Origin of the sequence: Bacteroides sp. Marseille-P8574, assembly GCF_902825465.1 — a bacterium.
Lineage (GTDB): Bacteria > Bacteroidota > Bacteroidia > Bacteroidales > Bacteroidaceae > Bacteroides > Bacteroides uniformis.
Genome location: NZ_CADEBE010000001.1, coordinates 2651753 through 2709423, shown reverse-complemented (window position 1 = coordinate 2709423; position 57671 = coordinate 2651753). Strand labels below are relative to the sequence as shown.

Annotated in this window: 42 protein-coding genes (2 of these 42 running past the window's edge); 23 read left to right on the top strand and 19 right to left on the bottom strand. The window is 49.5% G+C overall.

Features of this window, described 5'->3' with window-relative positions:
* The 9 genes from HUX74_RS11520 to HUX74_RS11480 form a co-directional block, all read left to right on the top strand.
* Positions 1-1436, top strand: the 3' portion of a protein-coding gene (locus tag HUX74_RS11520) for a RagB/SusD family nutrient uptake outer membrane protein (RefSeq protein WP_174646660.1). Its footprint begins 61 nt before the window's first position; the window shows 1436 of its 1497 coding nt (coding positions 62-1497); its start codon lies off the left edge, out of view; its stop codon occupies positions 1434-1436.
* Positions 1437-1467: 31 nt separating this feature from the next.
* Positions 1468-3567 (top strand): family 43 glycosylhydrolase, encoded by a 2100-nt coding sequence (locus HUX74_RS11515; RefSeq protein ID WP_117964746.1) that lies wholly within the window; start codon positions 1468-1470, stop codon positions 3565-3567.
* A 17-nt stretch (positions 3568-3584) separates the two neighbouring features.
* On the top strand, positions 3585-4988 hold the full coding sequence (locus HUX74_RS11510; protein ID WP_165853589.1) for a glucoamylase family protein: 1404 nt from the start codon (positions 3585-3587) through the stop codon (positions 4986-4988).
* Between the two features lie 13 nt (positions 4989-5001).
* Complete coding sequence (bglX, locus tag HUX74_RS11505; RefSeq protein ID WP_117964742.1) at positions 5002-7293, top strand: beta-glucosidase BglX; 2292 nt, start codon at positions 5002-5004, stop codon at positions 7291-7293.
* A 137-nt stretch (positions 7294-7430) separates the two neighbouring features.
* The gene (locus tag HUX74_RS11500; RefSeq protein WP_174646659.1) at positions 7431-10466 is read left to right on the top strand and encodes a TonB-dependent receptor; all 3036 of its coding nucleotides are present in this window, start codon (positions 7431-7433) and stop codon (positions 10464-10466) included.
* Between the two features lie 80 nt (positions 10467-10546).
* Entirely contained in the window at positions 10547-12067 is a 1521-nt protein-coding gene (locus HUX74_RS11495) for a RagB/SusD family nutrient uptake outer membrane protein (protein ID WP_174646658.1), read from the top strand.
* Positions 12068-12382: 315 nt separating this feature from the next.
* The gene (bglX, locus tag HUX74_RS11490; protein ID WP_174646758.1) at positions 12383-14719 is read left to right on the top strand and encodes a beta-glucosidase BglX; all 2337 of its coding nucleotides are present in this window, start codon (positions 12383-12385) and stop codon (positions 14717-14719) included.
* A gap of 34 nt (positions 14720-14753) precedes the next feature.
* Positions 14754-15617 carry an endonuclease/exonuclease/phosphatase family protein gene (locus HUX74_RS11485; protein WP_174646657.1) on the top strand — a complete coding sequence of 288 codons (864 nt, stop codon included), beginning with the start codon at positions 14754-14756 and terminating at the stop codon, positions 15615-15617.
* Positions 15618-15631: 14 nt separating this feature from the next.
* The gene (locus tag HUX74_RS11480) at positions 15632-16996 is read left to right on the top strand and encodes a glucoamylase family protein (RefSeq protein ID WP_117964736.1); all 1365 of its coding nucleotides are present in this window, start codon (positions 15632-15634) and stop codon (positions 16994-16996) included.
* Positions 16997-17149: 153 nt separating this feature from the next.
* On the opposite strand, the gene HUX74_RS11475 is transcribed toward HUX74_RS11480, so the two are convergent.
* The 12 genes from HUX74_RS11475 to HUX74_RS11425 form a co-directional block, all read right to left on the bottom strand.
* Positions 17150-19678, bottom strand: coding sequence for a TonB-dependent receptor domain-containing protein (locus HUX74_RS11475; protein WP_138344658.1), 2529 nt, complete (start codon positions 19676-19678; stop codon positions 17150-17152).
* A gap of 146 nt (positions 19679-19824) precedes the next feature.
* Complete coding sequence (locus tag HUX74_RS11470; RefSeq protein WP_117964732.1) at positions 19825-21120, bottom strand: DUF4010 domain-containing protein; 1296 nt, start codon at positions 21118-21120, stop codon at positions 19825-19827.
* A gap of 34 nt (positions 21121-21154) precedes the next feature.
* Entirely contained in the window at positions 21155-21622 is a 468-nt protein-coding gene (locus HUX74_RS11465; RefSeq protein ID WP_117964730.1) for a CYTH domain-containing protein, read from the bottom strand.
* A gap of 19 nt (positions 21623-21641) precedes the next feature.
* Complete coding sequence (locus HUX74_RS20915; RefSeq protein ID WP_005830349.1) at positions 21642-21776, bottom strand: hypothetical protein; 135 nt, start codon at positions 21774-21776, stop codon at positions 21642-21644.
* An 80-nt stretch (positions 21777-21856) separates the two neighbouring features.
* Positions 21857-22972, bottom strand: coding sequence for a peptide chain release factor 2 (gene prfB / locus HUX74_RS11460; protein WP_005830350.1), 1116 nt, complete (start codon positions 22970-22972; stop codon positions 21857-21859).
* A 114-nt stretch (positions 22973-23086) separates the two neighbouring features.
* Positions 23087-23839, bottom strand: a complete 753-nt coding sequence (locus tag HUX74_RS11455) for a carbohydrate-binding family 9-like protein (protein ID WP_117964728.1) — start codon at positions 23837-23839, stop codon at positions 23087-23089.
* Positions 23836-25239: a family 10 glycosylhydrolase gene (locus tag HUX74_RS11450; RefSeq protein WP_005830352.1), complete on the bottom strand. Its 1404-nt coding sequence runs from the start codon at positions 25237-25239 to the stop codon at positions 23836-23838. Before HUX74_RS11450 ends, HUX74_RS11455 begins: the two co-directional genes overlap by 4 nt.
* Positions 25240-25244: 5 nt before the next feature.
* On the bottom strand, positions 25245-26471 hold the full coding sequence (locus tag HUX74_RS11445; protein ID WP_117964726.1) for a DUF5009 domain-containing protein: 1227 nt from the start codon (positions 26469-26471) through the stop codon (positions 25245-25247).
* 11 nt (positions 26472-26482) lie between these two features.
* A complete protein-coding gene (locus HUX74_RS11440) occupies positions 26483-28933 on the bottom strand; it encodes a glycoside hydrolase family 9 protein (protein WP_138344660.1) in 2451 nt (816 codons plus the stop codon).
* A 214-nt stretch (positions 28934-29147) separates the two neighbouring features.
* Positions 29148-30749 (bottom strand): SusD/RagB family nutrient-binding outer membrane lipoprotein, encoded by a 1602-nt coding sequence (locus HUX74_RS11435; RefSeq protein WP_016272451.1) that lies wholly within the window; start codon positions 30747-30749, stop codon positions 29148-29150.
* A gap of 14 nt (positions 30750-30763) precedes the next feature.
* Positions 30764-33838, bottom strand: a complete 3075-nt coding sequence (locus HUX74_RS11430) for a SusC/RagA family TonB-linked outer membrane protein (RefSeq protein ID WP_117703849.1) — start codon at positions 33836-33838, stop codon at positions 30764-30766.
* A gap of 696 nt (positions 33839-34534) precedes the next feature.
* The gene (locus tag HUX74_RS11425) at positions 34535-36340 is read right to left on the bottom strand and encodes a long-chain fatty acid--CoA ligase (RefSeq protein WP_117964720.1); all 1806 of its coding nucleotides are present in this window, start codon (positions 36338-36340) and stop codon (positions 34535-34537) included.
* A 142-nt stretch (positions 36341-36482) separates the two neighbouring features.
* On the opposite strand from HUX74_RS11425, the gene HUX74_RS11420 reads away from it, so the two are divergent.
* Positions 36483-37553 carry a M20 family metallo-hydrolase gene (locus HUX74_RS11420; RefSeq protein ID WP_117588744.1) on the top strand — a complete coding sequence of 357 codons (1071 nt, stop codon included), beginning with the start codon at positions 36483-36485 and terminating at the stop codon, positions 37551-37553.
* Between the two features lie 7 nt (positions 37554-37560).
* Here HUX74_RS11420 and HUX74_RS11415 read toward each other — a convergent pair whose 3' ends face one another.
* From HUX74_RS11415 to dut, 4 genes are read right to left on the bottom strand one after another with little or no spacing between them, the layout of a single operon-like run.
* On the bottom strand, positions 37561-38853 hold the full coding sequence (locus tag HUX74_RS11415) for a murein hydrolase activator EnvC (RefSeq protein ID WP_174646656.1): 1293 nt from the start codon (positions 38851-38853) through the stop codon (positions 37561-37563).
* 42 nt (positions 38854-38895) lie between these two features.
* Entirely contained in the window at positions 38896-39483 is a 588-nt protein-coding gene (locus HUX74_RS11410) for a DUF4292 domain-containing protein (RefSeq protein ID WP_117703846.1), read from the bottom strand.
* Positions 39461-41311, bottom strand: coding sequence for a tetratricopeptide repeat protein (locus tag HUX74_RS11405; protein WP_174646655.1), 1851 nt, complete (start codon positions 41309-41311; stop codon positions 39461-39463). The genes HUX74_RS11410 and HUX74_RS11405 overlap by 23 nt, the downstream gene beginning before the upstream one ends.
* A gap of 47 nt (positions 41312-41358) precedes the next feature.
* Positions 41359-41793: a dUTP diphosphatase gene (dut, locus tag HUX74_RS11400; protein ID WP_117703874.1), complete on the bottom strand. Its 435-nt coding sequence runs from the start codon at positions 41791-41793 to the stop codon at positions 41359-41361.
* 183 nt (positions 41794-41976) lie between these two features.
* Here dut and HUX74_RS11395 point away from each other — a divergent pair, with 183 nt between their 5' ends.
* On the top strand, positions 41977-43305 hold the full coding sequence (locus tag HUX74_RS11395; RefSeq protein ID WP_119961400.1) for a deoxyguanosinetriphosphate triphosphohydrolase: 1329 nt from the start codon (positions 41977-41979) through the stop codon (positions 43303-43305).
* A 28-nt stretch (positions 43306-43333) separates the two neighbouring features.
* Here the strand turns inward: HUX74_RS11395 and HUX74_RS11390 are convergent, their stop codons facing one another.
* Together HUX74_RS11390 and HUX74_RS11385 are read right to left on the bottom strand one after the other, a co-directional pair.
* On the bottom strand, positions 43334-44311 hold the full coding sequence (locus HUX74_RS11390; protein ID WP_117964712.1) for a GNAT family N-acetyltransferase: 978 nt from the start codon (positions 44309-44311) through the stop codon (positions 43334-43336).
* A 43-nt stretch (positions 44312-44354) separates the two neighbouring features.
* Complete coding sequence (locus tag HUX74_RS11385; RefSeq protein WP_117964710.1) at positions 44355-45173, bottom strand: 1-acyl-sn-glycerol-3-phosphate acyltransferase; 819 nt, start codon at positions 45171-45173, stop codon at positions 44355-44357.
* 213 nt (positions 45174-45386) lie between these two features.
* On the opposite strand from HUX74_RS11385, the gene HUX74_RS11380 reads away from it, so the two are divergent.
* The 3 genes from HUX74_RS11380 to HUX74_RS11370 all read left to right on the top strand — a co-directional run bounded on the left by HUX74_RS11380 (position 45387) and on the right by HUX74_RS11370 (position 47022).
* A complete protein-coding gene (locus tag HUX74_RS11380; protein WP_117964708.1) occupies positions 45387-45890 on the top strand; it encodes an RNA polymerase sigma factor in 504 nt (167 codons plus the stop codon).
* A gap of 372 nt (positions 45891-46262) precedes the next feature.
* Positions 46263-46766, top strand: coding sequence for an RNA polymerase sigma factor (locus HUX74_RS11375; RefSeq protein WP_174646654.1), 504 nt, complete (start codon positions 46263-46265; stop codon positions 46764-46766).
* A 118-nt stretch (positions 46767-46884) separates the two neighbouring features.
* Positions 46885-47022, top strand: coding sequence for a hypothetical protein (locus HUX74_RS11370; protein ID WP_158562784.1), 138 nt, complete (start codon positions 46885-46887; stop codon positions 47020-47022).
* 184 nt (positions 47023-47206) lie between these two features.
* Here the strand turns inward: HUX74_RS11370 and HUX74_RS11365 are convergent, their stop codons facing one another.
* Positions 47207-47452: a hypothetical protein gene (locus tag HUX74_RS11365; RefSeq protein ID WP_227204056.1), complete on the bottom strand. Its 246-nt coding sequence runs from the start codon at positions 47450-47452 to the stop codon at positions 47207-47209.
* Between the two features lie 123 nt (positions 47453-47575).
* Here HUX74_RS11365 and mraZ point away from each other — a divergent pair, with 123 nt between their 5' ends.
* The 9 genes from mraZ to murG form a co-directional block, all read left to right on the top strand.
* Complete coding sequence (mraZ, locus tag HUX74_RS11360) at positions 47576-48052, top strand: division/cell wall cluster transcriptional repressor MraZ (protein ID WP_117964704.1); 477 nt, start codon at positions 47576-47578, stop codon at positions 48050-48052.
* A gap of 10 nt (positions 48053-48062) precedes the next feature.
* Positions 48063-48983 (top strand): 16S rRNA (cytosine(1402)-N(4))-methyltransferase RsmH, encoded by a 921-nt coding sequence (gene rsmH, locus HUX74_RS11355; protein ID WP_117600286.1) that lies wholly within the window; start codon positions 48063-48065, stop codon positions 48981-48983.
* A gap of 9 nt (positions 48984-48992) precedes the next feature.
* Positions 48993-49343, top strand: coding sequence for an FtsL-like putative cell division protein (locus HUX74_RS11350; protein ID WP_005830386.1), 351 nt, complete (start codon positions 48993-48995; stop codon positions 49341-49343).
* Positions 49344-49430: 87 nt separating this feature from the next.
* A complete protein-coding gene (locus tag HUX74_RS11345) occupies positions 49431-51569 on the top strand; it encodes a penicillin-binding protein (protein WP_117600207.1) in 2139 nt (712 codons plus the stop codon).
* Positions 51570-51612: 43 nt separating this feature from the next.
* Entirely contained in the window at positions 51613-53061 is a 1449-nt protein-coding gene (locus HUX74_RS11340) for a UDP-N-acetylmuramoyl-L-alanyl-D-glutamate--2,6-diaminopimelate ligase (RefSeq protein WP_117600206.1), read from the top strand.
* Between the two features lie 8 nt (positions 53062-53069).
* A complete protein-coding gene (mraY, locus tag HUX74_RS11335; protein WP_117600205.1) occupies positions 53070-54338 on the top strand; it encodes a phospho-N-acetylmuramoyl-pentapeptide-transferase in 1269 nt (422 codons plus the stop codon).
* Between the two features lie 52 nt (positions 54339-54390).
* A complete protein-coding gene (gene murD, locus HUX74_RS11330) occupies positions 54391-55725 on the top strand; it encodes a UDP-N-acetylmuramoyl-L-alanine--D-glutamate ligase (protein WP_117600204.1) in 1335 nt (444 codons plus the stop codon).
* A gap of 67 nt (positions 55726-55792) precedes the next feature.
* Positions 55793-57109 (top strand): FtsW/RodA/SpoVE family cell cycle protein, encoded by a 1317-nt coding sequence (locus tag HUX74_RS11325; protein ID WP_117600203.1) that lies wholly within the window; start codon positions 55793-55795, stop codon positions 57107-57109.
* 99 nt (positions 57110-57208) lie between these two features.
* Positions 57209-57671, top strand: partial view of an undecaprenyldiphospho-muramoylpentapeptide beta-N-acetylglucosaminyltransferase gene (gene murG, locus HUX74_RS11320; RefSeq protein ID WP_117600285.1) — the 5' end (the start) only. 734 nt of this gene lie beyond the right edge of the window; 463 of the gene's 1197 nt are visible here — the first part of the coding sequence; its start codon is at positions 57209-57211; its stop codon lies off the right edge, out of view.

Genomic DNA, 57671 nt, shown 5'->3' with positions numbered 1-57671 from the left:
CGACTGCTTGTTCCGATTTCATCAACATCGATCCGGAAAACAAGGTACCGGAACAAAGCGTGGACTTCACCAATACGGGCAACATGTATCAACCCGTTGTCGGCGTGTATTCCAAAGTGCGCACATCAGCCATGCACTGGGCCAATGCACTGATCATGTTCACTCGTGACGGTGACGTATGGTCAGGGCGTACAGATGACCAGGGAGCAGCCGTAGATTTCGGCCGCCACTTCAATTATACGAACTCTTTCTGGGCGCTCAATAATGTTTGGGTCACTTTCTACGAAATTATCCGTACAGCCAACTCAGCCCTGGAGTCCCTTAACGGTTATGCCCAATACCTGACCCCCGGAAGCAACGACTACACTTCGTATGAGACCTATTGCGGAGAAGTACGCACCATTCGTGCATGGGCTTACTATCAGTTGGTTACCAACTTCGGACCTATTGTAATCTACAGAGACAACTACCAGACTGATTTCCGTCGTTCCAATGTAAATTCAGTATATGACTATATGCTGGAAGAGGATTTGAATTACGCAATGGAGAAACTACCCCGTATGCGTCCCAACCAGATGGAGCATAAAGGCGCAGTGACAGCCTTTACCGCCGAAATGCTGGCTGCCAAGATTTACCTCTTGAAGGGAGACTATGCACAAGTTGAAACCTTGACGGACGACATCATCAATAACGGCAACTTCTCTCTATATCCCGACTTCTATAATCTGTTCAAGATTCCAGGAAAGTTGTGTGACGAGTCCTTATTCGAGTGCCAAGTGACCGACTATGGCAACGGCTCAGGAGACTATCTGGGCGTTGACAATTGGTTCCCGTTCCAAGGAACTACCATAACAAGCCCCAACAGTGCCGAACCGAGCTTAGGCGGATGGAACTTCATCGGCTATGAACCAGAGTTCGTGGCATGGGCCGATGCACGCGGCGAAACCGTACGTGCCGAAACCTCCTTCCTGAGAGCCGGACAGAAAACCCGTGAAGGCTGGACAGTCGGTGCAACATCCGGCACCATGACTGACTGCTGGAATGGAAAGGCGTATCTTCCCTACAATCAGATGACCTTACCGCGTACTGACTACGGTGCCAACAACAACGTGCGCATCTTCCGTTATGCAGAAGTGTTACTGATGAACTCCGAAGCCAAGATTCGCCAAGGAAAAGACGGTGACAACGGCTATAATCTGGTTCGTACACGCGCTGAAATGCCTACCAAAAGCGGTGTCACATTGGATGACGTATTGGATGAACGCCGTATGGAACTTTGCAATGAATGGTGCAACCGTTATGTCGACCTGGTTCGTACCGGAAAGGCAGCTGCAGAACTCGGACCGAAAGGTTGGACTGAAGCCAAGACGTACTGGCCTCTTCCATCCAATCAGCTTGATGATCTTCCCGACCTGAAGCTCGACCCGATTGACTAATTCAAAGCAATCTTTATTCCAAATCCATACCATGATAAGAAAAATCTTAATCAGCTGTGGAATAGCCTTTGCCGCTCTGACGGCAAAGGCAACCACGGATGATTCCATTAAAGTTGTGAAAGGGCAGGTTAGCGACTACTACATTACTGTGACCCAAGACCGTATTGTAAAAGGACACGTATTGGACAGTAACCGACAACCGCTTGAAGGTGCTACAGTCATGTTCTTTGCAAGTCCCATGCACAATACCACTGCCCACGACGGCAGCTTTGCCATCAAAGGAGCGAAGAATGACGTACATCTGTATGTCTACTATCCCGGAAAAAAGATAGTGAACAGAATCCTGGCACTGGATGAAACCGATATTGAGGTGATAATGGAAAATGAGGTACACCAGGCTACCACAATCCGCCGTCCGGCTCAAGCGACCCGATGGTATGACCCGCATGCGCCTCTGTCGCGAACCTTCTGCAATCCGATGAACATCAGTTACAATTTCGAGCCTTTCAACAACAATGTGCGCCCCAATGGTTCGTTCCGTTCCTCCGCCGATCCAATGGCGGTAGAATACAAGGGAGAATACTTTCTGTTCTCCACCAACCAGGGCGGTTTTCACTATTCCAAGAATCTGGTGGATTGGGATTTCGTTCCTGCCAGCTTCCAGCGCAAGCCTACAGATGACGACCAGTGCGCGCCGGCAGCCTATGTAAGCGGTGATACACTGTTCTATACCGGCTCCACTTACGAAGGTCTAGCCGTGTGGTACAGCACACACCCCAAAACGGGACGTTTCAAACGTGCCATCGAAAAGAATGTGCTTCCCACATGGGACCCCTGCATGTTTCTGGACGATGACGGCAGACTATATATGTATTATGGCTCCAGCAATGAATACCCGCTAAAGGCAGTGGAACTGGACCGGAATGATTTCTACCCCATCAGTAAGATTCACGACATCATGATGCTCCGTCCTGAAGAACACGGCTGGGAACGCTTCGGCATGAACAATGACGACGAAGTCACGCTTCGTCCATTTACAGAGGGTGCTTACATGACTAAGCACAATGGCAAATATTATTTCCAATATGGCGCTCCGGGTACGGAATTCAAGGTATATGCCGACGGCGTATATGTTTCGGATTCCCCACTGGGCCCGTTTGTCTATCAAAAGCATAACCCGATGTGCTACAAGCCGGGAGGATATGTGCAAGGTGCCGGTCACGGAGGCACGTTCCGCGACGTGAAAGGCAATTACTGGCATGTCGCCACCTGCATGCTCTCCCTTAAATATAAGTTCGAACGCCGCATCGGTCTTTATCCTGTGGCTTTCGACAAGGATGGTACCATGTATTCATCCACTGCCTTCGGTGACTACCCCAACTGGGCGGAACCGATGGACATAAAGAATCCGGAAGACCGCTTTACGGGATGGATGCTTTTGTCCTACGGCAAGCCAGTAGAGGTTTCTTCCACAGACAGCATCCACGTAGCTTCCAACCTGACAGACGAAAGTATGCGTACCTACTGGGCAGCACGCTCCGGTAATCCCGGCGAATGGGCTAGGATAGACCTGGGCAGTACAAAGAATATACGTGCCGTGCAATTAAACTTCTACGACCATAAAGCGGTCCAATACAACCGTGCCATGGATATCTATCACCAATACCGTATTTTTGCTTCCGAGGATGGAAAAGAATGGACATTAGTCATAGACAAGAGTGACAGTGACAAGGATTGTCCGCATGACTACATCGAACTCAACGAGCCGTTGCATGCCCGTTATCTGAAATACGAGAATGTACACATGCCTACGGGAAATGTCGCCTTGTCCGGTTTCCGCGTCTTCGGAAACGGTGACGGTGATGTCCCACAAACCATAAAAGGACTGACCGTGAAACGTGACAAGAAAGACCGCCGGAATGCCCTTATCTCCTGGCAACCCGAAGCAAGCGCTTATGGCTACAACATCTACTACGGCACTGCCGAAGGCAAGATGTACAATGCCATCACGGTACTGGGACAGACGGAATATGACTTCCGCGGACTGGATGCAGACACGGACTATTACTTCACTGTCGAAGCGCTGAACGAAAACGGACGCTCGCCATTGTGCAAGACGACAAAAAATTAAACACAAAAAATAAAGATATGAAAAAACCAATAATGATACATGTGCTGGCTTTGTTCCTAATTTCCACACTGGCAAGCTGCGCGTCCTGCTCTTCCGACCTGAAGGAAAGCGGGAAAGAGAACGGAAAAGAAGAAAAGCCCGACATAGAGGAAGTACGTCCCGAATCATTCGCTTCGGATGACGAAATGCTGGATTACATCCAAAAGGTACATTTGAACTACATGTGGGACGGTGCGGAACCGGTTTCCGGACTGGCACCCGAACGCATTCACCTAGACGGAGAATATCCCGAGAAAGACCAGAGCGTCGTCACCATCGGTGGCAGCGGATTCGGTGTTGCCGGTCTGCTGGTAGGTATAGAGCGTGGCTTTATCCCCAGAGCCGAAGGCGTGAAGCGCCTGACCCAAATTGCCGATTATCTGAAACGCGCCGACCGCTTCCACGGCGTATGGCCCCACTGGCTGTACGGTCCGACCGGAGAGGTGAAGCCTTTCGGACAAAAGGACAATGGCGGCGACCTGGTGGAAAGCTGCTTCCTGATGCAAAGCTTGCTTTGCGTGCGCCAATACTTCCGCGACGGTAACGAGCAGGAAAAGAAACTGGCAAAAAAGATTGACCAATTGTGGAAAGAGATGGAGTTCAGCTGGTATCAGAATGGCAAGGATGTCATCTACTGGCACTGGTCTCCCGAATACAATTGGGAAATGAACTTTCCGCTGGAAGGCTACAACGAGGCATTGATTGTGTATGTGCTCGCAGCCTCCTCCCCTACTTATCCCGTTCCAGCTTCGGCCTACCACAACGGTTGGGCACGCGGCGGCGGTATCAAGTCCGACTCTGCCCCCTACGGCCTGCCTTTGGAATTGAAACACAACGGAGCCGAGAAACTGGGCGGCCCCTTATTCTGGGCACAATACTCGTACATCGGTCTGGACCCGCGTAATCTCAGTGACCGCTATGCCAACTACTGGAACGTGGTGCGCAACCATGCCCTCTCCAACTACCGCTACTGCGTGGAGAACCCGAAGAACTTCAAAGGCTACGGCAAGGACTGCTGGGGACTTACAGCCAGCTACTCTACCCAAGGCTATGCAGCCCATTGCCCGGGTGACAATGATCATGGCGTCATCACACCGACGGCAGCCTTGTCCAGCTTCCCCTATACACCGGAGGAATCCATGCGTGCGCTGAAGTATTTCTATTCCAAAGGAGACTGGATTTGGGGCAAGTACGGTTTCTACGATGCCTTCTCCGAAGCAAGCAACTGGACAGTGCCCCGCTATCTGGCCATCGACCAGTGCACCATTGCCCCGATGATCGAGAACTATCGCACCGGATTGTTGTGGAAACTCTTCATGAGCTGTCCCGAAATCCAGGAAGGTCTGCAGAAGCTAGGCTTCCAACAAATCGCATCTAAATAATTTTCTATATAGCATGAAGAAATACTCATTATTAGCAGCCTTGGCTTTCTCTGCCCTCACCGTGACGGCAACGCCCAAAGAAAGCACATCCCAAGGCACTCCGCAGGACATGGACAAGTTCATTACGGAGTTGATGGGCAAAATGACATTGCACGAGAAAATCGGTCAGCTCAATTTGCCGGTGACGGGAAACATCGTTACCGGACAAGCCAAGAGCAGCGACGTTGCCAGTAAAATCCGCAACGGTGAAGTCGGCGGTCTGTTCAACCTGAAAGGTGTGAAAAACATCCGCGAAGTACAGAAACTGGCCGTAGAGAACAGCCGCCTGGGCATCCCCTTGCTGTTCGGTATGGACGTGATTCACGGTTACGAAACGGTATTCCCCATTCCCCTGGCACTCTCGTGTAGCTGGGACATGGAAGCCATAGAGAAATCGGCCCGTATAGCTGCCATCGAATCAAGTGCGGACGGTATCTGCTGGACATTCAGCCCGATGGTAGACATCTGCCGCGATGCCCGTTGGGGACGCGTATCCGAAGGCAACGGTGAAGACCCATTCCTGGGTTCAGCCATTGCACAAGCCATGATTCGCGGCTATCAAGGTAAGGATATGAGTGCCAACAACGAGATAATGGCTTGCGTAAAGCACTTCGCACTGTATGGCGCCGGAGAGGCCGGCCGCGACTACAACACGGTGGATATGAGCCGCAACCGTATGTTCAACGAATACTTCCCTCCCTACAAGGCTGCCATAGAGGCCGGCGTAGGTAGTGCCATGACCTCCTTCAATGAAATTGACGGAGTACCCGCCACTGCCAACCACTGGCTGCTGACCGACGTACTGCGCAACCAATGGGGCTTCGACGGCTTCGTGGTGACAGACTATACAGCCATCTCCGAAATGATAGACCACGGAATCGGCGACCTGCAGGAAGTATCCGCACGTGCCCTGACCGCCGGAACAGACATGGACATGGTAGCCGACGGATTTATCGGCACACTGGAGAAATCCCTGAAAGAAGGCAAAGTGACTGAGGCCGACATTGACAAAGCCTGCCGACGCATCCTAGAAGCCAAATACAAGCTGGGACTGTTTGCCAATCCGTATAAATACTGCGACGTGAAGCGTGCCGAAAAAGAAGTATTCACTCCCGAGCACCGCTCCATTGCCCGCCAGATTGCCACAGAGACATTCGTGCTGCTGAAGAACCAGGACAACCTACTGCCCTTGCAACGCAAAGGCAACATCGCCTTGATTGGCCCACTTGCCAACACCCGTGCCAACATGCCGGGCACTTGGAGTGTGGCAGCCACAGCAGACAAATACAGCACCCTGCTGGAAGGTTTCAAGAATTCTGTCGGCTCCAAGGCCAACATTCTCTATGCACAAGGCAGCAACCTGATGTACGATGCCGACTACCAGACACGCGCCACGATGTTCGGCCGTGAACTGCCCCGTGGCAATGATCAAGAACTGCTGGACGAAGCCCTGAAAGTAGCCGCACAAGCCGATGTCATCGTAGCAGCCCTCGGCGAGTCTTCCGAGATGAGTGGTGAGAGCAGCAGCCGTTCCGAACTGGAAATGCCGGACGCACAGCGCCACCTGCTGGAAGCATTGCTGAAAACGGGCAAGCCCGTAGTATTGGTATTGTTCTCTGGACGTCCCGTAGTGCTGACTTGGGAGAATGAAAATGTTCCCGCCATCCTGAATGTATGGTTCGGAGGTAGTGAAGCTGCCGACGCCATTGCCGACGTAGTGTTCGGAGACGTTTGCCCCAGCGGTAAGCTGACCACCACTTTCCCACAGAATGTGGGCCAGTTGCCTATGGCATACAATCACAAGAATACCGGCCGTCCTCTGAAAGAAGGCAAATGGTTCGAGAAGTTCCGCAGCAACTACCTGGATGTGAGTAACGACCCGTTGTACCCCTTCGGCTATGGCTTGAGCTACACCACCTTCCAATACAGTGACATCACGCTCAGCTCCAAGCAACTGAATGCGGACGGCAAGCTGACCGCTTCCGTAACCGTAACCAATACGGGCAACTACGATGCAGATGAAATCGTACAGCTCTATATCCGCGACCTGGTGGGCAGCATTACCCGCCCCGTGAAAGAGCTGAAAGGCTTCGAGCGCATCCACCTGAAGAAAGGCGAAAGCAAGCAGGTGACCTTCACCATTACCCCCGAATTGCTGAAGTTCTACAACTACGACATACAGTATGTATACGAACCCGGCGAGTTCCATGTAATGATTGGACCCAACAGCCGCGATGTAAAGACTACGAGTTTTGAGTTGAAATAGGTATAGTTTTGCTTTTAGGTAAGAGGGCAGTCCGCGAAAACCGGGCTGCCCTTTTTTAACACCGTCACCAAATCTTTTTTGCATTTTGATTGTTCAGAGGAGAAACTGAATGATTTATCCACTAAAAAATCAATGTAATGAAGAAGAACCTAAACCTTCCCAAGAAGAAAACCGGAAGACTGAGAAACCTATTTCTGACGGTGTGCCTACTGGCAAGTGTCGCCGCATCGGCGCAGGAGAAAACAGTAACCGGCACCGTGACCGATACCCTGGGTGACCCGCTGATTGGTGCCACCGTATTGGTGCAGGGAACCTCCAATGGCGTGATTACCGACATAGACGGCCGGTACTCCATCCAGGCCACCCCGGAGAACACATTGGATTTTTCCTATGTAGGCATGGTGAAGCAAGCTGTCAAGGTAGGCAGCCAGTCGGTAATCAACGTCCAGATGAAAGACGACTCGCAGATGCTGGCCGAAACCGTGGTCATCGGTTATGGCAGCGCCAAGAAGCGAGACCTTACGGGCTCCATCACCAACATTAAAGGCGACGAAATCGCCAACAAGCCGGTGGTCAACCCCGTATCCGCACTACAAGGCAAGATTGCCGGCGTGCAGGTGATAAACTCCGGCAAGGCAGGCTCCGACCCGGAAATCCGTGTACGCGGAACAAACTCCATCAACGGCTACAAGCCACTCTATGTCGTGGACGGACTGTTCAACGACAATATCAACTTCCTGAATCCGCAGGACATCGAATCCATGGAGATACTGAAAGACCCGTCGTCGCTCGCCATCTTCGGTGTGCGCGGTGCCAACGGTGTGATTATCATCACCACCAAAAAGGCGAAAGAGGGACAGACACGCGTCAATATCAACGGCTCGTTCGGTTTCAAGTCCGTCACCGACAAAATTGCACTGACGGATGCCGAAGGATTCAAACTGCTGTACAACGAACAGTTGAGGAATGAAGGCAACCCGGAATACAACTTCTCGGACTGGACGGGAAACACCAACTGGCAGGATGAAATCTTCCAGACCGGGTTCATCACCAACAACAACATCAGCATCACGGGTGCCTCGGACAAGAACAGCTTCTATCTCGGTGCGGGCTATGCTTACGAGCAAGGCAACATCAAGCACGAGAAGTACAGCAAAATCACGCTGAACATCAGCAACGACTATAAAGTGACGGACAACCTCAAGGTAGGTTTCCAATTCAACGGGGCACGCATGCTGCCCGCCGACACGAAGAGTGTGGCTACAGCCCTGCGCGCAACTCCGGTGGCGCATGTATTCAACTCCGAGTACGGCCTCTACACCTCACTGCCCGGATTCCAGAAGGCACAGATGAACAACCCGATGGTGGACGTGGACCTGAAGGCGAATACCACGAAAGCCGAGAACTACCGTGGCTCGGGCAATGTGTACGGCCAATGGGATTTCCTAAAACACTTCCAGTTCAAGGCCATGTTCTCCCTGGACTATGCCTCGAACAGCACACGGACATACACCCCGGTTATCCAGGTATATGACGCAAGCGTCGAAGGAGACATAGCCACGCTGGGCAACGGAAAGACCGGAGTGTCCCAAGCCAAAGAGACGGAAATGAAGGTACAGAGCGACTATCTGCTGACCTACACCAACTCCTGGGGAGACCACAGCGTGACGGCCACAGCCGGTTTCACCACCTACTACAACAAGCTCGAGAATCTGAACGGCGCCCGTACCCAGGGAGTAGGTCTGGTCATCCCGGACAATCCCGACAAATGGTACATCAGCATCGGCGACGCAGCCACCGCCACCAACGGCAGCACGCAGTGGGAACGTTCCACCGTGTCCGTACTGGCACGTATCCTCTACAACTACAAGGGCAAGTACCTGTTCAACGGCTCCTACCGCCGGGACGGCTCTTCCGCCTTTTCCTACACCGGCAACCAATGGCAGAACTTCTACTCCGTCGGCCTGGGCTGGCTGATGAGCGAGGAGGCATGGATGAAGGACATCACCTGGCTGGACATGCTGAAACTGAAAGGCTCATGGGGCACACTGGGTAACCAAAACCTGGACCGCGCCTATCCCGCCGAACCGTTACTGACGAATGCCTACTCTGCCGTATTCGGCACCCCGTCCGCCATCTATCCGGGCTACCAGCTTGCCTACCTGCCCAACCCCAAACTGCGCTGGGAGAAGGTGGAAGCCTGGGAAGCCGGTGCAGAAGCCAACTTCCTCCGCAACCGCCTGCACTTTGAAAGCGTGTACTACAAGAAGAAAACCAAAGACCTGCTGGCCGAAGTGCCGGGCATCTCCGGAACCGTACCGGGTATCGGAAACCTCGGCTCCATCGAGAATTCGGGCGTAGAGCTGGCCCTAAGCTGGCGCGACCGGATAGGCGACTGGAACTACAACGTGGGGATGAACCTTGCCACCATCAAGAACAAGGTACTGAGCCTCGTGCAGGAAGGCTATTCCATCATAGCCGGAGACAAGCAGCAGAGCTACACAATGGCCGGATACCCCATCGGCTACTTCTACGGCTACAAGGTGGAAGGTGTCTACCAGACCCAGGAGGAGATTGAGCACTCTCCCAAGAACACGCTGGCAACCGTCACCCCGGGCGACCTGAAGTTCCGCGACGTGAACGGTGACGGTGAAATCACCACGGCAGACCGTACGATGATTGGTAATCCTACACCCGATGTCACCTACGGCTTCACGCTCGGCCTGGGCTACAAGAACTGGGAGCTGGCAGTAGACATGATGGGACAAGGCGGCAATCAGATTTACCGTACCTGGGACAACTACAACTGGAGCCAGTTCAACTTTATGGAGCAACGCATGGACCGCTGGCACGGTGAAGGGACCAGCAACACCCAGCCGCTTCTGAACACCAAGCATACCATCAACAACCTGAACTCCGAGTATTACATAGAGGACGGCTCGTTCTTCCGCATCCGTAACGTGTCGCTGGCATACAACTTCGACAAGGCGCTGATTTCGAAGATAGGCATGCAGGCGCTGAAGCTCTACGTGAACATACAGAACCTGAAAACGTGGAAGCACAACACCGGATATACCCCGGAACTGGGCGGAAGCGCCATCGCCTTCGGGGTGGACGACGGCAGTTATCCGATGCCGGCGATTTATACGTTCGGATTTAATCTGACGTTCTAAAAGCCTCTCTCCTAAAAAAGAGTAACTTCAAACCTCCCCCGACTCCTTCAAAGGGAACGGGGAATGAAAAATATAAATTTATGAAACTGATAAAATACATATTTACATTGCTGGTGGGTGCAACAGCCCTCTCACTGACATCCTGCAACGACTTCCTGGACCGCGATCCGCTGGGGCAGTTCACGGAAGATGACTCTCCCAACGCCCTTGTCGGCGGAAAGATATTCAACGTCTACTACCTGATGCGCTCGTACGACATCACTGCCGGTATTCCGGCTTTTATGGTGCACATGGTGCGCAGCGAAGACTCCGAGAAAGGCAGTGACGCCGGCGACGGCAGCAACGAGGCCGCCATGTGGGACGACTTCGAATACACTGCCTCCAACGGGCCGCTCAGCGCCTATTGGGGACAGAACTACAAAATCATCTATCAGTGCAACGAAATCCTGGACGACATTGAGAAGAGCGGACACAAGGACGACACCGAAGCCATCCGCAACCGCGGCGAAGCGCTCTTCTTCCGTGCCTGGTGCTACTTCAACCTGGTACGCGCCTTTGGCGAAGTGCCGCTGGTCACCATCAAGGTAGTGGAAGCCTCCGATGCCAACGTGCCCAAGACCACGGCGGAAAAGATATACGAACAGATTGACAAAGACCTGACCGAAGCCGAAGAATGCCTGCCCCTGCGGTGGGACAGCGACTATACGGGACGGCTGACCTGGGGCGCCGCACGCTCCCTGCACGCACGCACCTATATGATGCGGAACGATTGGGACAATATGTACACAGCCTCCACCGAAGTGATAAAGTCGGGCATCTACAACCTGAATACACCGGTCGACAAAGTCTTCACCGTAGAAGGGGAGAATTGCGGTGAGAGCATCTTCGAACTGCAATGCGAAGCCACCGATGCCATGAAAGAGGATGCCAGCATCGGCAGCCAGTTCTGCCAGGTGCAAGGGGTGCGCGGAGCCGGCGAGTGGGACCTGGGATGGGGCTGGCACATGGCCACTAAACTGATGGGAGAAGCTTTTGAACCGGGCGACCCGCGCCGGAACGCCACATTGCTCTACTTCCGCCGCAGCACGGACGAGCCCATCACACCGGAGAACACCAACCAGCCTTATGGCGAGTCACCCGTATCCACCGCCATGGGTGCCTACTTCAACAAGAAGGCCTACACGGACCCGACACTGCGCCGCAAGTACACCCGCATGGGTTTCTGGGTAAACATCCGCCTCATCCGCTACCCGGACGTGTTACTGATGGCTGCCGAAGCCGCCAACGAGAAAGGGCTAACGGGCGAAGCCGCCGGGTATCTGGAACAAGTACGCGCCCATGCCCGCGGCACACTGGCAGACGTGCTTCCGAAGGTAGAATCTGCCAGCCAGTCTGTGCTGCGTGACGCTATTCGCCACGAACGCCGCGTAGAGCTGGCACTGGAACCCGACCGCTTCTACGACCTCGTGCGCTGGGGCATTGCCAAAGAAGTGCTGCAAGCTGCCGGAAAGAATTACCAAGACAAGAATGCGCTGCTGCCTCTGCCCCAGACAGAGATAGACAAATCGAACGGAGTACTGGTGCAGAACCCCAACTATTGATACCCGGCCAAAGGAAACAGCCGGCCCAATCAATGGCAAAAGGTCTGTTTCATAACTTACTTGCAATCAAAGCATTGCTACTGCAAAGAGCTGCAAACTTTTTGCAGTGGCACTGCAAAGGTGTTGCAGTAGCACTGCACAACAGTTGCAGTGTCGCTGCAAAGCAGTTGCAGTAGCGCTGCAAATCGTTTGCAGTATCACTGCAGAGAAATTGCAGTACCGTTGCAAAGAAGTCATAGCGCCACTGCAATAGAGTGACGGCAATCTAAAAACAATGAAGGGAACATACTTACAAACAATTAATTCAATATGAATATGAAGAAAATTTTCAAGAGAACAAGTCTGCTGCTCGCGACCGCTTTAATAGGCGTCACCGCCACCGTGCAGGCGCAGAAGTCTCCGCAGGACATGGACCGCTTCATCGACGCACTGATGCGCCGGATGACTGTGGAAGAGAAAATCGGCCAGCTCAACCTGCCCGTGACCGGAGAGATCACCACCGGTCAGGCAAAGAGCAGCGACGTGGCCAAGAAGATTGAGCAGGGGCTCGTGGGAGGGCTTTTCAATCTGAAAGGAGTGGCCAAAATACGCGACGTACAGAAACTGGCCGTAGAGAACTCCCGCCTGGGCATCCCCCTGCTGTTCGGCATGGATGTGATACATGGCTATGAGACCATCTTTCCCATCCCCCTCGGCCTCTCCTGCACGTGGGACATGGCAGCCATCGGGCAGTCTGCCCGCATCGCCGCCATCGAAGCCAGTGCCGACGGCATCTCATGGACCTTCAGCCCGATGGTGGACATCAGCCGTGACCCGCGCTGGGGACGTGTATCCGAAGGGTCGGGCGAAGACCCGTTCCTCGGAGGCGCCATCGCCCGCGCCATGGTGTTGGGGTATCAGGGAAAAGACCCGGACGACCAACTGAAACGGAACGACGAAATCATGGCATGCGTCAAGCACTTCGCACTGTACGGTGCCGGAGAAGCCGGACGCGACTACAACACCGTAGACATGAGCCGCAACCGCATGTTCAACGAATACATGTACCCCTATGAAGCAGCCGTCCATGCCGGAGTGGGCAGTGTAATGGCCTCTTTCAACGAAGTGGACGGTGTGCCCGCCACAGCCAACCGCTGGCTGATGACAGACGTGCTGCGCAAACAATGGGGGTTCAGCGGTTTTGTGGTGACCGACTTTACCGGTATCTCCGAAATGGTGGAGCACGGCATCGGTGACCTGCAGACCGTTTCCGCCCGTGCGCTCAACGCCGGTGTGGACATGGATATGGTGAGCGAAGGTTTCGTGGGCACGTTGAAAAAGTCGCTCACCGAAGGTAAAATAACCATGAAGACGCTGGATGCAGCCTGCCGCCGCATCCTTGAAGCGAAATACAAGTTAGGGCTGTTTGATGACCCTTACAAATACTGCGACCTCAGCCGTCCCGCACGCGACATCTTCACGCGCGAGCACCGCGACGCCGCACGCCGGATTGCCGCCGAAAGCTTTGTGCTGCTGAAAAACGAACCTTTTGAGGGACAAGGCAAGAAGTCTTCTCGTCCTGTCCTTCCCTTAGAGAAGCAAGGCACCGTCGCCGTCATCGGCCCTCTGGGCAATACCCGCAGCAACATGCCCGGTACCTGGAGTGTTGCCGCACGCCTGGATGACTATCCCTCTCTGTACGAAGGACTGAAGGAGATGACAGCCGGCCGGGTGAACATCACCTACGCCAAAGGCAGCAACCTCATCGGTGATGTAGCCTACGAGGAACGCGCCACCCTATTCGGCCGATCGCTGAGCCGGGACAACCGTACGGATAAGGAACTGCTGGACGAAGCTTTGAAGGTGGCCTCCGGTGCCGACGTGATTGTAGCCGCCCTGGGCGAGTCTTCCGAAATGAGCGGTGAAAGCTCGAGCCGTACCGACCTCGGCATCCCCGACGTGCAACGCACCCTGCTGGAGGCCTTGCTGAAGACCGGAAAGCCCGTTGTACTAACCCTCTTCACCGGCCGGCCGCTGACGCTCACCTGGGAGCAGGAACATGTGCCCGCTATCTTGAACGTATGGTTCGGTGGCAGTGAAGCGGCATACGCCATCGGCGACGTACTGTTCGGCGACGTGAACCCAAGCGGTAAGCTGACCATGACTTTCCCGAAGAACGTAGGGCAGATACCTTTATTCTACAACCACAAGAATACCGGTCGCCCGCTGGCTGCCGGCAATTGGTTCGAGAAGTTCCGCAGCAACTATCTAGATGTGGACAATGAACCGCTGTATCCCTTCGGCTACGGGCTCTCATACACCACTTTCCAGTACAGCGACATCGCCCTCAGTACCCCGGTCATGGGACAAAATGGCTCCACCACTGCCGTAGTCACCGTGACCAATACCGGTAAGCGTGACGGCGCAGAAGTCGTGCAGCTCTATATCCGCGACCTCGTAGGCAGCATTACCCGCCCCGTACGCGAGCTGAAAGGCTTTGAAAAGGTGTTCCTGAAAGCGGGCGAAAGCAAGACCGTATCCTTCAAGATTACCCCTGAGCTGCTCCGCTTCTACGACTACGACCTCAACCACGTGGCCGAGCCGGGAGATTTCGATGTGATGATAGGTGGCAGCAGCCAGGCAGAAAAGACAGCCCGACTGACACTGAAATAAAATATTTAATATTGCACTCTAAAAACAAGAAAACATGAGATATACTACTTTACTCCTTTGTTTTTGCAGCATTCTGCTCCTTGGCAGCTGCAAGAGCCAGCCCTCCGCACAGAACGGACAGCCGCTGGAAGTGATGACGTTCAATGTCCGCCTGGATATTCCTTCGGACAGTGTAAACAACTGGAATTACCGCAAGGGTGACGCCTGCCGTATGATAGCCTACTACAGCCCCGACTTGCTGGGCATGCAGGAAGTGCTTCACAACCAAATGGAAGACCTGAAACGCGGGCTGCCGCAATACACAGCACTCGGCGTGGGGCGCGACGACGGCAAGGAAGCAGGCGAATACTGCCCGATATTCTTCCGGACCGACCGGTTTACACTGGTGGAATACGGCAATTTCTCCCTCAGCGAGCAACCCAAAACTATCGGCATCAAGGGCTGGGACGCTTCCTACAACCGTGTCACCACCTGGGCGATACTGCAGGAAAAGAACAACGGACAAAAGTTTGTATATTTCAACACCCATCTGGACAACGACGGAAAGACAGCCCGCAAAGAGGGCGTGCAACTCATTCTCGACAAAATCAAGGAGATAGCACCGGGCATGCCCGCCATCATCACCGGTGACTTTAACTGTACGCCCGGTGAAGAACCTCTGCAAACGCTGGAAAAGGGAGGAATGGAAAATGCCGCAAAGACAGCTGCCGTCACCTACGGTCCGTCCTGGTCTTTCCATGACTTCGGCCGCCTGCCGGTGGAGGAACGCGTACTGCTGGACTATGTCTTCGTGACCAAAGGCGCAAAGATAGACCGCTACCGCGTTATCCAAGACAAACCGGAGAACAGCTACCTTTCCGACCACTGTCCTATACTTGTTGAATTGACCGTGCAATGAATATAGATAAGTAAATGATAAAAAAACAAGTAAGCATTGGTACAATAAAAATACAATACAGTTTATTATTGTTCCTGCTGTTGCTCGGTTTCACGCAATGCAAAAGCCCTGCCGCCAAAGAAGACCGGCTGAGCGACGATGCCCTGATGGACACCGTGCAGCGTCGCACCTTCAACTACTTCTGGGAAGGTGCCGAGCCCAACAGCGGACTGGCACGCGAACGCATCCACATGGACGGTGTCTATCCGGAGAACGACCAGAACGTAATCACGTCCGGTGGAAGCGGTTTCGGCATCATGGCTATACTTGCCGGTATAGACCGCGGCTATGTCACCCGCCAGGAAGGGCTGGAACGAATGGAGAAAATCGTCTCCTTCCTCGAAACCGCCGACCGTTTCCACGGTGCCTACCCGCACTGGTGGTATGGCGATACGGGCAAAGTGAAACCTTTCGGGCAGAAAGACAATGGCGGCGACCTGGTAGAAACAGCCTTCATCATGCAGGCCCTGCTCTCCGTCCACCAGTACTACATCGACGGTTCGCCCGCCGAGCAAGCCCTCGCCGCCCGCATCGACAAGCTGTGGCGCGAAGTGGACTGGAACTTCTACCGCCAAAACGGCCAGAACGTGCTCTATTGGCACTGGAGTCCGGAATACGGTTGGGAAATGAACTTTCCCGTACACGGTTACAATGAATGCCTCATCATGTATATCCTTGCCGCCGCCTCGCCTACCCACGGCGTGCCTGCAGCAGTCTATCACGAGGGCTGGGCGCAGAACGGGGCCATTGTAGACCCTCATAAAGTGGAGAATATCGAGTTGCATCTGCGCTATCAAGGCACAGAAGCCGGACCGCTCTTCTGGGCACAATACTCGTTCCTCGGCCTCGACCCCATCGGGCTGAAGGATGAATACTGCGCCAACTACTTCGACGAGATGCGTAACCTGACGCTTGTGAACCGTGCCTACTGTGTCCGCAACCCCAAGCACTACAAAGGTTTCGGGCCCGACTGCTGGGGACTGACAGCCAGCTACTCCGTCAACGGATATGCCGCCCACGCTCCCAACGAACGCGACGACCAGGGAGTCATCTCTCCAACTGCCGCCTTGTCATCCATCGTCTATACCCCGGAACAGTCGTTGCAAGTGATGCGCCACCTCTACGAGATGGGAGATAAGGTCTTCGGCCCCTATGGCTTCTACGATGCTTTCAGCGAAACGGACAACTGGTTTCCGCAGCGCTACCTCGCCATTGACCAGGGCCCGATAGCCGTCATGATTGAGAATTATCGGTCAGGGCTGCTGTGGAAGCTCTTCATGAGCCATCCGGATGTGCAGAAAGGGCTGAAGAAGTTGGGGCTCTCAACAGTCAGCAAGTAAGTTACTATCATAAAAAATCCCCTTCTGAAACTTGTATTCTCTGAAGAATAGAGAGGTACAAGTTTCAGAAGGGGATTTTTAGCAATTCAACACCCTAAATCCCGTCCATCTGTTGTGTCCTACGAGTCATTTGCCTGACAATGTATTTACAACTTATTCACCACCACCGGAACCGCTGCCACCGCTCTTCACATCATCATTGCTGATAGTGCGCGCAGCCTTTTTCACGCTTGCCTTCAGCTCACCGATACGGTAGCTGACGCTTATGCCGAAACGTTGGCGGCTGTACTTATAGTTGCTTTCACGTATAAAACCGTTGCCTTCGGTGGTGGAACTTTGGTCCATATACTTCTTGAAGAAGTTGCTGGCAAAGGCAGACAAGGTGAGGCGCTTGTCCAGGAAGGACTTGTTGACGCTCAAGCCATAATCAAAGAAGCTGCTGCCCTTACCTTGCAGCATAATCCACGGCGTCTGTCCGAAGACATTCAGACTGATGCGCCAGTCATGGGGCAGCGTCTGCTGTGCACCGCCGTAGGCAAAGAGGCTCCAGCCATCGTTACGCATGCCTTCACTGCCCTCCAGATAAGAGTAATTGCCGCTCATGTTCATGTAGATACGTGTACGTGGAGTGGCATTCCAGTTGACGTAACCGTTCACACTGGCATAACGGGTCTTGCCGATGTTGGCATAGGTAGAATAAAGCACATCCTTGCCCGTGGGGTTCTTCAATCCCTCAATCTCCGTATCGGGCATGAGCCTTGTCACATTCTCAATACTGTTGTTGGTAAACGAGTAGCGGGCCGAGATATTGATGTTGAACTTCTGTGTAAAGTTACTGTAACTCAAGTTGAAAGCATGGCTCTTCTCACTGTCCAGTTCCGGATTACCCTGGCTGATGTAGGAGGGATCCGTATCATTCAGATAAGGATTCAGAGACCAGATTCCTGGACGATAGATACGCATGTTGTATCCCAAACGCAGATTGGACATATCCGTCAGCTTGTAGCCGATGGAAGCGGAAGGCACTACGTCGTCAAAGTTCTTTGTGAAATCCTCACCCCGGCCCACCAAATACTTCACGTCTTGGATGGTATGCTCGTAGCGCAATCCCAAACGGCCCGAAAGTCTCTTCACCTTCAGCCCATATCCCAGATAGGCGGCAATGATATCGTTTAAATGCTTGTAGTGCGAGCTCTGGTCTTTGTTGTATTCATACTTTCCGGTATCGTCCGCATCAAAACGGTCGTCTTCCGAAGAGTTGTTGCGCAGAATGTACTTGGCGCCTGCCTCCAGTGTATGCAGCTTACCGATAGGCGTGGTATAGTCGGCTTGGAACGTATGCTCCGTGGTATTCTGCTCACCGTCGTTATGCAGGTTCTTCAAGCGGTTCAGATAGTCTGCCCAATCGGGGTTATAGCCATTGTCTATTTCATATTCCGTATAGGAATCCGATGTTTGCGGACGGGTGTTTATCTTGTAAGAAAACGTCAGCATACGGTCCTTCACCTTGAACAGACGCTGGTAGTCTACACCTCCGTCGATAGAATACCAGGAAGACTTGCTGCGGTTAAAGGCAGAATAACTGTAAATGGGAGCAGCGTTCATGCTCTCCGGGAAAGTGGCGATGTAGTCCGTAGAGCCGTTACTCTTATTCCCACCACCCCAAAGTCCGAAAGACATGGTAACCAAGCGTAATGTATCTATTTCGTAGCTGGCCTCCATGCTGCCCGACTGGAAAGAACCGTGTCCCTTGTTGCTGCCGTCATAGTCCAGATTGGAAGAATTCTCCGTAACAGCTTCCGGTGTCACATGCTGGCTACCGCTGTTATAGTTGCGGGGCTGATCGTTGTAGTTGTAATTGTAGCGGGCGCTGACGGTCAGCTTGCCACTCTTGATGGTACCGAATGCCCCGCCGCCTGCACCGCGATTGCTGACGTTGGCACTGAACGTAGCCGTATAGCCTTCGACTCCGCTGCCCACGGTGACGATGTTCAAAATCCCTCCCACACCTTCGGCGTCATACTTGGGGCCAGGATTGGTTATCACTTCAATATGCTTGATACTGTTTGCAGGCATACTCTTCAGCACTTCCGTCGGATTGTTGCTCATCATGTTGTTGGGCTTTCCGTTGACGTATACCTTGAAGCTGCTGCTCCCGTTCACCTGAATATTGTCCTCGCCATCCACCGTTACCAATGGTACCTTGCGAAGCATTTCCAGCACAGAGTTCGACTGGGCGTCAGGGTCGTCCTGCACATTGTACTCTATCTTGTCGATATCTGCCTTCACCAGAGGCTTCTGAGCTACAATCTCCACTTGTCCCAACTCATTGGAGGCATCTACGATATACAGCGTACCGAAGTCCACCAGCTTCTCCCCTGCCTTCACAGAAAAGTTCTTCACGATGGGAGTACGTCCCACGGAAGTGATGGTCATCACGAAGTTGCCCGTGCCGGGTACTTTCTCCTGAAACTGACCTTTCATGTCCGTTACCAGCATTTTCAGCGCTTTTGCAGGAGCCTCTTTCTTCACGATTTTAATGGTAGCATAAGGTTCACCCTCCTGGGTGAGCGAGTCTAGCAAAATTCCTTTAACCTGAAAAGAAGTGTTTGCCGTGTTTTGCGCTGCAACCAGGCCCGAAATCATCAGCATCCATAGCAGCACAGTCCATTTGATTCTCATTGCGTTTTTATTTTTAGTGACTATTCTTTATTGTCTTCGTATTAGACGTTTCCCGTTCGAGTTTTGTCACAGTGAATTCGACAAAAATAGCCTCTTTTCATGCATTTACGAGACTTTCGGAGTTAAAAAAGCAAAAAGAAAGCTATTTAGAGAAAATAGAAGAAAAGTAACAGACAGATATTTATGGCAATAACACAACCAAATCCCCCCAATATCCACGGGCGCAAAGGGCTTTTCCTGCCGGCAAAAAATAACGCATAGCACATGTTCACCGCTATATTGCTGACAATAGCCTGCATACTGCAAGCCGTAATCACCAGCACCGCCACACTGCCTGTTCCTTGAAGCAGGTTCAGAATGAAAGGAGTAATATCACTGAACCCCGAAATGAAAGAGAGCAGGTTCAGTCCACCCGTACCGGCATACACCAGCGTATAGTGGGTCAAGATAGTGAACACCACAAACAGCATGGCAAAAATCAGCGCTACCTTGAATTCCAACGGGTTACTGCTGTCCTCGTTCTCCGTGTCACGCATGCCGTCGTCCACCCGTTTCCGCTTGGAATGCAGATACCATGCCACGGCTGCCGTCACCACCGACATTATCAGCAAGTAGGGATAAATGACCAGTAGCGTCTCCCGGCTGAAAATACCTATCAATATCAAGAAACGGAGGAACATCATGCTGACCGCCAACAACATGGCCGCCACATATTCGGGAGCATCCTGCGCAGACGACTTACGGCTCTTTCGCGCCAGTACGGAAATGGTAGCCGTGCTGCTGTACAAGCCTCCCACGATGCCCGAAACCAGAATGCCCGACTCATGGAAGACGTAGCGCTTCAACAGATAAGAAAGGTAGGAAATGCCCGATACAACCACTGTGGCCAGCCAAATGCTGTATGGCGTCAGGTTGATGCCGGGAATAAGGTTCTCATTGGGCAGCATCGGCAGGATAATGCCGCTGATGGCAAGGAACTTGGCAAGCGTAATCATCTCGTCGTTCTTCATGCGCTGGGCCAGTTCCGTGAAGGTATGCTTCAACTCGGTGAAGAGCAGGACGGTCACTATGACCATGACGTAGAACCACGACGGCTGCGTGGCCACAATGGGAGCAATGCAGTAGGTGATGAGTGCAATAATGATGGTGGTTACTCCGAACACATGGTACTGTGACTGCTTCACATAATAGTTCAGTCCGAGCAATAGCCCCAGAATGGCTCCTCCTCCCATAAACAGACGATAGCCCGTAGGGTCGAGAATATAGAGCAGATAGCCCAGAATGCCTATAAAGGTGAAGGTGCGGTCGGTACCGAAAAGCGTAGTCTCCCCTTCGCGCTTCAAGCTGATTTTACGCTGTGAAAGCCCGATGAGTAAAGAGAATACGGTGACCAAAAGGAAGGTGACCAGTTCTCTTGGCAGGTAGTCGTAAAGTTTCTCCATGACGATTAAACAAGTACGGCATACAATTGGTTTGCTACCACGTGGTGAAAGGGTGTTTCATCAGCTGCGAGTTATAGTAGCGGATGTCTCCCGTCACCTCCCGTCCGATGAATGCAGGTTTCACGAAAGGCTCGTCTTCCGAGGAGAGTTCCACCTCAGCCACAGTCAGCCCTTCGTTCTCGCCATAGAACTCGTCCACCTCAAAAGTATGCTGTCCGCTACGCACAAGGTAACGGGTCTTGTCGATGATACCCGGTTCGCACAATTTCAGCAGTTCCCGCGCTTCGCACAGTGGGATTTCCTTTTCCCACTCGTAGCGGCTGGTTCCCGATTCATTGGATGCACCCTTGATGGTGAGAAATCCCCGCTCATCACGGATGCGCACCCGTACCGTCCGTCCACGCGCACTACTGATGTATCCTTGTACGATACGGCTGTGTGCATACGCTTGTGGCTTGTATTCTCCCGTCACGAGGAATTTCCGTTCTATCTCCTGCGGCATGTCGTTTCCAGTGATTTTATCAGCCCCAGTAAGAGTAAGCCACAAACATGGCGATGACCAATACAATGGCTATTACTCCCATCGTCATCATCACTTTCTTGGCTTGTTGCTCTTCCTTCTGGCTGTGCATTGCTTTCTTCTTACTTTTTCCCATGGTGTGTTTTATAGTTTAAAGTTCAACGATGAACAAAGTAAGAAGAAATTCGGGAAGAATGCAAATGAAAGGGAGAAAATTTATTCGCCACTTCCTGCAAACTCCATCAGGTAAGCTTTGATGAAGCCGTCTATCTTTCCGTCCATCACACCGTTCACGTCGCTGGTCTGGAAATTGGTACGGTGGTCTTTCACGCGGCGGTCGTCGAAGACGTAGCTACGAATCTGGCTACCCCATTCGATTTTCTTCTTACCGGCTTCCACCTTTGCCTGCTCGGCCATGCGGTGCTGGAGTTCCTTATCATAGAGCATGGAACGAAGAAGGCGGAGAGCGTTCTCGCGGTTCTTGGGCTGGTCTCGTGTCTCGGTATTTTCAATCAGGATTTCTTCCTCTTCGCCCGTATATGGGTCCTTATACTGATAGCGCAGACGAACACCGGACTCTACCTTATTGACGTTCTGTCCACCGGCACCACCACTTCGGAAGGTATCCCATGACATGCGGGCAGGTTCGATATTCACCTCGATGGTATCATCTACCAAGGGAGTGACAAACACGGATGCAAAAGAAGTCATACGCTTGCCCTGGGCATTGTAGGGCGAAACACGCACCAGGCGGTGCACACCGTTCTCACCTTTCAGATAACCGTAGGCATAATCGCCGGAAATCTCGATGGTACAAGTCTTGATACCTGCCTCGTCTCCTTCCTGCAGGTTGGCGATGGTGGCCTTATAGCCGTGAGTCTCGGCATAGCGCAGATACATACGCATCAGCATGCTTGCCCAGTCCTGGCTCTCCGTACCACCGGCACCAGAGTTAATTTTCAGCACACAGTCCATCTGATCGGCTTCCTCGCGAAGCATATTCTTGAGTTCGAGGGCCTCGACAGCAGTGATTGCCTTGGCATAGGCATCGTCCACTTCCTCTTCAGTCACCAGTTCGTCTTTGTAAAAGTCGAAAGCCAGTTGTACCTCGTCAGTCAAGGTCTTTACCTCATTGTAGCCAGAAATCCATTGCTGCAAGCCTTTCACTTTCTTCATCTGAGCCTCGGCAGCCTTCTGGTCATCCCAGAAACCGGGAGCCTGGGTGCGGAGCTGCTCTTCTTCCACCTGTATCTTCTTTCCTTCAATGTCCAGATAGCGGTTCAACGCCTCGGTACGTTCTTTGATATCTTTCAGTTGTTCTGCGGTAATCATATATGCATTTACAATTTAGGAAGTGCAAAGGTATAAAAAAACACATAATTCCGCAATTGTCAATCCAATAAGTAATGCTAACGGCAAATGATTCCACCAAAACACCCTAAAGATTTATTCAAAAGACAAGGTGCCGAAAAAGGCCGGACAGTGGAACATGGGGCGTTCCAGCCCGATAGGACTCCAAGAAAGGAAGTGGGGAGTCTGGAGTTTGTCACCACACTTGTAGAAATTCCCTTTCATTGTTTTTCCGTCCAGAGAACCGACGGAATGCTGGAAGAAAGCGGAAACGGGAATAACCATGGCCAGTTCCCAGCTGCACTCGCCCAAACGTTCCTCGAAAGGTTCGCCGCCCAACGAGCTCCAACGTTTCACCATGCCCAGCACTTCCTGACTCGCCGTAGGACGGCGCTCATTGATTGCACCTCCCTGAATCAGCAGCCTGCCGGCGCAGTTACATTCGAAATTGTAATAGCGGTCGTCACCTTCGGGAGATACGAAGAATTCCACACAAGCATCTTCCCATACCCGGCCATTGTCTCCGGAGGCCACTGCACGCACACTGGCTTCCTTCACTTTGTAGTGGAGCAGGATTTCGCGCCCCGTATGGGCTATGCGGAAACTCACTTCCGGCTTGTAGGGATAATCTTTCCAGTTGACCACATCAAGGGGCTGAAACTCTATCCCGTTCTCGTCCAGCAAGGACGGCACAGCCTCACCTTCCGGTGAAGCCGTACACATTACTTTCTTTACACACAAGCTCTTTCCACTCTGGGCATTGCAACAAACCATGCCTACCATTGAAAACACCAAGAGCAGAAGGAGTTTGCTCCCGTAATCTCTCACTATCATAAAACGTCCTTTCATTTCTTATTAGTAGAAGCCTTGTCTGCTACTGCTACATCCCAACCGGAAACAACGTCGCCGTAAAGATAGAATGTCACGTCAAAAGTAGTCTTGCTATTCTCATCCACCACTTGGTAGCAGCGTGTCGCGTCATAGGAATCCACCTCCTTGTACTCGCCCAATGCCAGCGGAGCCGGCTCTTCCTTGCCGGCAGCCTTGGCTATGATTTGCTGCATGCGTTCCTGCATCAGCTTCATAATGCCTTCATGCTTGAAGGGGTCGGGATCCGCCACTTCGGGATGGGTAGCCTTTATCACCCCGCCATTGGCGGCACGCACGGCTCTGACACTGTCCGTATAAGCCTTGAACTGCCTCTTCACCTCCGGAGAACGCAGTCCATGAATGGTAAATACGGCAATTCCCTGGGCGCCGTTGTTGAGAGCGGCATCCATGCATTCGAACATCATCGGGCCGTCGGTGGCGGTCATGCCGCAGTACAGTGTAGTCATATCGTTCTTGTCGCGTACATTCTCAACCGTACAGTCGGAAATGAAGCTGGCATCACCCGTATAGAAGGTATGGTAAACCATCGGGAACACGATGTCGAGATTCCATTTGCCCCAGTCCTGACGCACCATGCGTGAAGCCATCTTCGGGGTGGGGAACGGGGAGGCAGCCATTGTCTTGCCGTAGGAATGCACCACTTCGGCAATCATATTGGCCACTTCGGTTATCTGGTCGCAACGAAACTGGCGCCACTTCACATCGAGGGAAGGGTCTTCCTGCTCGCGGGGGTCATAACCGTACTGCTCCTTGAACAACCTGAGCATTTCCGGATGGTAACCGTAATCCCACGCAGCGTATTCACGGTCCTGCACAATGCCATAATGGGGCCACAAGGTGGTGGGAAGCACCACATCCACAAAACGATGATAGTCGATGGCAATGCCATTCAAGCCTTCCACTTCGCAGTAGGCCTTGATTTTTTCCTTGATGAACTCGCGGACTTCGGGCAATGCCGGGCAGAGAAACTTGTAATAGCCTACATAGGCGGTAGTGTCTGCCAGGCTCTTGCCGTTACGATTCACGCTGAACCATTCGGGATGCTCCTTCAATATCTTGTCACGGTCGTGTTCCAGATTCATGGTCCATAACCAGGCATACACTTCGATTCCGTGTTTATGGGCAACCGGTATGGCAGCCCGGTAATCGTCGGGAGTCGGCGCATTCAGCATAATTCCATCCATGCCGATGTCGTTCATCACTTGGCAGATGGAGTCGAAGTTCATGCCGGGACGATAGTCCAGCCACGTCCAGAACATGGGATATTCCTTGGTTGTTTCCTTAGCTCCCTGCTGGCACGAGAACATGCCCAGCGCAAGGAACAGCAGCAAGAATGCAGGTAAAAAGCTCTTTTTCATTCTATCTAAATTTTAAGTTTAACATGCAGTTTTTCCATCACCCAGGTAACGCCGATTACCACAAAGGCAAAACAAAGGCAGTTGACCAGCCCCATGAATCCATGTGTGAACCAGTCCGGCAGGACAACACCGGTCACATCAGCAAAGCCATAGAAGACATAAGGTACCAGATAAGTGGTCAGCGTAGCCGTTCCGGCAGGGCGTATCAGGTTGAACCAACCTGTGACCTGATGGCTGACCAGATAGCCGAGCAGTGTGTAGAGCCCCACGGAAATGGCAGTCACATAGAACACCCAGGGAGGAGTGCCACCCATCTTGGCCACAATCCAGAAATGGTGTGTCCCAATTCCGACCAGCAGAAGCAGAACGGCAACCGTCAGCCCATTGCAGAGTTTCCAGCCGTCACCCTTGCCGGCATAGCGGGCGCTGAGAATGGAAAGGATGACACCTCCCATTGTAAATGCGGGCAAAGCCCCGTTGCCGATATGCAGAATGGACAACATGCCCTGATAGAAGTTGCGTTCGGGAAAGGCAAGGATAGCCTCACCGCCAAAGCCCTCGCGCAAAGGCGTACCCAGCAGGCATATCAGGATAAAGGCACCCCAGGCAGGCAGCAGATACTGCAACCGGTCACGGCTGAAGATATAGATTACGGCACATACCAGATAGGTCCAGCCGATGGAGCCCAATATTCCCCAATAGGCACCGAATGCACCTCCCTGCGGATTGCGGAACGTGAAGGCAAGGTAAAGGAGAACCAATACTCCGATTATTTTAAAAGCACGGAAAAGGTTCTTCTGAGTGCCGGAAGCCGGTTTCGGATATTGGTTCCACACACCGATAAAGCCTATGGCCATCAGGAACCAGTATACTCCTATCGGATAGGGAGCTTCCGGTGAAAGCCGGAACTCCGAGTTCGTTATAAACGCACCCATCACCAGCAAGGCAAAGGTGCGGGAAAGGATATGCCCCAAGGTGGACTCTGCCGAGAAGCCCTTGGCATATCTGCGCTCAATGGCGTAAGGTATGGACATTCCCACTGCAAACAAAAAGCAGGGGAATACAATATCCGCCAGTCCCATAAAATCCTCACCATAGACGGCATGTTCCAGCCAATGGGGTACGTCATGCACTTTCCAGAAGTCATTGACGAAAATCATGATGAACATGGTCAATGCCCTCAGCATGTCGATGGCCAGGTTGCGCCGTGAATAAACAGTCTTGTCACTCATATCATCTTGCTTTAGAATTCAGAAACCAACATCAGCCATCTGGCTGCCGAAGAGCCCCACACCTCTTTATAAGTAGCCGTATTGAACTGTGGCCAATAGGGCGTGTCCTCATTGAAATAGGACTGCATACCTACGGGTATCTCTCCTACCGTTTCTCCGGGCAATGCCGTGTAGAGCTGCGGATAGTTGCTGCCTTCCCCATAAATCATGGACTGTCCGAAAGGATTCCTGCCTACAACCCAGAAGAGCTGCTGTTCGGCAATGTCTTTCAGTTCCTTGTCCTTCAGTACCCTGGCACAGATAGCGGCAGCTTTACCGGTAGACAAATGTACGGCAATATTTCCCTTAAACGAGAACCAGACGGGAAATATGCGCAAATAATGCTCTTTATCCAGACGAATACCGTTTTCGAGTTGTTCCTCGAAATCCTTATCGGCACCGCTGCGAATCCCTACCTGAACGGCGTAGAAGTTGGCGGAATCCTTCACTTCATCTTTGTGATAGATGCCACTGGGCACCATTCCATAAGGATATACATACTTCATGATATTCTTCAGATAACCGCCATAGAGTTTCATGGCACGAATCCACTGCTCATACTCGGCATGACCGGACTGTGTCTCGCAAAGGGCGGCAAGGGCTTCCATATAGGCATAGTCGCGGGACTGGTGGGTATAGTGTACAATGGACTTCCTGGCCAAATCACGGTAGAAGAAGCCGCAGGTCTTGTCTTTGTCTTTCAGCGGTTCGGTGCGCTGGCACTGCAAGGTGTAGCGGATAGCCTTCACGGCCTCATCGGCATACTGCTGTTCGCCGGTCAGCTTGTAGAGCATGCTGGCTGCCCATGAAATATTGGCGTGATACTGGCTTTCGGATGCCATGGCGGCATGTCCCCCACCCTTCTTTATCAGTTCGGCAAAGCCCAACTCATTAAAGCGTTTCATAGCATAACCGAAGTCTTCCTTTGCAATCTTTTTCAGATTGCTCCTGAGGGCTTCATCCTTCTCAACCATCATGGAGGCATACGCTTCAATTCCTGCAAGCAGGAAGTTTTCCAAAGCTCCGTTATGGACAAGCAGTTCACGGCGGCCGGCATCGTCGTCGGTACCTACCTCACCGTCAGTCCATAGATTGGTACCCCACGTCTGTGCACGGTAACCATCGCCCAGCCGGGTCTTCATCACATAGTCCATTCCCCACAAAGCCTCTTCCATCAGGCGGTTGTACAAGTCGACATTGCCTTTTTCTTTGGCGCGTTCGGCCATCAAGAGCAAGGAATAGGCTATTTCTCCCGTCTGTAAGGTCTGTTGGGACATGTCGGCAGCATCGTGCCATCCTCCGTTTATAGGAATAATATGTCCGTTGTAAGTGGCATGCAAGTCATTATGACAAGCCCCGTGCTTTCCGGGAACGGGATAACCGCAACGTTCGCAAAACAGGAAGTTGACCATCCGCCAGGCAGAATCCTCCCACACATCCTTATGGATATAGAAAGGCAAGGTGGTGACATCCCCTACCTGAATGACGTAACGTCCCTGCGTCTTGAAGTCGGAAAAGTCTATCGTCTCGAACTCTCCCAGACCGGTCTTTTCCTTACGGATGGGGCCGGTATAGACAATGGCCTGCGTCGCGGCATCCTTCAACTGGAACTGTCCGCCGTGCTTTTCCACATTGACAATGGCGCTCTTGGGACTCTCTATGCCATAACCAGTAGTAGAGAAGATGATGCGGTTTTGTGCGGGCATCCAGCCTTTCACGGTTTCCGGATTCTCCACTTTCTGCAATTCCACGGCATCCACATCGAAACGGAGGGAATCTCCCATAGTGCGTTCCTTGCCGAACACTTCGATAGCAAATGAAATCTTGGTCACCTTGTCGCGCGCCAGCCCGGACATCTCGACGAAACATTCGTTCCATTGGTTGTTTTTCAAGTTGATTTCGTGGTATCCTTCCCGACCGTAAATGTCGGGTACTTTTATTTCTCCGTCATTTTCCACATAGAGGTTCAGGTAAATGCTGCGTGCCCCTTCGCACGTGGGATAGATATAGAACTTCAGACGGTTGTAACCTTCCCAGTTCACACCTCCTATATCATAAGAGGCCATGCAAGTGCCACGTCCCAACCCCCAGCCGAGAATCTTCTCCGGATGGGCAGGAGCTTCCAGACGCAGGCTATGCTTGCCAGACTTGCTCCGTTCATCAGTCAAACCAATCTTACCGATGCCCTTGTGCGACCATTTGGAGAAATCCTCCATATCACACAGCATCATAGTTTCCAACACTTTCTTTTTCAAGCCGAATGTCTCGAAAGCCTTTGTCTCGTCGAGCGGCAACGGACTGTGCACGTAACCCGTACTGACGATGTCGGCTTTCAACTTTTCATCTACTTGGGCATGAAGCCAAACAGCCGGGGTACAAAGCAGACCGGTCAACAAGCAGAGAGGTTTAATGATATTCCTCATATACAGTAAATAAGTTTAATTCAATTTTTCGCACGAAACTTGTTCTTTTCAGCTAACATAAATCAAGCTACAATATTAAGCAAGAATAGTCAGACAGAGGTTTAAACTCTATCTGAAGATATTTGAAATCTATCAAAATAAAATGATTCCCTTTCAAGAGATTAAGGAGGTATGCCGAAGTTGTCTCCGGCATACCTTTTACTCAGTAAGGATATCAGAAATTCGATTTGTTCACATCCCAGAATACACGGGTTGCCGCATTATCAGGACCACCAAGCATTTCGACAGCTTTGGCATAACCGGTAGGATTATTGTCCTTTTCATTAATGGTGAAAGGCAAACGACGTGGTCCAAGGTCAGTATCAATTTCACCCTGGCTGTAATTTACCATCACTGGGAATAGTTTAGGATAACCGGTACGACGCAACTCGGCCCAACCGTTCATACCTTCGGGATAGACAGCAATCCAGCGCTGTGTAGCAATCTTGGCAAATTTCTCCTCGTTGCTCAAAGACTCATCCCATTGAGCGGTCACCTTGCTTTGACCTTCGATACTGGCTGCCGGAATAATAGGATCCACATAAGCAGCAGCAGTAGTAGTGCCACTCAAATAATCGCCTACAGCAGCTCCCCATTGTTCAAACGAAGCCTTCACTCCCTTCTCGTACAAATCCTTAGCAGTACCTTTACCATTCACATTCCAACCACGCAGGGCAGCTTCAGCTTCCAGAAGAATCGTTTCACCGGCAGTAGCCAAAATAGCCGGAGACGTTGCAACCAGATTAGGTTTGCTCACAATCGCCTTGTAATTATCCGAGTTCTTGCCCTCTTCCAAACCTTTCACACCATTACGGATACCGAAGAAATCACCGTCAGCATTTGTTGTGGCATACTTTTCCAAACGGGCATCATTCATCCCTCCCAGCAGAGAGGGAATATTGGCATTGAGCACACAGTCGCCATAGCTGAAGGCCAGGCCGTAAAGCGGGTTCACATAACCGTTTCCAGCAATACCAAAATTCGCATCATTGGTTTCAATCAGCCCATTACTATCATTCATGGCAGCCTCAGCCTCGCTCTTTGCCCATGCAGCGTCGTATTTCACGATACGCATGGCCAGACGCAAACGGATAGTATTACACAATTTGGCCCATTTATTGAGGTCACCCCCATAAGCATAGTCAAACGGAGCGAACGAAGCCACATCTTTGTCCTTCACTGCACGCAGTTCATCAGCAGCCTCCCTCAGTTCTTCAAAGAACTTCTTGTAAACATCCTGCCCGGAATCATAAGTACCACCTGTAGCCGATTCACCATAATGAGTATAGATAATACACCCGTATTGATCGGCCAAACGAGACATGGCTATCACACGACAAATGGTATTGATGGCTGCGAAATGGGAATATGTCTCCATGTCTTTCTCACATTTGCGCGTAATTTTAAGACTCTGGGACATCACATGATTATAAGCATAATCCCAGCAGTTATCATTCCATCCGGCATTCATCGCATAAGTAATGTTATTTACATTACCTGCAAAGGCAGTAGCCGTACTTACATAGCCCGACCACATATCCGCATTCAGATTCTGTATCAGCTGATATTCCCACGGATTAGTACCACCGCCATTATTATAATAGATGGACTGCATCATCGGAATAAAATGCATGCCTATATAGTTGTTGTCCTGCTTCAATTCTTCGTCACTTACTCCTTTCGGGTTGGTATTCAAGTCATCGAATGCACCGGTACATGCGGTAAACATGGAAGCTGCCAGCAACGCAGTTGCCGTATATTTCAATATATTCTTCATAATTATAAGTCTATTTAAAAGTTAACCTTCAAGTTGAAACCTATCGAACGGTTGGTAGGCATACCAAACACATCGACACCCTGCAAACGGTTGCTGGTAGACAGCATACCATCGGGATCATAAGGAGCATTGTTCTTGAAGAAGAACAAGTTACGGCCCACCAGCGAAATTTGTGCACTCTTGATAACACCAATCTTAGTCAGCCATGCCTGGGGCAGATTGTATCCTATGGAAAGTTCGCGCAAACGAATATTAGTGGCACTGTAAGTATAGTACTCTGTCACACCGGCACGTCCGCCCACCAGATTATAAAAATCTTGTATAGCCTGCTCTCCGGATATCTTATGCCCTTCGAGCATCACATATCCACGGTCACGTGCATCACCGGTAGCCTTGCTCACACCTTGCTGGTCAAGGTCGGCTTCTGTCAGTGACATCACTTTACCACCAAAGCGTCCGTCAATAAGGAAATACAACGAGAAGTCTTTCCAGGTAAGCGTATTGCTCCATCCTAAATTGAAATCAGGATTTGAGTTACCCAGCTTTTTAGGATCGGATTTGTTCACCAATGGCAGACCGTCATCGCCAAACTTGATTTTACCGTTATCATCACGTTCAAAAGTTGTTCCGTAGAAGTCGCCGAACGAACCACCTACTTCCAGACGGCTCCATACATTATTACTCTCACCGCCACTGAATTGGAAATATCCCAATGCTTCACCGGCCAATGCTTTGGCTTCGTTCTTGTTGGTGGCAAAGTTGACGCCGGTTTTCCAACGGAAACTATTGGTCATCACCGGAGTGGCGTTCATCATAATTTCTATACCACTGTTCTGAATGTCACCTGCATTTACATAATAGGTATTATACTCTGAACCGGAAGGAGCGGGCAAGGTGAAGAGCTGGTTCTTTGTATTCGTCTTGTAGTAAGTAAAATCAAACTCCAAGCGGCTGTCAAAGAAGCGCCATTCGGTTCCAAATTCCAGAGAAGTCGTCTTTTCAGGTTTCAACTCATCAAAAGGAGAAGTTGTATTAAAGCTGATACTGCCGTTCTTTGTAATCGTATTAAGTGGATTGGAGAGATAGGTATCCAAACCGTTACCTACTTGTGACCATGCACCACGGATTTTCCCAAGACTAATCCAGGAAGGCAACTTCAAAGTTTCGTTGAGCAACCAGGTAAGACCTACTGACGGATAGAAAAAGCCCTTGTTCTTATACTTGGTATAGGCCAAGGTAGAAGTCCAGTCATTACGTGCCGTCACGTCAAGGAAAAGCTGGTCTTTTAAACCAATCTGACCGGTAAAGAACACGCTCTGGCTTTGTGTATGTTTTCTCCAATCACTCAAAGAGCCTGCATTGAGAGTCACATTCTGCATCGTAAATACATTGGGAATGGAGAGTGTACCCGGATAGGAATCGAAACCGGTTCCATTGCCATTATAATCATTGATACTGCCACCGACTGATGCATTAAAGCTGAAATTCTCGAACTGTTGTTGATACGTAAAGAGGACATCTCCATAAGTAGAAAGTTCACTTTGCTCATTATAGCTGTAACGGCCATTGGTTCCGGTTCCAGCAGCATTCATACCGCAGAGGATAGGGCTGGTACCTGCATACATACGGGTATTGTCTTTATCCACTATATAGTCGGCGCTACCACGAGCCTGGATACTGAAATAATCGTTAATCTGGTATTTCACACTCAGGTTTATCAAAGTACGGTACCTCGTATCTTCATTAGGCACTTTGTTGATAAGCCAATAAGGATTTTGCTCCATATCGGTTCCGGAAGTCTTATACCAGTTTTGATCCATAATATTACGTCCGGTATTCAACACTTGATAGTTATCCTTGTAGTAGTTAAAATCTTTACCACCCTCTACACCACCACGCGGGAAGTGGTACAAACCGACCAAAGGATTCATATAATAACCTCCTGAAGTGGTACGGTTGTTTCCTTTCTGATACATGGCATTGACGTTGGCATCGACCGTCAACTTATTATTGAAGAAATTTGCTGTTTCGCGGAAATTAAAGTTATGTTTCACCAAACGGTTGCCTTCTACCACACCCTTGCCGTAAGTATTGGCATAGGAGAAATAAGTCTGCATAGCCTTTGAACCCATACTTAAAGAAAGAGAGTTAATAGTGGTAACACCCGTCTTGAAGAAATCGTCAGTATAGTCGGGACTACCGTTTATCTTACCGCCCCAGCTGGTCGTTTGGCCGGTATAATGATTCTGGAATTCGGGAATACCATAGGCAGCCATATCAAAAGTGGTATTGGTATTGAAAGAAATGCTGGCACGACCTTCTTTACCTCTTTTGGTATTGATGATTACCACACCGTTGGCAGCCGAGCTACCATACAAAGCGGCTGCCGCAGGACCTTTCAAGATATTCATACTCTCAATATCATCGGGATTCAAATTGGAGATACCGTCGCCACGGTCGTAGTTACCACTGTCATTATCACCACCAATGGTAGTTGAAGTATTTTCGTTAGTGGAGGAACCGAACGGCACCCCGTCTATCACGTAAAGAGGCTGATTATTACCGCTTACAGAACGGTTACCACGGATGATGACCTTGGAAGAACCACCCAGACCGGAAGAACTCTTGTTGATTTGCACACCTGCCGTCTTACCGGCCAGCGCATTCATCATGTTGGGGTCCTTGGCACGAACCAATTCGTCGCCGTTCACCACTTGAGTAGAGTAAGTCAGTGATTTTTCTTTCTTTGCAATACCCAATGCCGTTACCACCACTTCATCCAGTAGCTTGGCATCATTCTTTAATGTGACTCTTATCGTTCCCGGAGTGATGGGAACTTCTTGTGTTATCATACCTACGAAAGACACTTGCAGTGTCGTGGCACCTGCGGGTGCATCTGTAATAGTGAATTTGCCGTCTAAATCTGTTACGGCTCCGGTAGTACTTCCTTTTACCAATACGGAAGCTCCGATAATCGGTTCATTGTCTTCAGCTGAAATAACGATACCGGTAATGGGGGAATTTTGGGCTGCTACCCAGCTAATGGCCGCCATCAGGCAAACCAAGGTTAGCATAAGTCTTTTTTTCATAAGCTGTTTTTCGGAAAATAAATATTAGATTAAATATGTGTTAAGTTAATAAACAGATTCTCGGAAATCTGTTATCCCGATCGGCCAGTCTGATTGACTGTTCCTCTCATTTCTTCTTCTTTGTATGCTTCATAGGCTATTAGTATGTTACGGTTAATATTTAAGCTTATCCAAATGTCTTTATTCTGCAGATTTCTTTCAAGCTCTCGTATATAAAACCGGGGGCACAACCGCAACCCTATCGGAAAAGGACGATTTATTTGCTAATAAAAGTTAATGAAGAAAAGCTGCTGGCAGAACCGGTGCTTTATTGCATGGTTTTAAGCAGATTACGGCATCACCCTTCTCTCCCTCGCCTAAGAGTGAGGCTTTCATTATCTACAAGAGAATCCCCCCCGGCACCGCGGCAAATTAACCTCTCCATTGCGACAAACTAACTATTTTCTCGCATCTCATTATTCTTATCACAGTCATGTTAGTTTCTTACAACAGCTGTATTCTTTTCTTATAACAGCTGTTGTAAGAATAATAAGAAGCATAAAAACTGCCAGTCAGCAGTATACAGATGATTAGTTTCTCGCAGTGCAGGGGGTAGTTTCTTTCTGTTCAGAAGAAGGAGATAAAAAACAGACCGTCCGGCCCGGAATGAAAAAGATTCACCCCAGGTCGGACGGTTATAAACAAAAAAACAAAGTTTTATTCTTCGTACATCTTATCAATCAGCTCCTTGTAGTTCTTTGCCACAACAGAACGTTTCAGCTTCAGCGTATTCGTCAGTTCCCCACGCTCCATGCTGAATGGTTCCGGCAGAAGTGTGAAACGCTTCACTTGCTCATAATGGGCAAATTGCTGCTGCAAGGTATCGATACGGGCACGGAACAACGCCTGTATCTTGGGATGTTGCAGTAACTCATCCATATTGCCGTATGCAATGTCTTTCTCCTTGGCATAATCCTTCACAAAGCCATAAACGGGAACTATCAAAGCGGAAACAAACTTACGCTCATCGGCAATGACAGCAATCTGGTCAATGTAACGGTCAATAGCCAGCTTCGTTTCTAATGCCTGCGGCGAAATGTATTTTCCGTTAGAGGTCTTGAACAAGTCTTTGATACGCTCCGTCAGATACAGATGACTATCCTTCAAATAACCGGCATCACCCGTGTGGAACCAACCGTCACGGTCGATGGCAGCAGCCGTTGCCTCCGGTTTCTTGTAGTATCCGGTAGTGATAGTCTTACCACGAAGAAGTATCTCGTTATTCTCGCCAATCTTCACCTCCACATCAGGCATCACCGTACCTACGGAACCAATCTCATAGCCTTCGTTGAGGAAGCAGGAAACGGTAGCCGTAGATTCCGTCAGACCATAGCCCACCACCATGTTTATACCTACAGAATGCACAAACTCGCAGATTTCATCGGGCACAGCAGCACCTGCCGTAGGGAAGAAATTACCGTTCTCAATACCTATCGTCTTCTTCAGCAGAGCATAAATGGTCTTTTCGTAGAACTTGTATTTCAGATGAAGCATCATCGGAGGAGTCTTTCCTTGACGCACATAATCAATGTTATGCGTCCTGCCCACCTTGATGGCATCCAACATCATCGCCTTACGCAGACCGGTTTCCTGGGAAATCTTCTCCTGCACACCGGCATAGACTTTCTCCCAAAAACGGGGTACACTGCACATCAGTGTAGGACGTATCTCTTTAATAGTAGTCTGTATATCTTGTGGACGGAGATTGATGCAGACCTGCACCCCCCGGTGTATACAAAGGTAGGTCCATGCCTTTTCGAATACATGGGTCAGCGGAAGGAAGTTCATGGAAACATCCTGGTCTGTTATGAAAGGCAATCGGATATCATGAATGCGGAAAGCCTCTCTATAATTGAAATGATGGAGCATGACACCTTTCGGCTCACCGGTAGTACCGGAAGTATAAAGGATATTGGCGAGGTCATCATCTGAGGCAGCTGCTGTACGTTCTTCTACAATGGCATTGTGCTGCAACTCTTCATCCATTGCCATAAATTCATCAAAATAGATGGAAGTCATGTCGCGCGGATCTTTCACCACAGCACGGTCGAAGATGATGAGCTGCTGCAGAGACTGGCAAAATCCGAACACACTGAAAGCGGCATCGTACTGGAACTGCTCGCCTACAAACAGATAACGTATCTGTGCATCGTTGATGATATACTGTGCCTGAGCCGGTGAGCTGGTAGCATACAAAGGTATAGTCACCGCCCGGTTGGCGAATGCACCGAAATCAGTAAAGAGACATTCGGGTTTATTCTGCGAGAAGATACCGATATTCTCTTGCGGCTCTATTCCCAAAGCCACCATTGCATTGGCAGTCCGGCGTACAGTCTGTGAGAACTCTTTCCAAGAGATGGGTATCCATTGTGCAGTTTCATAGTCTCTGTATTTCAGGGCTATTTTGTCTCCATACTTCTCTGCCTGGCGGTGCACCAGAACAGACAAATGATGATAAGTCATAACTTTTGATATTGGTAAATACGGTACAAAGGTAGTGGTTTCATTTGAAACTAATCCGATATTAGCGGGTAATTATTCAATATGGGTACTCCTTTCCGTTTTTTATTCGTAAGTTTGCAGCAGGATTATTTATTTACCGAATATGATTTACGATATACCGACTTTAACTTCCGAAGCAATCGGATTGCTCAAATCACTGATAGCCATTCCTTCCTTGAGCCGCGACGAGGAGAAAGCGGCGGATTATCTGCAGAACTATATCGAAATGCAAGGCATGGCAACAGGACGTAAAGGCAACAATGTATGGTGCCTCAGCCCGATGTTCGACCTAAAGAAACCGACCTTGCTGCTGAATTCCCATATCGACACCGTAAAACCCGTCAACGGGTGGCGGAAAGATCCTTTCAAACCAACGCTGGAAAGTAATGGAAAGCTCTACGGGCTGGGCAGCAACGATGCCGGAGCCAGTGTAGTCAGCCTGCTGCAAGTATTCCTGACATTGTGCCGCACCACTCAGGCCTACAATCTGATATATCTTGCCTCGTGTGAGGAAGAAGTATCAGGCAAGGGGGGAATAGAATGCGTATTGCCGGAACTCCCTCCCATACAGTTTGCCATTGTAGGCGAGCCGACAGAGATGCAACCTGCCATTGCAGAAAAAGGATTGATGGTGCTGGACGTAACTGCTACCGGAAAATCGGGACATGCTGCCCGAAACGAGGGAGATAATGCTATATATAAGGTATTGGATGATATTGCCTGGTTTCGTGATTACCGTTTTCCAAAAGAATCTTCCCTGTTGGGTCCCGTGAAAATGAGCGTAACCATGGTAAACGCCGGTACACAGCATAACGTCATTCCCGACCGTTGTACTTTTGTCGTAGACATTCGCAGCAACGAGTGTTATAGCAATCAGGAGCTATTCGATGAAATACAGAAACACATCACGTGTGAAGCCAAAGCCCGCTCCTTCCGGCTAAGCTCTTCACACGTAGCTCCGGAGCATCCGGTAGTGCAAAAGGCTATTACCATGAAACGTACTCCTTTCGGCTCACCGACCTTGTCCGACCAGGCACTGATGCCGTTCCCTTCTCTAAAGATGGGACCAGGGAAAAGTGCCCGTTCACACACTGCCGATGAATTTATCTTTGTCAAGGAGATAGAGGAGGCGATAGGAATGTATTTGGAGTTGCTGGAAGGAGTGAAAATTTAAATTATCATTATCTGTTCAGCCACGGCTCCGGATTCAGTTTTTCCTTCTCTTTCCTCAATTGGAAATGTAGCACCGTACGACCATTGTCGGCCCCATCCGAGAAGATTTGTCCGAGGGTCTGTTTGGTGGTAACATCATCGCCCTGCTTCACCGAGGCCGATGACAAGTTGCAATAGACGGATATATAATTCCCGTGACGGACAAGGATATTGAACAGTCCGTTCAGTTTAAAGACAGCCGCCACTTTACCATTGAAGATGGCGCGGGCTTGGGCACCCGGTTTCCCTTGTATATCGATGCCTTTATTGTCCAGCTTGACATTGCGCAAACCTTCTACAGAATACTGGCCGTAATGGCTGGTAATGATATACGCTCCAGTGATGGGCATCGGCAGCTTACCGCGATTATTAGCAAAATTCCCGGATAATTCACGGTCTGCCTTACTCATGGAGTAAGTATCCAAAGGCTGTGCCTTTGGCTTTGCGGACGTAGAGGCAGTCGCAGTTTTCTCACCAGCCTTTTTACGTGCGGCTGCCTCACGGCGCGCTTCTTCTGCCGCACGTTTACGCGCTTTCTCTATCTCTTCCGCTATCAGGCGGTCAATGCGTGCATTGAGCTGATTGGCTTCACGGCGTTTCTTATTCAGTTCGTTCTGCAATCCCCGCTGTTTCTTTTTCAGATTGGCCACCAACAACTTCTGTTCCTTCTCCTGCGCTTCCAGCTTGACTTTCTCCTCTTCACGTTCTTTCAGCAATCCTTCCTTGGCAGCCTTCACTTGCTGAAGCTCAGCCTTCTTACGGTTCAGCTGTTCCTGCTTTTTCAACACCTCCTCGCCTTGCAGGCGCTGATAAGTGGCATATTCGCGTACATAACGCATGCGTCGATAGGTCTGTGTCAGGCTCTTGGCAGAGAAAATGAACATCAGCTTCTCTTCAATGGAACGGTTCTTATACAAATATTGGACGGACGATTCATATTTCTTCTTCTTGTCCTTTAGGTCACGTTGCAAGCGAGTCAACTGACGTCCCAATGAAGACAACTCGCGCTCTATGGATTCCACATCATTATTGATAGTCAGAATATAACGTCTGCGTTCTTCTATCTGTCCGGTCAGTGCAGCAAGACCTTTCAACTGGCTTCCCACATCCTTCTTGGTGGTTATCAACAGCGTCTCCGACTCTACTATCTGTTTCTGCAAGGCACCACGCTTGCTTTCCAGTTCCTTAATCAGCTTGTTGGACTGGGCAAAGAGCGGAGAAACCGGCAAAAGGAGGAGAAAGAAGAAAAGGAGAAGCTTCATAAGTTATAAGGGATTATCCAACAACTATCAATTATCAACTAATCAAAGGTCCATCAGCATTTCCAGCAGTTCCTCCAGCTCCACCTCTTTATATTTCTGTGAGAGCTGGGTAGGGGCCAGTACAAAAGGCTTATCCGAGAAGTTGGAAAGTTCAATCTTTCCCTTTTCTAGAGAGGGTATCCCGAGTTCCTTGCCGGTAAGCACCTTCTTACCATTGGGTTTGGAAGCAGCATAAAGCAGTTTCTCCAAATGGGCAAAATCCGCCTTCTTGGGCAGCACATCCTTCAGTTCCTTACGTGTTGCACGGACATAACGTTTTCCCATACGGTCTACCAACAGAATCTCATCCGGGGTGACTTCCATACGTGCCACCTCCGTACGAAGTATCGGCATCAGAAAGGAAATCTGCATGCATTCTTCCTTCTTCAACTTCATCGTACCGTTCACAGTAAGGGTGGCATCTTTATGGGGTACCGTCAGCTGCACTTTGGAGGAAAGGCAGGCAGATTCTCCGGACAGAGAACTTGAGTGACGCGAAGTCTTGCAACCGGCAAGCCCCACAGCCAGCAACAACAGCAAGGACAATAGGCGGCACGTCCTTGCCATATCATTCAGCAGGTTTAGTTTCATCTGATATATATTTCTTTTTTTGTATTTTCTGTTTCAACGTATCAGAGCGATTGCCCTTATCCCAGGCTTGTTTCCAGTATTTCAAGGCACCTTCCGCATCGCCAGTCATGTAATAGATATCTCCGCAATGTTCCAAGACCACGTCACTGCTATCTTTATCATTCTTTATCGCCTCATCTATGTAGAGACGCGCCTCGGCATAATTACCTTTAACAAACAATATCCATGCATATGTATCGAGATAGGTGGAATTGTTCGGCTCGGCTTTCACTGTCTTGTAGCTCATCTCTTCCGCCTTGTCTAAGTCGCGACGCTCCACGGAAAGATAATATGCGTAGTTATTCAAGGCACCGATGTTTGAAGGATTGTACACCAAAGCGGAATCATAAGCCGCATAAGCTTCCGCATGCAGATTCTTGGTGTGATAAGCATCACCGATAATGGCATAAAAATCTGATACGACCTCCTTCTTGCTATCGTCCTTGACGTGTGACAAAGCCTTTTGACAGATGGCAAGAGCATCATCCGTCCGTTCCGCCTGGTTGTAGGCAATGGCCAGATAGAAATAGAACTCCAACATATCGGGATTGGACTCCACACCGGCTTCGCACAAATTCATTATTTCCTTGTAATCCTCCTGGCGCACGGCTTCCCCCAGCAATGTCATACGAGCCGCTGTGTTGGTAGGGTCTATCGCCAGAACCTGACGCAGAACCGGTCCTGCCTCCTTGTTCATTCCTTTGGAAAGAAGATATTGGGCATACAGCAAAGGTAATTGTGCCTCATCGGGCTCCTGCTCCATGATACGGTTGAAGAGCGTAATGACACGTGTGCTGTCCTTGCCTGCCTGCTCATTCTGCACGATGAACTGCCGCATCACATTCAGTTTGGTGTCCGAAGCCACTTTCTTGTTCAGTAACAGCGTGTCCAATTGCTGTTCATATAGTTCCTTCTGTCCGGTCTCTTCGTAGTAAGAAGCCAATGAGTACATGGCCATTGCATTGTCCGGTTCTTCGGCCAGCACCTTCTTGTAAATCTCATAAGCTTCCTGCTTTTTCCCGTTCTGCATATAGACATCCCCCAGTACCACCTGATAGCGCCTATCGTTGGGATACTCTTCTACCAGACTTTCTATTTCATGAAAGGCGCTCTTGTCGTCCTTCTTTTGCAGATAGATGCGGAACTTCTCCATACTGAGCTGTTCGTTCTTGCCCATCCGTTCCTCGAGCTTGTTCAGTATACCGATAACTTTGTCATACTCTTCCTGGCGGTTGTAAATCTCCAGCAAGTTGTATAGCGGGTCCAGCTTATCCGAGAAACGTACCGCCATATTTTCCAACAAGACAGCGGCTTTCTCCGTTTCGTTTTGCTGCATGTACAGATTGGCAAGTCCCTGGGCATACCAGTAATTGTCGGGAGCATTCTCCACCGCCTTTTCCAACGCGGCTTGTCCCAGCGGCACCTGCTTGAGGAACATATAATACTGGGCCATCTCATACAAAGCCGATGATGCGTTCGGGTTTATCGTCAGGCAATGTTGCAGGACATCAAAAGCTGCATCATAGTCTTTCTGGACTTTCAGACGGGCGGTCTCAAGAAAGAAGTAGTCGTAACGGCGCTGCTGTTCGGGGGTAAGCTCCTTTACGGGCGAAACATCGGCTTTCTTCGACTTCTTCCGTTTCTTCAATTCCTTCCGTGCCTTTTCAGGCCGACCGTACCCGCTCATTTTCTCCTTAGAAGCTTGAACATTGGCAGCCTGCACTCCATACGTAGTAAGGCAGAAGGCACCTATCAACAACGCAAGTATTATTTTTACTCTGATTCTCATCTATTTAATTATAAATTCTTAGCCCGTAAAAACGGAACAATATCCATTCATTTTTTACCCGTATGCCCGAAGCCACCGGCACCGCGCTCCGTCTCATCCAGCACTTCCACTTCCTGCCAAAGAGCTTGTTCGTGACGCGCTATCACCATTTGTGCAATCCTCTCCCCATCTTCGATGACGAAGGTTTCTGCAGAAAGGTTGACGAGAATAATACAAACTTCACCACGGTAATCGGCATCAATCGTTCCAGGGGAGTTCAGCACGGTAATCCCCTTCTTAATGGCCAATCCGCTACGCGGACGCACTTGCGCCTCAAATCCTTCCGGAAGAGCGATATAAAGGCCAGTAGGCACCAGACACCGCTGCATCGGAGCCAGCGAAATAGATTCATTAAGGTTTGCACGGATATCCATTCCTGCAGACAGCTCAGTGGCATAAGCCGGAAGCGGATGCTTTGATTTATTGATGATTTGTACGTTCAACATGATGTTATTTACGATTTGACGATTTACAATTAGGGCTACTTCTATTCTTACAATTCGAGTAATTCAAGTTTCGCAATTCATCTCCGTTTCACTATAAACTTGGGCGAAAATACGGCTTTTTATACAAAATAGTGATACATTTGCAGTTAAATAATAGTAACTTCAATCGTAAATAACATCATGATGAATTGGAATACGCTCATATCTGCCAAACGTTTCGGACTGGAAGAGTTTCATCAGGAACGCCATGAAAACCGCTCGGAATTCCAACGTGACTATGACCGCCTTGTCTTCTCCGCCCCCTTCCGCCGTCTGCAGAACAAAACCCAGGTATTCCCTCTTCCCGGTAGTGTATTCGTCCACAACCGATTGACGCACAGCCTGGAAGTATCATGTGTAGGTCGCTCACTAGGCAACGATGTATCGAAAGCTCTCATTGCCCGCCGTCCGGAACTGCAAGACAGCTACCTCACCGAAATAGGCTCCATCGTTTCCGCCGCCTGCCTGGCACACGACTTGGGAAATCCTCCTTTCGGACATTCGGGAGAACGAGCAATTTCCACCTTTTTTTCTGAAGGAAAAGGAATGTCCCTGAAGGGCCAACTGACACCTGCCCAATGGGAGGACCTTACTCACTTTGAAGGAAATGCAAATGCGTTCCGCCTGCTTACCCACCAGTTTGAGGGAAGGCGACAGGGAGGATTTGTACTCACCTACTCCACCTTGGCAAGCATCGTGAAATATCCCTTTTCATCGAGTCTTGCTGGCAAAAAGTCAAAATTCGGTTTCTTCATCACAGAGGAAGAAAGTTTCCGCCGCATAGCAGAAGAGTTGGGTATGGAGAAGCAGAACGATGCCCCGTTGAAATATGCCCGCCACCCGCTAGTCTATCTGGTGGAAGCCGCCGATGACATCTGCTACCAGATGATGGATATTGAGGATGCTCACAAACTGAAAATTCTGACTACACAAGAAACCAAAGAGTTGCTTCTTTCTTATTTCTCGAAAGAGCGCCAAGCACACCGGCTCAAAACGATGGAGATAGTAAGTGACACCAATGAGCAAATAGCCTATCTGCGTTCCAGCGTTATCGGGCTGCTTATCGGCGAATGCGTGCAAGCCTTTGTAGACAATGAAGAAAAGATTCTGAAAGGAGAATTTGAAGGAAGCCTCATCAACCATATATCCGAGGTACCAGCCAATGCCTACAAGCACTGTGCAGACATCTCCCTGAAGAGGATTTACCGCTCACGCGACGTACTGGACATTGAACTTGCCGGTTTCCGCATCATCAGTACCCTACTCGAACTGATGATTGACGCCGTGCGTTCTCCAGAAAAGGCATATTCGCAACTGCTCATCAATCGCGTATCGGGCCAGTACAACATAAAAGCGCCTGCACTCTATGAAAGAATACAGGCGGTACTGGATTACATCTCCGGAATGACAGATGTATTTGCACTCGATTTATACAGGAAAATAAACGGGAATAGCTTGCCAGCGGTATAACAGACGACAAGCATTCTTCCAGATAGTCCTATGATACAACCTTATTTGCTCCCGACGTAAGCTTGCATGCCTCCGGTGCGCTCGCTATGAATGACTCGATGTGGCGAATGCGCTTTTCTGCTAAAATCTCGTCCACGGCAATCAGGATACCCGTTTCCTCCACATCTCCGAAACCGTAATTGATGGCTGTACCGAACATACGCATGGTAGGGCTGAGACTCATATAGGCATTCACCAGAGGGGGAATATTATACCCCGCCTTACGGATTTCACAATTCAAAATCTTATAGTCTTCCTTAAAAGAGTCTTTACAGAAGAGAGCTGCCAATTCATTCTCGTCCGATTCCAGAAGTAACGGCTTCATCGGAGTAATCAGGTTGTCCTTATCCGCAAAGTGTTTCCGAAGAAAATAAAGAATCTTATCACGACTCTGACGATGATAGCTGGGATACATAGTCACCTTTCCGAAGAAATACTTCACATTGGGCATGACTACGGTCAGTGCGCCCAAACCATCCCACAGATTATCCAACGCAAACAGACCTTTACTGTCTGCACGCGTAGACTGATACTCCAACGTAACGAACGAACGTCCCAACTCAATGGTCGTAGGAAGATAGTCCTTCAAAAATTTATCCGAAAAGTTAAACATATGGGCAGTTGCCAGAATAGGGGCACCATGTTCGTCAAAACGCACATCCGTACCCAAGATATAACGGTATCCACCCAAAATTTCTTCAGCTTCCGGATTCCAGACAATCAACTGCTTGTACGGATTGTCCATGATGTCATATTCGTCAATATCCATAGACTTGCCCGTTCCTCCTCCCGCAGCGCGGAACGCAATCTCGCGCAAACGGCCGATCTCCTTCATGGTATTCGGAGAGTCTTGGGCAGTAATGATATATATCTGGTTATGACTTCTATTGGTCATACGCAGGCGCTTCTCCTCAGTCAACTCCGCTTTCAACAGCTCCTTGCTTATCGGTGCAATTACATCTTCCATATTTCTCTGTTAGTAGTTCTTCTTTTATATAAATACGGTCTCTCTACAATTTATATACAATATCCTTCACATATTGCGCCCATCCAGCCGGGCTTTTCGATTTATCGAAAGTTTGCCAGGGGATAGGCTTCCCTATGGTGATAGTAAATGTTTTATGGCGATTCTTCAGCATTTCATCTGCCAGGTAAAGCATGGCGATATTGAACTTGACACCCAACATCTTACAAAGATTGGCAAGATTATAAAAGAAATTGGAGTTCCGCCCTTCGAAGTGGATGGGAACTACATCACGGTGGGCTTCGACACTCTTCACGATAAAGGTCTTTTTCCAATCCAAGTCACGGATGACCCCATTCTGCCTACGTGAACAAAGACCTGCGGGAAACATGATGAGCTGATTGTCCGAAGCAAATCCCGCCTCCACCATTCTCGGGAAGTCTTTGGCCTGCTTTCCCGTCTTGTTGATGGGGATGCAGAGCGGTGCCAGTCCGTGCAGGTTCATCAGCAGGTCGTTGACCATATATTTCACCTTGCCGCCATAAAAGGAGCCCAAGACATAACCCAACGCCACTCCGTCCTGCCCACCCAGGGGATGGTTGGATACAAAAGTATAAAGCCCTTCTTTAGGCAGATTCTCCTCCCCCTTTACCACAATATTGGCATCAAGGAACTCCAGACAAGCTTTCAGAAAATCCACACCGACTTTATCTTTCGACTCCCGCAAAAAGACATTCAATTCCTCTTGATGAACGATATGCTTCAAATAAGAAACTACGAACTTGGGGATATACTTAGACTTCTTCGGAGCCTTTTCCCGAAGTATCTTGTCTATGTCAATCAAAAATAAAGAGTCGTCAGCCATTCTTCTTTTGATGAAATGAATGTGCAAAATTAACTCATCTTTTTAATTAATCGCAAAAAAAGGACAGAAAACTACACCCGAAATCTATCAAATAACACCTAAAAACTATCAATTGACAGTTTTCCCCCTAAAGTGTGTTTGAAATCCGTCTGCCTGAAAAAGAAAACTTCCGTAAACTTGCAATATCATGATTAACGAAAAAACATAGCACATATGAACAATATAACATTTAAAAAAGACCTGCTCGGAGTTCAAGACGATTTATTGCGTTTTGCATACAAACTTACTTCCGACCGTGAAGAAGCCAACGACCTCCTGCAGGAAACATCCCTGAAAGCTCTGGATAACGAAAAGAAGTATACTCCCGATACCAATTTCAAAGGATGGATATATACCATCATGCGTAATATCTTCATCAACAATTACCGCAAAGTGGTGCGTGACCAGACTTTTGCGGACACCACGGATAATCTCTATCACCTGAACCTGCCGCATGACACCGCTTTTGAGAGCACAGAAAGGGCATATGATTTGAAAGAGATGCACCGCATTGTCAACGCCCTGCCACGGGAGTACAAGATTCCCTTCTCCATGCATGTCTCCGGCTTCAAGTACCGCGAAATTGCAGAGAAGCTGGGGTTACCCTTAGGTACGGTAAAGAGCCGCATTTACTTCACCCGCCAAAGATTACAACAAGACTTGAAGGATTTTGTTTAAGAACCCAGCATATAAAACCAGTGATTTCCATAAATTAAGAAGAGTACAAATTTTAGTTGTATCAAAAGAGAGAAAGGTAGGCCGGGACAATCCCATGTCTACCTTTCATGGTCTCGCCTTTATATTTCTGCACGAACATATTCAAGCCGTTACACTTTGCGATAATATTATTTACAAAAATCAGGTAGTAACCTCTGGTTACATTCCACCTTTCCAGCTATCCGAAGCACTGAAAGCTAACCAAAACCACCTGAAAACTGCCAATTATTAGATTTCCCCCCAAAGAGAGTTTGATTTCCGTCTATCAAAAAAAGAATCATCCATAACTTTGCATCATCAATAAAACGAACAATAATTAAAAAAACATCCATTATGAATAATAGAACATTTACCCAAGACCTACTCGGAGTTCAAAACGACTTATTACGCTTTGCATATAAATTAACCTCCAACCGCGAAGAAGCCAACGATCTGCTTCAAGAGACATCATTAAAAGCTCTGGGCAATGAAGAGAAGTATACACCTGATACCAACTTTAAAGGATGGATATATACCATCATGCGTAATATTTTCATCAACAATTACCGTAAAGTGGTACGTGACCAGACGTTTGCAGATACCACAGACAATCTCTATCATCTGAATACACCGTATGACCTCACACTTGACAGCACAGAAAGTGCTTACGACCTGAAGGAAATGCACCGCATTGTCAATGCCCTGCCACGTGAGTACAAGATACCTTTCTCCATGCACATTTCCGGTTTCAAGTACCGTGAAATCGCAGAAAAGCTGAACCTCCCACTTGGAACAGTAAAGAGCCGTATCTTTTTTACCCGCCAGAAGCTGCAGCATGACTTGAAGGATTTCAGATAAGAGAATACGGCAAGCAAAGAATTGTTTATTTATTGGCCGGATAAAAAAGAAATATACCAGACAATCATAGAATACAAACCAAGATACCTAAAGAAAAACCGAGTGATTAATAAACAACATGAAGAAACAGACAACCATTACAGCCTGCACATTTGTAACAATGGCAATGGAAGCTCCTGCTGTTTTTGTCGTACAGCCGGCCATGAGCAAGCACGTCAAGTACGCAGGTATGGCACTACGTACAGCTGGTCAATGAAGACAAACTTGACTCGCTGAACAGCATACAGTAAAAAAAAGATTTATCCACCGGATTCTGTGGATGAATATAATAATCAACCACCCTAGGGGAATATTATCACTCCTCCCCATCATCTCCCGGCAAACGGTAACGTTCACAAAAAAAGATGGGAAATTAACAAAAAAGAGTTAAGAAGTTAATACTAAAACAAGGAAGAGTTAAGAAAGAGCTTTATCCCAAACTTTGGTTTTTCCAAACCAAGCCTTGAGATAGAAAAACCAAGGCTTGGTTTAGATATCCGCAAGGCTGGGAAAGAAGTTTCCCGCCCAAGACACCATTCCACCAACAAGCGACTTTCAAACCAAAGACCCGCCATCTCTAACTGAATCTTTTCAAAAGAGACTACACAAATTCCCCCACCAGCAAAGTGCTTCAAAAGTAGCTTCATTATCAAATGAATAAGCTATCAACAAGGTGTTGAAAACTTCTTCCTAAGATTTTAGTTAAAAGATTGTGGGGAATTGTGGGGAAATGTGTATTTTTACCGTCGCTTATTATAATAAGGTGAGAAATGATACAATTCTTAGGTAATATCGAGGCGAAGGCAGATGCAAAAGGAAGAGTTTTCATCCCGGCCACCTTCCGGAAACAGCTGCAGGCCGCTTCCGAAGAAAAGCTCGTGTTGCGCAAGGACGTATATCAGGATTGCCTGGTGCTCTACCCGGAAAGTGTATGGTTTGCCACCCAAAACCAACTTCGCTGCCGGCTGAATAAATGGAACGCCAAACAGCAAATGATTTTCCGCCAGTTCGTAAGTGACGCGGAAATCATGATCCCTGACGGGAACGGACGCATCCTGCTCCCAAAGCGTTACCTGCAAATGGCGGGTATACAAAGTGATGTCCGCTTCATTGGCGTGGACAACACAATAGAAATCTGGGCCAAGGAACGTGCCGAACAACCATTCATGAACCCTGACGAGTTCAGTGAGGCTCTTGAAGAGCTGCTGGGAGACGAAAATATTTGCTGTGACGAAAATAAGCTATAAACAACAGATGATGAAAGAAGAAACAACATATCATATCCCCGTATTGCTGATGCCGAGCGTAGATGCGATGAGCATCCGTCCGGACGGCACGTATGTAGACGTAACGTTTGGTGGAGGAGGACATTCGCGCGAGATACTGTCCCGCCTGGAAGACGGCGGCCGGCTGCTGAGCTTCGACCAGGACGAGGATGCGGAACGCAACATTGTGAACAACCCGCATTTTACATTCGTACGCAGCAACTTCCGCTACCTGCACAACTTCCTACGCTATCACGGCATCGAAAAAGTGGATGCCATACTTGCCGACCTCGGCGTATCTTCCCATCACTTTGATGACAGCGAACGGGGATTTTCCTTCCGCTTCGACGGAGCACTGGATATGCGTATGAACAAGCGTGCCGGCCTGACAGCTGCCGACATCGTGAATACCTACGAAGAAGAAAAGCTGGCCGATATTTTTTATCTGTACGGCGAGCTGAAGAACAGCCGGAAACTGGCATCTGTCATTGTTAAAGCACGGGCTACGCAGAGAATTGCCACCATCGGCGAATTTTTGGAAATCGTCAAGCCACTCTTCGGCCGCGAACGTGAGAAGAAAGAACTAGCAAAGGTATTCCAGGCATTGCGCATTGAGGTAAACCAGGAAATGGAGGCACTGAAAGAAATGCTGTATGCAGCAACAGAAGCGCTAAAGCCGGGAGGCCGTCTGGTGGTGATAACCTATCACTCCCTGGAAGACCGTATGGTGAAGAATATCATGAAAACCGGCAACGTGGAAGGCAAGGCCGAAAAAGATTTCTTCGGGAACGTATTGACCCCGTTCCGGCTGGTCAACAACAAAGTAATTGTACCGGACGAGGAAGAGATAGAGCGCAATCCGCGTTCGCGCAGCGCCAAGCTGAGAATTGCAGAAAGAGTAACGAATGATTAGTGACTAGCAATGGAAAAGAAACAAGAAGAAAAGAATACGGAGAAGGTGAAAAAACGCACCTCACTGAAAAACATCATAGGAGGCGACATTCTGGCCACAGACTTCTTCCGCCGTCAAGCCGGATTGTTGTTCCTTATCATGGTGCTTATCATTATTTACATCAACAACCGTTACGAATGCCAACTGCAACTGATAGAGATAGACAACCTTAAAAAAGAGTTGATAGACATCAAGTACGATGCCTTGACACGCAGTTCGGAATTAATGGAACGGAGCCGCCAATCGCGCATCGAGGAATACATCGCCACCAAAGAAAGCGATTTGCAGACTTCCACTAATCCACCGTACTTACTAAAATAATGGAGAATTGAGGATTAAAGTAATTTCAATAGCACATCGTAAATCGTTAAATCGTAAATAACATTGGCTGTAAATAAAAAAAACATAATGACCCGTTACTTCTTCGTCGTCCTACTCATGGGGCTGGTGGGGATAGCTATTGTTGTGAAAGGCGCCATGATTATGTTTGCCGAGCGACAGTACTGGCACGATGTAGCCGACCGCTTCGTAAAAGAGAATGTAACGGTGAAGCCCAACCGGGGAAATATCCTGTCCTCGGATGGTAAACTGATGGCAAGTTCGCTGCCGGAATATAAAATATATATGGACTTCATGTCCGGCGAAAGGGACGAGAAGCGCCGCAAAAAGGACCAGCAGCGCAAGGATTCTATCTGGAAAGCCAATTTCGATTCCATCTGTATCGGGCTTCATCAGATTTTTCCGGACATCAGTGCCGCCACCTTCAAAAGCCATCTGCGCAAGGGGCGGGAGATGAAGAGCCGGAACTACAACATTCTTCCCAACCGCAACCGGCGCATCTCTTACATTCAGTATAAGGAAGCCAAGCGGTTACCCGTATTCAAGATGAACAAATACCGAGGCGGTTTCCACGAACAGATATACAACCAGCGTAAAAAGCCGTTCGGTTCTTTGGCAGCCCAAACCCTGGGCCGTCTTTATGCCGATACAGCCATGGGAGCCCGCAACGGCATTGAGTTGGCCTTCGACACCCTGCTGAAAGGACGGAACGGTATTACCCACCGTCAGAAGGTGATGAACAAATACCTGAATATCGTAGACCTTCCCCCGGTAGACGGTTGCGACATCATATCCACCCTCGACGTAGGCATGCAGGACATCTGCGAAAAAGCCCTGGTGGACAAGTTGAAGGAAATCAATGCCAATGTCGGGGTAGCCGTACTGATGGAAGTGGCTACCGGAGAAGTGAAGGCCATTGTCAACATGATGAAAGCCGGAGACGGCAATTACTACGAAATGAACAGTAATGCCATCAGCGATATGTTGGAACCGGGCTCCACCTTCAAGACAGCCTCCATTATGGTGGCACTGGAAGACGGCAAGATAACCCCGGATACCGAGGTAGACACGGGCAACGGTATTATGAATATGTACGGCAGCAAGATGAGAGACCACAACTGGCACCGGGGAGGTTATGGAAAGATAGATGTGACACGTATTCTGGAAGTTTCTTCCAATGTGGGCGTCTCCTACCTCATCGACAAGCACTACAAGGATAATCCGCAGAAGTTCGTGGACGGTTTGAAGCGCATGAGCATCGACCAGCCGCTTCATCTGCAAATTCCTGGTGAAGGGAAACCCAACATCAAAGGGCCTAAAGAGCGTTATTTTGCCAAAACGACTTTGCCGTGGATGAGTATCGGCTACGAGACCCAGGTACCTCCTATGAACATACTGACCTTCTACAATGCCATAGCCAACAATGGGGTCATGGTACGCCCCAAGTTTGTGAAAGCAGCGGTAAAGGATGGTGAGGTAGTGAAAGAATATCCTACGGAAGTAATCAATCCCAAGATATGTTCCGACCATACCCTGACACAGATCCGCGAAATCCTTCGGAAAGTGGTATCGCAAGGTCTGGCAAAACCCGCCGGCAGCAAGCAGTTCTCCGTATCGGGCAAGACGGGTACGGCACAGATTTCTCAAGGAGCAGCCGGATATAAGTCGGGACGGGTGAACTACCTTGTAAGTTTCTGCGGATATTTCCCCTCGGAAGCACCTAAATACAGTTGCATCGTTTCCATTCAGAAGCCTGGGTTACCAGCTTCAGGCGGTCTGATGGCAGGTAGTGTCTTTGGGAAAATAGCGGAAAGAGTTTATGCCAAAGACCTGCGTTTTGACATACGCAGTGCCATAGACAGTACCACCAATGTGATTCCTCCCGTGAAAGCCGGAGAGATGAACGAGGCGCTCCTTGTATTGAACGATCTGAAAGTTCCCGTCCAGAAACAGTTCTCCGAACAAAAGAAAAAGGAGCAGTGGGGACATACACAAGCTGCCCCGTCGGCAGTCATCCTGCAAGACCAGGAACTGGCCTCGGGCACCGTGCCCAGCGTGGTCGGTATGGGAGCGAAAGATGCAGTCTACCTTTTAGAGAGCAAAGGACTGAAAGTAAGGCTAAACGGCGTAGGACGGGTGAGGAACCAGTCCATAGCAAGCGGCAGTCGGATAGTGAAAGGACAAACCATAGCCCTGACACTACGTTAACATGAGAATAAACAAGATTTGGATATACATTATATAATAAGGTATGAAATTAAGTGATTTGTTGGCAACAATACAGCCGGTCCGGATTGCCGGAAGTACAAACATGGAGATAACGGGAGTGAATATAGACTCCCGCCTGATAGAAACCGGACATCTGTTCATGGCCATGCGTGGTACGCAGACCGACGGGCATGCCTATATCCCAGCTGCTATCGACAAAGGGGCTGTCGCAGTATTGTGTGAAGAATTGCCGGAAGAGCTCAAGACCGGCACCACCTACATTCTGGTGAAAGACAGTGAAGATGCCGTAGGGAAAGTGGCCACCACTTTCTATGGTGACCCTACATCCAAGATGGAACTCATCGGCGTGACCGGAACCAACGGAAAAACAACCGTTGCTACCTTATTATATAATACTTTCCGCTACTTCGGCTACAAGGTCGGACTGGTTTCCACTGTATGTAATTACATCGACGACCAGCCCGTACCGACCGAACATACCACCCCGGACCCAATAACCTTGAACCGCCTACTTGGAGAGATGGCGGACTCCGGCTGCAAGTATGCCTTCATGGAAGTCAGTTCCCATTCCATTGCCCAGAAGCGCATCAGCGGTCTGAAGTTTGCCGGCGGTATTTTCACTAATCTGACCCGCGACCATCTGGATTATCATAAAACGGTGGAGAACTATCTCAAGGCCAAGAAAAAGTTCTTCGACGAACTGCCGAAAGGAGCTTTCAGCCTGACCAACCTGGATGACAAGAACGGACTCGTGATGACACAGAATACCCGTTCGAAAGTATACACCTACTCTTTGCGCAGTCTTAGCGACTTCAAAGGCAAAGTCTTGGAATCTCATTTCGAGGGAATGTTACTTGACTTCAACAACCACGAGCTGGCAGTACGTTTCATCGGAAAATTCAATGCCTACAACCTGCTGGCGGTATTCGGTACTGCCGTATTGCTGGGCAAGAAAGAAGAAGATGTACTGGTTGCCCTCAGTACGCTGCGTCCGGTAACCGGCCGCTTCGATGCCATCCGTTCACCGAAAGGCTACACTGCCATTGTGGACTATGCGCATACTCCAGACGCCCTGGTCAATGTATTGAACGCCATTCACGGAGTGCTGGAAGGAAAAGGAAAAGTGATTACCGTTGTAGGTGCCGGCGGCAACCGCGACAAAGGCAAGCGTCCCATCATGGCCAAAGAATCCGCCCGCTTGAGCGACCGGGTCATCATTACCTCCGATAACCCGCGCTTTGAAGAGCCGCAGGACATCATCAACGACATGCTGGCGGGGCTGGATAAAGACGACATGCAGAAAACCATCAGCATCACCGACCGCCGCGAAGCCATCAAGACAGCCTGCATGCTGGCACAGCCGGGAGACGTGATTCTCGTTGCAGGCAAAGGGCATGAGAATTATCAGGAGATTAAAGGCGTGAAACACCATTTTGACGACAAAGAGATATTAAATGAAATAATTAAATAATTAACATTATGTTATACTACTTATTTCAATGGTTAGACAAATATGACTTCCCCGGTGCGGGCATGTTCGGCTATACATCCTTCCGTTCGTTGATGGCAATCATTCTGGCATTGCTCATTTCGAGCATCTGGGGAGACAAGTTCATCAATCTACTGAAGCGCAAGCAAATTACCGAAACGCAACGTGATGCCAGTATCGATCCATTCGGTGTGAACAAAGTGGGAGTACCCAGCATGGGCGGTGTCATCATTATTTTTGCCACACTCATTCCTTGCTTGCTACTGGGCAAGTTAGACAATATTTATATGATATTGATGCTGATTACCACAATCTGGTTAGGGTCGCTAGGATTTGCCGACGACTACATCAAGATATTCAAAAAGGACAAGGAAGGCCTGCACGGTAAGTTCAAAATCATCGGTCAAGTAGGTTTAGGACTTATCGTCGGATTGACTCTCTACCTCAGCCCGCAGGTGGTTATCCGCGAGAACATAGAAATAGAGAAGCCAGGGGGACAAATAGAAGTAGTACATGCAGCCAAGGAAATCAAGGCAACGCAGACCACCATCCCGTTCTTCAAAAGCAACAACTTCGACTATTCCGACTTAGTAAGCTTTATGGGTGAACATGCCCAAACAGCAGGTTGGATATTGTTCGTGATTATCACTATTTTCGTAGTTACCGCCGTCAGCAACGGAGCCAACCTGAATGACGGAATGGACGGAATGGCGGCAGGGAACTCCGCCATTATCGGACTGACCTTGGGAATACTCGCCTACGTGTCGAGCCACATTGAATATGCCGGCTACCTGAATATCATGTACATTCCCGGCTCGGAAGAACTGGTAATCTTTATCTGTGCCTTCATCGGTGCACTTATCGGCTTCTTATGGTACAATGCCTATCCGGCCCAAGTATTCATGGGCGATACGGGCAGTCTGACCATTGGAGGAATCATCGCAGTATACGCCATCATTATTCACAAGGAACTGCTGATACCCATCCTTTGCGGTATCTTCCTGGTGGAGAATCTCTCGGTCATCCTGCAACGCCTCTACTACAAGACAGGCAAGCGGAAAGGCGTGAAACAACGTCTCTTCAAAAGAACGCCGATACACGACCACTTCCGCACTTCCATGAGCCTGATAGAACCGGGATGCAGCGTGGTATTCACCAAACCGGACAAGCTGTTCCACGAATCCAAAATCACCATCCGCTTCTGGATTGTGACGATTGTACTGGCAGCGATAACAATTATAACATTAAAGATTAGATAATGTGGGATGCATTAGCATAGTTTCCACATTGACATATTAGTATATAAATATTATGAGTAGAATTGTAGTATTAGGAGCTGGCGAAAGCGGCGCAGGCGCTGCTGTACTGGCCAAAGTGAAAGGTTTCGACACGTTCGTCTCCGACATGTCTGCTATTAAAGACAAATACAAGGAACTGCTGGATAAATACGGCATTGCCTGGGAAGAGGGACACCACACAGAAGAGCTGATTCTGAATGCTGACGAAGTGGTGAAAAGCCCCGGTATCCCCAACGACGCTCCGCTCATTGTGAAATTAAAGGAAAAAGGTACGCCCATCATCTCTGAGATAGAGTTTGCGGGACGGTACACTGACGCAAAGATGGTCTGTATCACCGGCTCAAATGGAAAGACTACAACCACCTCGCTCATTTATCACATCTTCAAGAGTGCAGGACTGAACGTCGGCCTCGCCGGCAACATCGGCAACAGCCTGGCCTTGCAGGTAGCCACGGAGCAGCATGATTACTACGTCATTGAGCTGAGTTCCTTCCAACTGGACAATATGTATAACTTCCGTGCCAACATTGCCGTACTGATGAACATCACTCCGGACCACTTGGACCGTTACGACCACTGTATGCAGAAATATGTGGACGCCAAATTCCGCATCACCCAAAACCAGACACCGGAAGACGCTTTTATCTTCTGGAACGACGACCCCATCATCAAGCGCGAACTGGACAAGCATGGCCTGCGCGCCCATCTTTACCCGTTCGCTGCCGTAAAGGAAGACGGAGCCATCGCATACGTGGAAGACGGTGAAGTGGAAATCAACGAACCGATAGCCTTCAATATGGAGCAAGAGGAGCTGGCGCTGCACGGCACACACAACTTATACAATTCATTAGCCGCTGGTATCTCGGCCAACTTGGCCGGTATCCGAAAAGAATATATCCGCAAGGCTTTGTCCGACTTCAAGGGAGTGGAGCACCGATTGGAGAAAGTAGCCACCGTACGCGGCGTAAGCTTCATCAATGATTCCAAGGCAACGAACGTAAACTCCTGCTGGTATGCCCTGCAAAGCATGACCGGCAAAACCGTACTTATCCTCGGCGGTAAGGACAAAGGAAATGATTATACGGAAATCGAAGACCTTGTACGCGAAAAGTGCTCTGCCCTGGTATATTTGGGATTACACAACGAAAAGCTGCACGACTTCTTCGACCGCTTAGGATTGCCCGTAGCTGATGTTCAGACCGGCATGAAGAATGCCGTAGAAGCAGCCTTCAAACTGGCAAAGAAAGGTGAAACCGTGTTGCTCAGCCCTTGCTGTGCCTCCTTCGACCTCTTCAAGAGTTATGAAGACCGCGGCGAACAGTTCAAAGCATGTGTCAGAGCACTATAAAAGACAAGTGCCGCATGAGACTGTCAACTTGTAATTCTTTAATTATTAATTTTTAATTTGCGAAGCATTGGATTTATTAAAGAGCATATTCAAAGGCGACAAAGTGATTTGGATTATTTTCCTTTTCCTTTGCCTCATCTCCATCACAGAGGTATTCAGTGCTGCCAGTACGCTGACCTACAAGAGTGGCGACCACTGGGGACCGATTACGCAGCACAGCATTCTCCTGATGGTAGGTGCCGTCATTGTAGTACTGGTACACAACATCCCCTATAAATGGTTCCAGGTGTTCCCGGTATTCTTGCTTCCGATATCCATCGGACTGCTGGCTTTTGTGATGCTGATGGGATTCATTACCGGTGACCGCGTAAACGGCGCAGCCCGCTGGATGACCTTCATGGGCATTCAGTTCCAGCCGTCGGAAATAGCGAAGATGGCCGTCGTCATCGTTACAGCCTTTATCCTCTCGAAAGGGCAGGACGAAGACGGTGCAAGTCCGAAAGCCTTTAAGCGCATCATGATTATTACCTGCATAGTCTGTGGCCTTATCCTGCCGGAAAACTACTCAACGGGAATGTTGCTCTTCGGAACGGTCTACCTAATGATGTTCATCGGGCGGGTATCTGCCAGGAACCTACTGATACTGGGAGGAGGGATTGTGGCATTCGTTACAGTCTTTGTTGCCTTCCTGCTGGCCACGCCAGACAAGACATTGGAAAATATACCGATGGGACACCGTTTTACCACTGTAAAATCCCGTATTGCAGACTTTACCAACAAGGAAGAAGTTCCTGCTGCCAAATTCGACATCGACGGCGACGGGCAAGTGGCACATGCCCGTATTGCCGTAGCTACGAGTAACGTTGTAGGCAAGGGCCCGGGAAACTCCGTACAACGTGACTTTCTGAGCCAGGCATTCTCCGATTTTATCTATGCCATCATCATTGAGGAACTGGGACTGGTAGGCGGGATAGTCGTTGTGTTCCTTTATGTCTGCCTATTGGTGCGAGTGGGCCGTATCGCCAAAAAATGCGACCGCACCTTCCCCGCTTTCCTCATTACCGGAATAGCCTTGCTACTCGTCACGCAGGCGTTGTTCAACATGATGGTTGCCGTAGGTCTGGCACCCGTCACGGGACAACCGCTTCCGCTCATCAGCAAGGGTGGTACATCCACTTTCATCAACTGTGCCTACATCGGCATGATACTGAGCGTCAGCCGCTATACAGCCAAACTGGAGGAACAACGGATGCATGATGCACAAGTGACTATGCTGGTGGATACCGGAAATGCAGAAAACCTGAAACAACCGATCGACAGCGAGGCACAAACAGCCGCCGAACCGACAGCAAAGGTACTGAACAGTGATGCGGAGTTTGAATAACAGCCTCTCCCCCACCCCCTCCCCTATAGGGAGGGGAGAAAAGAGTGATTGAGTAATGGCGAGTATGCCAATAATACAAAAATAAAGAAGAACAAGAATATGAGTAAAGAGGCAAACAACTATACAAGTCAAAGTAACTCTACCCCTCTCTCTACGGGGAAGGGAGTGAGGCTTATCATCAGCGGCGGTGGTACCGGAGGACATATCTTTCCGGCTATCTCCATTGCCAACGCCATAAAAGAGTTGTGTCCCGACGCAGAGATTCTCTTCGTAGGTGCCGAAGGAAGAATGGAGATGCAGCGTGTTCCCGATGCTGGTTACCGGATTATAGGTTTACCCGTTGCCGGATTTGACCGTAAACATCTGTGGAAGAACGTCTCCGTATTGCTGAAACTGATACGGAGCCAGTGGAAAGCACGGAGCATCATCAAGGAGTTCCGCCCGCAAGTAGCTGTCGGTGTAGGTGGCTATGCCAGTGGTCCTACGCTGAAAATGGCGGGAATGATGGGTATTCCCACACTGATACAAGAACAGAATTCCTACGCCGGTGTCACTAACAAGC

What these genes read in the sequence shown, in the direction of transcription:
- rsmH (WP_117600286.1), top strand. Translation starts at nt 48,063, where the DNA reads ATGAAAGAAGAAACAACATATCATATCCCCGTATTGCTGATGCCGAGC.
- HUX74_RS11515 (WP_117964746.1), top strand. Translation starts at nt 1,468, where the DNA reads ATGATAAGAAAAATCTTAATCAGCTGTGGAATAGCCTTTGCCGCTCTG.
- murD (WP_117600204.1), top strand. Translation starts at nt 54,391, where the DNA reads ATGAGTAGAATTGTAGTATTAGGAGCTGGCGAAAGCGGCGCAGGCGCT.
- HUX74_RS11425 (WP_117964720.1), bottom strand. Translation starts at nt 36,340, where the DNA reads ATGACTTATCATCATTTGTCTGTTCTGGTGCACCGCCAGGCAGAGAAG.
- HUX74_RS11410 (WP_117703846.1), bottom strand. Translation starts at nt 39,483, where the DNA reads ATGAAACTAAACCTGCTGAATGATATGGCAAGGACGTGCCGCCTATTG.
- bglX (WP_174646758.1), top strand. Translation starts at nt 12,383, where the DNA reads ATGAAGAAAATTTTCAAGAGAACAAGTCTGCTGCTCGCGACCGCTTTA.
- HUX74_RS11375 (WP_174646654.1), top strand. Translation starts at nt 46,263, where the DNA reads ATGAATAATAGAACATTTACCCAAGACCTACTCGGAGTTCAAAACGAC.
- HUX74_RS11430 (WP_117703849.1), bottom strand. Translation starts at nt 33,838, where the DNA reads ATGAAAAAAAGACTTATGCTAACCTTGGTTTGCCTGATGGCGGCCATT.
- prfB (WP_005830350.1), bottom strand. Translation starts at nt 22,972, where the DNA reads ATGATTACCGCAGAACAACTGAAAGATATCAAAGAACGTACCGAGGCG.
- HUX74_RS11370 (WP_158562784.1), top strand. Translation starts at nt 46,885, where the DNA reads ATGAAGAAACAGACAACCATTACAGCCTGCACATTTGTAACAATGGCA.
- HUX74_RS11475 (WP_138344658.1), bottom strand. Translation starts at nt 19,678, where the DNA reads ATGAGAATCAAATGGACTGTGCTGCTATGGATGCTGATGATTTCGGGC.
- HUX74_RS11415 (WP_174646656.1), bottom strand. Translation starts at nt 38,853, where the DNA reads ATGAAGCTTCTCCTTTTCTTCTTTCTCCTCCTTTTGCCGGTTTCTCCG.
- HUX74_RS11435 (WP_016272451.1), bottom strand. Translation starts at nt 30,749, where the DNA reads ATGAAGAATATATTGAAATATACGGCAACTGCGTTGCTGGCAGCTTCC.
- HUX74_RS11365 (WP_227204056.1), bottom strand. Translation starts at nt 47,452, where the DNA reads ATGAAGCTACTTTTGAAGCACTTTGCTGGTGGGGGAATTTGTGTAGTC.
- HUX74_RS11480 (WP_117964736.1), top strand. Translation starts at nt 15,632, where the DNA reads ATGATAAAAAAACAAGTAAGCATTGGTACAATAAAAATACAATACAGT.
- HUX74_RS11455 (WP_117964728.1), bottom strand. Translation starts at nt 23,839, where the DNA reads ATGAAAGGACGTTTTATGATAGTGAGAGATTACGGGAGCAAACTCCTT.
- bglX (WP_117964742.1), top strand. Translation starts at nt 5,002, where the DNA reads ATGAAGAAATACTCATTATTAGCAGCCTTGGCTTTCTCTGCCCTCACC.
- HUX74_RS11385 (WP_117964710.1), bottom strand. Translation starts at nt 45,173, where the DNA reads ATGGCTGACGACTCTTTATTTTTGATTGACATAGACAAGATACTTCGG.
- HUX74_RS11420 (WP_117588744.1), top strand. Translation starts at nt 36,483, where the DNA reads ATGATTTACGATATACCGACTTTAACTTCCGAAGCAATCGGATTGCTC.
- HUX74_RS20915 (WP_005830349.1), bottom strand. Translation starts at nt 21,776, where the DNA reads ATGGGAAAAAGTAAGAAGAAAGCAATGCACAGCCAGAAGGAAGAGCAA.
- HUX74_RS11395 (WP_119961400.1), top strand. Translation starts at nt 41,977, where the DNA reads ATGATGAATTGGAATACGCTCATATCTGCCAAACGTTTCGGACTGGAA.
- HUX74_RS11405 (WP_174646655.1), bottom strand. Translation starts at nt 41,311, where the DNA reads ATGAGAATCAGAGTAAAAATAATACTTGCGTTGTTGATAGGTGCCTTC.
- HUX74_RS11510 (WP_165853589.1), top strand. Translation starts at nt 3,585, where the DNA reads ATGAAAAAACCAATAATGATACATGTGCTGGCTTTGTTCCTAATTTCC.
- HUX74_RS11445 (WP_117964726.1), bottom strand. Translation starts at nt 26,471, where the DNA reads ATGAGTGACAAGACTGTTTATTCACGGCGCAACCTGGCCATCGACATG.
- HUX74_RS11465 (WP_117964730.1), bottom strand. Translation starts at nt 21,622, where the DNA reads ATGCCGCAGGAGATAGAACGGAAATTCCTCGTGACGGGAGAATACAAG.
- HUX74_RS11485 (WP_174646657.1), top strand. Translation starts at nt 14,754, where the DNA reads ATGAGATATACTACTTTACTCCTTTGTTTTTGCAGCATTCTGCTCCTT.
- mraY (WP_117600205.1), top strand. Translation starts at nt 53,070, where the DNA reads ATGTTATACTACTTATTTCAATGGTTAGACAAATATGACTTCCCCGGT.
- HUX74_RS11495 (WP_174646658.1), top strand. Translation starts at nt 10,547, where the DNA reads ATGAAACTGATAAAATACATATTTACATTGCTGGTGGGTGCAACAGCC.
- HUX74_RS11340 (WP_117600206.1), top strand. Translation starts at nt 51,613, where the DNA reads ATGAAATTAAGTGATTTGTTGGCAACAATACAGCCGGTCCGGATTGCC.
- HUX74_RS11450 (WP_005830352.1), bottom strand. Translation starts at nt 25,239, where the DNA reads ATGAAAAAGAGCTTTTTACCTGCATTCTTGCTGCTGTTCCTTGCGCTG.
- mraZ (WP_117964704.1), top strand. Translation starts at nt 47,576, where the DNA reads ATGATACAATTCTTAGGTAATATCGAGGCGAAGGCAGATGCAAAAGGA.
- HUX74_RS11390 (WP_117964712.1), bottom strand. Translation starts at nt 44,311, where the DNA reads ATGGAAGATGTAATTGCACCGATAAGCAAGGAGCTGTTGAAAGCGGAG.
- HUX74_RS11380 (WP_117964708.1), top strand. Translation starts at nt 45,387, where the DNA reads ATGAACAATATAACATTTAAAAAAGACCTGCTCGGAGTTCAAGACGAT.
- HUX74_RS11345 (WP_117600207.1), top strand. Translation starts at nt 49,431, where the DNA reads ATGACCCGTTACTTCTTCGTCGTCCTACTCATGGGGCTGGTGGGGATA.
- HUX74_RS11500 (WP_174646659.1), top strand. Translation starts at nt 7,431, where the DNA reads ATGAAGAAGAACCTAAACCTTCCCAAGAAGAAAACCGGAAGACTGAGA.
- HUX74_RS11470 (WP_117964732.1), bottom strand. Translation starts at nt 21,120, where the DNA reads ATGGAGAAACTTTACGACTACCTGCCAAGAGAACTGGTCACCTTCCTT.
- HUX74_RS11350 (WP_005830386.1), top strand. Translation starts at nt 48,993, where the DNA reads ATGGAAAAGAAACAAGAAGAAAAGAATACGGAGAAGGTGAAAAAACGC.
- HUX74_RS11440 (WP_138344660.1), bottom strand. Translation starts at nt 28,933, where the DNA reads ATGAGGAATATCATTAAACCTCTCTGCTTGTTGACCGGTCTGCTTTGT.